Source organism: Acetobacter senegalensis (assembly GCF_001499615.1).
Lineage (GTDB): Bacteria > Pseudomonadota > Alphaproteobacteria > Acetobacterales > Acetobacteraceae > Acetobacter > Acetobacter senegalensis.
The window spans coordinates 2,050,001-2,105,741 of record NZ_LN606600.1 but is presented as its reverse complement, the minus strand read 5'-3'; the positions used below and the strand labels follow the sequence as shown (position 1 = coordinate 2,105,741).

Annotated in this window: 59 protein-coding genes, 1 tRNA gene, 2 rRNA genes and 5 pseudogenes (1 of these 67 only partly in view); 15 read left to right on the top strand and 52 right to left on the bottom strand. The window is 56.3% G+C overall.

Features of this window, described 5'->3' with window-relative positions:
• From ASN_RS09670 to ASN_RS09660, 3 genes are all read right to left on the bottom strand, one after another.
• Nucleotides 1–83, bottom strand: the 5' portion of a protein-coding gene (locus tag ASN_RS09670) for a (2Fe-2S)-binding protein (RefSeq protein ID WP_058988050.1). The gene continues 379 nt to the left of window position 1, outside the view; 83 of the gene's 462 nt are visible here — the first part of the coding sequence; it begins with the start codon at nt 81–83; its stop codon lies off the left edge, out of view.
• A gap of 108 nt (nt 84–191) precedes the next feature.
• Nucleotides 192–584, bottom strand: coding sequence for a tautomerase family protein (locus ASN_RS09665; RefSeq protein ID WP_058988049.1), 393 nt, complete (start codon nt 582–584; stop codon nt 192–194).
• Between the two features lie 38 nt (nt 585–622).
• Nucleotides 623–1,972: an omega-aminotransferase AptA gene (locus tag ASN_RS09660; protein ID WP_039903797.1), complete on the bottom strand. Its 1,350-nt coding sequence runs from the start codon at nt 1,970–1,972 to the stop codon at nt 623–625.
• A 126-nt stretch (nt 1,973–2,098) separates the two neighbouring features.
• Here ASN_RS09660 and ASN_RS20465 point away from each other — a divergent pair.
• From ASN_RS20465 to ASN_RS09645, 3 genes and pseudogenes are all read left to right on the top strand, one after another.
• Nucleotides 2,099–2,284: pseudogene (locus ASN_RS20465) on the top strand (GntR family transcriptional regulator); the annotation flags it as partial.
• 246 nt (nt 2,285–2,530) lie between these two features.
• The gene (locus tag ASN_RS09655; RefSeq protein WP_330937335.1) at nt 2,531–3,499 is read left to right on the top strand and encodes an aminotransferase-like domain-containing protein; all 969 of its coding nucleotides are present in this window, start codon (nt 2,531–2,533) and stop codon (nt 3,497–3,499) included.
• Nucleotides 3,500–4,497: 998 nt separating this feature from the next.
• Entirely contained in the window at nt 4,498–5,235 is a 738-nt protein-coding gene (locus ASN_RS09645; RefSeq protein ID WP_058988046.1) for a DUF72 domain-containing protein, read from the top strand.
• A gap of 344 nt (nt 5,236–5,579) precedes the next feature.
• Here ASN_RS09645 and ASN_RS09640 read toward each other — a convergent pair whose 3' ends face one another.
• The 4 genes and pseudogenes from ASN_RS09640 to ASN_RS20560 form a co-directional block, all read right to left on the bottom strand.
• Complete coding sequence (locus ASN_RS09640; protein WP_197603273.1) at nt 5,580–5,927, bottom strand: hypothetical protein; 348 nt, start codon at nt 5,925–5,927, stop codon at nt 5,580–5,582.
• 132 nt (nt 5,928–6,059) lie between these two features.
• Nucleotides 6,060–7,147, bottom strand: a protein-coding gene (locus ASN_RS09635; RefSeq protein ID WP_099048368.1) for an IS3 family transposase whose coding sequence is annotated in 2 segments (ribosomal slippage) — nt 6,060–6,886 and nt 6,886–7,147 — 1,089 coding nt in all. Because the reading frame shifts where the segments join, the coding sequence is not laid out codon by codon here.
• A 65-nt stretch (nt 7,148–7,212) separates the two neighbouring features.
• Entirely contained in the window at nt 7,213–7,479 is a 267-nt protein-coding gene (locus tag ASN_RS09625; RefSeq protein ID WP_231948163.1) for a hypothetical protein, read from the bottom strand.
• A 6-nt stretch (nt 7,480–7,485) separates the two neighbouring features.
• Nucleotides 7,486–7,557, bottom strand: a pseudogene (locus ASN_RS20560) (hypothetical protein); the annotation flags it as partial.
• Between the two features lie 166 nt (nt 7,558–7,723).
• On the opposite strand from ASN_RS20560, the gene ASN_RS18760 reads away from it, so the two are divergent.
• A protein-coding gene (locus ASN_RS18760) for an IS5 family transposase (RefSeq protein WP_099048343.1) occupies nt 7,724–8,478 on the top strand; the annotation gives its coding sequence in 2 pieces (ribosomal slippage) (nt 7,724–8,054 and nt 8,054–8,478; 756 coding nt in all).
• Here ASN_RS18760 and ASN_RS09610 read toward each other — a convergent pair.
• From ASN_RS09610 to ASN_RS09600, 3 genes are all read right to left on the bottom strand, one after another.
• Nucleotides 8,471–9,844, bottom strand: coding sequence for a Z1 domain-containing protein (locus ASN_RS09610; RefSeq protein ID WP_082666637.1), 1,374 nt, complete (start codon nt 9,842–9,844; stop codon nt 8,471–8,473). The two genes, ASN_RS18760 and ASN_RS09610, sit on opposite strands and share 8 nt — an antisense overlap.
• 99 nt (nt 9,845–9,943) lie before the next feature.
• On the bottom strand, nt 9,944–11,224 hold the full coding sequence (locus tag ASN_RS09605; protein ID WP_058988042.1) for a hypothetical protein: 1,281 nt from the start codon (nt 11,222–11,224) through the stop codon (nt 9,944–9,946).
• 447 nt (nt 11,225–11,671) lie between these two features.
• Nucleotides 11,672–12,622 carry a LysR family transcriptional regulator gene (locus ASN_RS09600; protein WP_082666636.1) on the bottom strand — a complete coding sequence of 317 codons (951 nt, stop codon included), beginning with the start codon at nt 12,620–12,622 and terminating at the stop codon, nt 11,672–11,674.
• 101 nt (nt 12,623–12,723) lie between these two features.
• Between ASN_RS09600 and ASN_RS09595 the strand changes: the two genes are divergently transcribed.
• The 4 genes from ASN_RS09595 to ASN_RS09580 all read left to right on the top strand — a co-directional run bounded on the left by ASN_RS09595 (nt 12,724) and on the right by ASN_RS09580 (nt 16,017).
• On the top strand, nt 12,724–13,326 hold the full coding sequence (locus tag ASN_RS09595) for a nuclear transport factor 2 family protein (RefSeq protein ID WP_058988041.1): 603 nt from the start codon (nt 12,724–12,726) through the stop codon (nt 13,324–13,326).
• 68 nt (nt 13,327–13,394) lie between these two features.
• Nucleotides 13,395–14,243 carry an SDR family oxidoreductase gene (locus tag ASN_RS09590; RefSeq protein WP_058988040.1) on the top strand — a complete coding sequence of 283 codons (849 nt, stop codon included), beginning with the start codon at nt 13,395–13,397 and terminating at the stop codon, nt 14,241–14,243.
• 47 nt (nt 14,244–14,290) lie between these two features.
• On the top strand, nt 14,291–15,031 hold the full coding sequence (locus ASN_RS09585) for an SDR family oxidoreductase (RefSeq protein ID WP_046899429.1): 741 nt from the start codon (nt 14,291–14,293) through the stop codon (nt 15,029–15,031).
• Between the two features lie 71 nt (nt 15,032–15,102).
• Nucleotides 15,103–16,017 (top strand): LysR family transcriptional regulator, encoded by a 915-nt coding sequence (locus ASN_RS09580; protein ID WP_058988039.1) that lies wholly within the window; start codon nt 15,103–15,105, stop codon nt 16,015–16,017.
• Nucleotides 16,018–16,019: 2 nt separating this feature from the next.
• On the opposite strand, the gene ASN_RS09575 is transcribed toward ASN_RS09580, so the two are convergent.
• From ASN_RS09575 to ASN_RS20620, 13 genes and pseudogenes are all read right to left on the bottom strand, one after another.
• Nucleotides 16,020–16,253, bottom strand: a complete 234-nt coding sequence (locus ASN_RS09575; protein WP_046899431.1) for a DUF2274 domain-containing protein — start codon at nt 16,251–16,253, stop codon at nt 16,020–16,022.
• The gene (locus ASN_RS09570) at nt 16,250–17,425 is read right to left on the bottom strand and encodes a TrbI/VirB10 family protein (protein ID WP_058988038.1); all 1,176 of its coding nucleotides are present in this window, start codon (nt 17,423–17,425) and stop codon (nt 16,250–16,252) included. The genes ASN_RS09575 and ASN_RS09570 overlap by 4 nt, the downstream gene beginning before the upstream one ends.
• The gene (gene trbG, locus ASN_RS09565) at nt 17,422–18,423 is read right to left on the bottom strand and encodes a P-type conjugative transfer protein TrbG (RefSeq protein ID WP_058988037.1); all 1,002 of its coding nucleotides are present in this window, start codon (nt 18,421–18,423) and stop codon (nt 17,422–17,424) included. Before trbG ends, ASN_RS09570 begins: the two co-directional genes overlap by 4 nt.
• Nucleotides 18,420–19,103 (bottom strand): conjugal transfer protein TrbF, encoded by a 684-nt coding sequence (gene trbF / locus ASN_RS09560; RefSeq protein ID WP_058988036.1) that lies wholly within the window; start codon nt 19,101–19,103, stop codon nt 18,420–18,422. The genes trbG and trbF overlap by 4 nt, the downstream gene beginning before the upstream one ends.
• Nucleotides 19,103–20,503: a P-type conjugative transfer protein TrbL gene (gene trbL / locus ASN_RS09555; RefSeq protein ID WP_058988035.1), complete on the bottom strand. Its 1,401-nt coding sequence runs from the start codon at nt 20,501–20,503 to the stop codon at nt 19,103–19,105. Before trbL ends, trbF begins: the two co-directional genes overlap by 1 nt.
• Before the next feature lie 3 nt (nt 20,504–20,506).
• Nucleotides 20,507–21,229 carry a P-type conjugative transfer protein TrbJ gene (gene trbJ, locus ASN_RS09550; RefSeq protein WP_197603361.1) on the bottom strand — a complete coding sequence of 241 codons (723 nt, stop codon included), beginning with the start codon at nt 21,227–21,229 and terminating at the stop codon, nt 20,507–20,509.
• 8 nt (nt 21,230–21,237) lie between these two features.
• Entirely contained in the window at nt 21,238–23,670 is a 2,433-nt protein-coding gene (trbE, locus tag ASN_RS09545) for a conjugal transfer protein TrbE (RefSeq protein ID WP_058988033.1), read from the bottom strand.
• 13 nt (nt 23,671–23,683) lie between these two features.
• A complete protein-coding gene (locus ASN_RS09540; protein WP_058988032.1) occupies nt 23,684–23,959 on the bottom strand; it encodes a VirB3 family type IV secretion system protein in 276 nt (91 codons plus the stop codon).
• Nucleotides 23,959–24,291, bottom strand: a complete 333-nt coding sequence (locus ASN_RS09535; protein ID WP_058988031.1) for a TrbC/VirB2 family protein — start codon at nt 24,289–24,291, stop codon at nt 23,959–23,961. Before ASN_RS09535 ends, ASN_RS09540 begins: the two co-directional genes overlap by 1 nt.
• The gene (gene trbB, locus ASN_RS09530) at nt 24,288–25,244 is read right to left on the bottom strand and encodes a P-type conjugative transfer ATPase TrbB (RefSeq protein WP_058988030.1); all 957 of its coding nucleotides are present in this window, start codon (nt 25,242–25,244) and stop codon (nt 24,288–24,290) included. The genes ASN_RS09535 and trbB overlap by 4 nt, the downstream gene beginning before the upstream one ends.
• Before the next feature lie 172 nt (nt 25,245–25,416).
• A complete protein-coding gene (locus tag ASN_RS09525; RefSeq protein WP_457851327.1) occupies nt 25,417–25,860 on the bottom strand; it encodes a ribbon-helix-helix domain-containing protein in 444 nt (147 codons plus the stop codon).
• Between the two features lie 416 nt (nt 25,861–26,276).
• Nucleotides 26,277–26,885: pseudogene (locus ASN_RS20555) on the bottom strand (type IV secretory system conjugative DNA transfer family protein); the annotation flags it as partial.
• Nucleotides 26,886–27,002: 117 nt separating this feature from the next.
• Nucleotides 27,003–27,548 (bottom strand): hypothetical protein, encoded by a 546-nt coding sequence (locus tag ASN_RS20620; RefSeq protein WP_457851326.1) that lies wholly within the window; start codon nt 27,546–27,548, stop codon nt 27,003–27,005.
• Between the two features lie 103 nt (nt 27,549–27,651).
• On the opposite strand from ASN_RS20620, the gene ASN_RS09505 reads away from it, so the two are divergent.
• Nucleotides 27,652–27,876, top strand: coding sequence for a helix-turn-helix domain-containing protein (locus ASN_RS09505; RefSeq protein WP_058988027.1), 225 nt, complete (start codon nt 27,652–27,654; stop codon nt 27,874–27,876).
• A 23-nt stretch (nt 27,877–27,899) separates the two neighbouring features.
• Here ASN_RS09505 and ASN_RS09500 read toward each other — a convergent pair whose 3' ends face one another.
• From ASN_RS09500 to ASN_RS09465, 9 genes are all read right to left on the bottom strand, one after another.
• Nucleotides 27,900–28,502: an isochorismatase family protein gene (locus tag ASN_RS09500; RefSeq protein ID WP_058989261.1), complete on the bottom strand. Its 603-nt coding sequence runs from the start codon at nt 28,500–28,502 to the stop codon at nt 27,900–27,902.
• A 44-nt stretch (nt 28,503–28,546) separates the two neighbouring features.
• A complete protein-coding gene (locus ASN_RS09495) occupies nt 28,547–29,218 on the bottom strand; it encodes a LysR family substrate-binding domain-containing protein (RefSeq protein WP_231948507.1) in 672 nt (223 codons plus the stop codon).
• Nucleotides 29,113–29,508 (bottom strand): helix-turn-helix domain-containing protein, encoded by a 396-nt coding sequence (locus ASN_RS20185; protein ID WP_231948162.1) that lies wholly within the window; start codon nt 29,506–29,508, stop codon nt 29,113–29,115. The genes ASN_RS09495 and ASN_RS20185 overlap by 106 nt, the downstream gene beginning before the upstream one ends.
• A gap of 61 nt (nt 29,509–29,569) precedes the next feature.
• Nucleotides 29,570–31,156 (bottom strand): acetolactate synthase large subunit, encoded by a 1,587-nt coding sequence (locus ASN_RS09490; RefSeq protein ID WP_058988026.1) that lies wholly within the window; start codon nt 31,154–31,156, stop codon nt 29,570–29,572.
• A gap of 27 nt (nt 31,157–31,183) precedes the next feature.
• Nucleotides 31,184–32,032 (bottom strand): SDR family oxidoreductase, encoded by an 849-nt coding sequence (locus tag ASN_RS09485; protein WP_231948161.1) that lies wholly within the window; start codon nt 32,030–32,032, stop codon nt 31,184–31,186.
• Between the two features lie 108 nt (nt 32,033–32,140).
• On the bottom strand, nt 32,141–33,136 hold the full coding sequence (locus tag ASN_RS09480; RefSeq protein ID WP_058988025.1) for an aldo/keto reductase: 996 nt from the start codon (nt 33,134–33,136) through the stop codon (nt 32,141–32,143).
• A gap of 16 nt (nt 33,137–33,152) precedes the next feature.
• Nucleotides 33,153–33,998, bottom strand: coding sequence for an MBL fold metallo-hydrolase (locus ASN_RS09475; RefSeq protein ID WP_231948160.1), 846 nt, complete (start codon nt 33,996–33,998; stop codon nt 33,153–33,155).
• Between the two features lie 30 nt (nt 33,999–34,028).
• Nucleotides 34,029–34,319 carry a hypothetical protein gene (locus ASN_RS09470; RefSeq protein WP_231948159.1) on the bottom strand — a complete coding sequence of 97 codons (291 nt, stop codon included), beginning with the start codon at nt 34,317–34,319 and terminating at the stop codon, nt 34,029–34,031.
• A gap of 28 nt (nt 34,320–34,347) precedes the next feature.
• The gene (locus ASN_RS09465; RefSeq protein ID WP_058988022.1) at nt 34,348–34,902 is read right to left on the bottom strand and encodes a hypothetical protein; all 555 of its coding nucleotides are present in this window, start codon (nt 34,900–34,902) and stop codon (nt 34,348–34,350) included.
• Between the two features lie 172 nt (nt 34,903–35,074).
• Here ASN_RS09465 and ASN_RS09460 point away from each other — a divergent pair, with 172 nt between their 5' ends.
• Nucleotides 35,075–35,980: a LysR substrate-binding domain-containing protein gene (locus ASN_RS09460; protein ID WP_058989259.1), complete on the top strand. Its 906-nt coding sequence runs from the start codon at nt 35,075–35,077 to the stop codon at nt 35,978–35,980.
• A gap of 5 nt (nt 35,981–35,985) precedes the next feature.
• Here the strand turns inward: ASN_RS09460 and ASN_RS20550 are convergent, their stop codons facing one another.
• Entirely contained in the window at nt 35,986–37,107 is a 1,122-nt protein-coding gene (locus ASN_RS20550) for a DUF3363 domain-containing protein (protein WP_407922309.1), read from the bottom strand.
• Nucleotides 37,108–37,764: 657 nt separating this feature from the next.
• Between ASN_RS20550 and ASN_RS20180 the strand changes: the two genes are divergently transcribed.
• The gene (locus ASN_RS20180; protein WP_231948157.1) at nt 37,765–38,046 is read left to right on the top strand and encodes a hypothetical protein; all 282 of its coding nucleotides are present in this window, start codon (nt 37,765–37,767) and stop codon (nt 38,044–38,046) included.
• A 229-nt stretch (nt 38,047–38,275) separates the two neighbouring features.
• On the opposite strand, the gene ASN_RS09450 is transcribed toward ASN_RS20180, so the two are convergent.
• The 15 genes and pseudogenes from ASN_RS09450 to ASN_RS09390 form a co-directional block, all read right to left on the bottom strand.
• Entirely contained in the window at nt 38,276–38,929 is a 654-nt protein-coding gene (locus ASN_RS09450; protein WP_058989258.1) for a lytic transglycosylase domain-containing protein, read from the bottom strand.
• Nucleotides 38,930–38,933: 4 nt separating this feature from the next.
• On the bottom strand, nt 38,934–39,269 hold the full coding sequence (locus ASN_RS09445) for a DUF736 domain-containing protein (RefSeq protein WP_058988020.1): 336 nt from the start codon (nt 39,267–39,269) through the stop codon (nt 38,934–38,936).
• Nucleotides 39,253–39,858 carry a S26 family signal peptidase gene (locus ASN_RS09440; RefSeq protein ID WP_058988019.1) on the bottom strand — a complete coding sequence of 202 codons (606 nt, stop codon included), beginning with the start codon at nt 39,856–39,858 and terminating at the stop codon, nt 39,253–39,255. Before ASN_RS09440 ends, ASN_RS09445 begins: the two co-directional genes overlap by 17 nt.
• Nucleotides 39,855–40,370 carry a DUF2840 domain-containing protein gene (locus tag ASN_RS09435; RefSeq protein WP_058988018.1) on the bottom strand — a complete coding sequence of 172 codons (516 nt, stop codon included), beginning with the start codon at nt 40,368–40,370 and terminating at the stop codon, nt 39,855–39,857. Before ASN_RS09435 ends, ASN_RS09440 begins: the two co-directional genes overlap by 4 nt.
• Nucleotides 40,367–41,371 (bottom strand): annotated as a pseudogene (locus tag ASN_RS09430) (replication initiator protein A). The gene ASN_RS09435 and the pseudogene ASN_RS09430 overlap by 4 nt, the downstream one beginning before the upstream one ends.
• A 114-nt stretch (nt 41,372–41,485) precedes the next feature.
• The gene (locus ASN_RS20175; RefSeq protein ID WP_082666805.1) at nt 41,486–41,755 is read right to left on the bottom strand and encodes a helix-turn-helix transcriptional regulator; all 270 of its coding nucleotides are present in this window, start codon (nt 41,753–41,755) and stop codon (nt 41,486–41,488) included.
• Complete coding sequence (gene tnpC, locus ASN_RS09425) at nt 41,730–43,340, bottom strand: IS66 family transposase (RefSeq protein ID WP_058986868.1); 1,611 nt, start codon at nt 43,338–43,340, stop codon at nt 41,730–41,732. The genes ASN_RS20175 and tnpC overlap by 26 nt, the downstream gene beginning before the upstream one ends.
• A 63-nt stretch (nt 43,341–43,403) precedes the next feature.
• Nucleotides 43,404–43,751 (bottom strand): IS66 family insertion sequence element accessory protein TnpB, encoded by a 348-nt coding sequence (gene tnpB / locus ASN_RS09420; RefSeq protein WP_010510701.1) that lies wholly within the window; start codon nt 43,749–43,751, stop codon nt 43,404–43,406.
• The gene (gene tnpA, locus ASN_RS19220) at nt 43,748–44,107 is read right to left on the bottom strand and encodes an IS66-like element accessory protein TnpA (protein WP_058986867.1); all 360 of its coding nucleotides are present in this window, start codon (nt 44,105–44,107) and stop codon (nt 43,748–43,750) included. Before tnpA ends, tnpB begins: the two co-directional genes overlap by 4 nt.
• Before the next feature lie 339 nt (nt 44,108–44,446).
• The gene (locus ASN_RS09410; protein WP_157765164.1) at nt 44,447–45,754 is read right to left on the bottom strand and encodes a hypothetical protein; all 1,308 of its coding nucleotides are present in this window, start codon (nt 45,752–45,754) and stop codon (nt 44,447–44,449) included.
• A 419-nt stretch (nt 45,755–46,173) separates the two neighbouring features.
• Complete coding sequence (locus ASN_RS09405; RefSeq protein WP_157765163.1) at nt 46,174–46,854, bottom strand: hypothetical protein; 681 nt, start codon at nt 46,852–46,854, stop codon at nt 46,174–46,176.
• 346 nt (nt 46,855–47,200) lie between these two features.
• Nucleotides 47,201–47,686: a DUF2285 domain-containing protein gene (locus ASN_RS09400; RefSeq protein ID WP_058989257.1), complete on the bottom strand. Its 486-nt coding sequence runs from the start codon at nt 47,684–47,686 to the stop codon at nt 47,201–47,203.
• Nucleotides 47,687–47,735: 49 nt separating this feature from the next.
• Nucleotides 47,736–47,924, bottom strand: coding sequence for a transcriptional regulator domain-containing protein (locus tag ASN_RS20545; RefSeq protein ID WP_407922307.1), 189 nt, complete (start codon nt 47,922–47,924; stop codon nt 47,736–47,738).
• 370 nt (nt 47,925–48,294) lie between these two features.
• Nucleotides 48,295–48,975, bottom strand: coding sequence for a DNA methyltransferase (locus ASN_RS09395; protein ID WP_058988015.1), 681 nt, complete (start codon nt 48,973–48,975; stop codon nt 48,295–48,297).
• A 203-nt stretch (nt 48,976–49,178) separates the two neighbouring features.
• A complete protein-coding gene (locus ASN_RS09390) occupies nt 49,179–49,904 on the bottom strand; it encodes a DUF2726 domain-containing protein (RefSeq protein WP_058988014.1) in 726 nt (241 codons plus the stop codon).
• 128 nt (nt 49,905–50,032) lie between these two features.
• On the opposite strand from ASN_RS09390, the gene ASN_RS09385 reads away from it, so the two are divergent.
• The 4 genes and pseudogenes from ASN_RS09385 to ASN_RS20540 form a co-directional block, all read left to right on the top strand.
• Entirely contained in the window at nt 50,033–50,239 is a 207-nt protein-coding gene (locus ASN_RS09385) for a hypothetical protein (RefSeq protein WP_058988013.1), read from the top strand.
• A 101-nt stretch (nt 50,240–50,340) separates the two neighbouring features.
• Nucleotides 50,341–50,664, top strand: coding sequence for a type II toxin-antitoxin system HigB family toxin (locus ASN_RS09380; RefSeq protein ID WP_058988012.1), 324 nt, complete (start codon nt 50,341–50,343; stop codon nt 50,662–50,664).
• Nucleotides 50,654–51,034 (top strand): helix-turn-helix domain-containing protein, encoded by a 381-nt coding sequence (locus ASN_RS09375; RefSeq protein ID WP_058988011.1) that lies wholly within the window; start codon nt 50,654–50,656, stop codon nt 51,032–51,034. The genes ASN_RS09380 and ASN_RS09375 overlap by 11 nt, the downstream gene beginning before the upstream one ends.
• 14 nt (nt 51,035–51,048) lie before the next feature.
• Nucleotides 51,049–52,032 (top strand): annotated as a pseudogene (locus ASN_RS20540) (recombinase family protein); the annotation flags it as partial.
• Here the strand turns inward: ASN_RS20540 and ASN_RS09365 are convergent.
• From ASN_RS09365 to ASN_RS09350, 4 genes are all read right to left on the bottom strand, one after another.
• A complete protein-coding gene (locus tag ASN_RS09365; protein ID WP_058988009.1) occupies nt 52,009–52,269 on the bottom strand; it encodes a hypothetical protein in 261 nt (86 codons plus the stop codon). The pseudogene ASN_RS20540 and the gene ASN_RS09365 overlap by 24 nt on opposite strands.
• 360 nt (nt 52,270–52,629) lie before the next feature.
• A tRNA-Met gene (locus ASN_RS09360) sits at nt 52,630–52,706 on the bottom strand.
• 29 nt (nt 52,707–52,735) lie between these two features.
• Nucleotides 52,736–52,851, bottom strand: a 5S ribosomal RNA gene (gene rrf / locus ASN_RS09355).
• Between the two features lie 111 nt (nt 52,852–52,962).
• Nucleotides 52,963–55,703, bottom strand: a 23S ribosomal RNA gene (locus tag ASN_RS09350).
• Between the last annotated feature and the right edge of the window lie 38 nt (nt 55,704–55,741).

Here is a 55,741-nt window from a genome sequence, read left to right as displayed (position 1 = left end):
TCACGCAAAACCCATAGCAAAGGCATATCAGATGGCACATCAACCGTCTGCGCCGCACCATTGATATGGAGATCAAAACTCATATAGCCGCGCCCTTGCTATGGTGCTTATGCTGTGTCCGGCAAACATAATAACGCGTATAGAAAGCGACCATGCCATTTTTAATTCTGCAGGGTCGCTGATCGTCAGGGTCAGAGATCACCCGTCAGAAACTGGGCACGCCCCAAGCCAAAACTCCAATGTTCATCGGAATTCTGCACGATGGAAACCATCAGATCAGCGGGAGCAAGGCCGCAGTCCTTTTCAAGCTTTTCTGCAAGAAGACGGTAAAACTCCGTAATCTGTTCTTTGGAACGTGGGCGTGAAACAACCTGCAACAGAACAACCTTGTCTGTGCGCGGAATGTCCAGGCCCGTATCTTCTATAATCATATGCGTTTTGTCATGCTCGGAAACCAGTTGGTACCGGTCTCGCGCAGGCACTTTAAAGGATTCAAGCATGGCAGCATGCGCAGAATCCAGCAGAGCGCGGATTTCTGCTGCGTTACGGCTACCTTTGACAATATGGAAATGGAGAAAAGGCATAACAAAGCATCCTTATATCAAGATGAAAAAGAGAAAGATTATCCTACGCTTTCTATAACTTTACCGAGTGTGCTCATCATGGTCTTCAACTCCTCTTCAGTCGAGATGAAGGGAGGCCCGAAAGAGATGATATCGCCCGTCACCCGCAGCAGCAGTCCCTGTTTCAAGGCTTCCTCAAACACGGCCGCCCCGCGCACACCAGCTCCAGCTTCAGCGGGTTTCAGTTCTACCGCTGCCGTCAGACCAATGTTCCGGATATCTGCAATCTGGGGCGTTCCTTTCAGGCTATGTGCAGCGTCTTCCAGAACGGGCTCCAGAGCCTTGACCCGTTCAAACAGACCTTCACTTTCCATGATGTCCAGCACCACATGGCCTACTGCCGCCGCCAGCGGATGGCCGGAATAGGTATAGCCATGGCAGAACTCAATGGCGTTCTGCGGTCCGGTCATGAAGGTGTTGTAGATTTCGTCCGTAACAATAACACCGCCCATGGGCACAATGCCATTGGTAATGGCTTTGGCAAAGGTAATGATATCCGGCTTCACGTCAAACCGTTGGGATGCAAACGGGGCCCCCATACGCCCGAAGCCGGTAATCACTTCATCAAAGATCAGCAGAATACCATGCTGCGTGCAAATCTCCCGCAAGCGCTGCAGATACCCCACCGGCGGCACAATCACGCCAGTTGACCCCTGCACCGGCTCAACAATCACGGCGGCAATGGTAGAGGCGTCATGAAGCGTTACAAGCCGTTCGAGATCTTCTGCCCGATCCGCGCCCCATGTGGGCTGACCACGGGTAAACGCCATGTGCTTGGGATCATACGTATGGCGCAGATGGTCCACGCCCGGCATCATGCCTGCAGCGAACATCTTGCGGTTGGACAGGATCCCCCCAACAGACATTCCGCCAAAGCCAACACCGTGATAGCCGCGTTCACGCCCAATCATGCGGAAACGGTTTCCGGCTCCCTTGATACGATGATAGCCCAAAGCCACCTTCAGCGCTGTATCCACCGCTTCGGAACCAGAATTAGCGAAGAACACATGGTTCATGCCTTCCGGAGCCATGTCAGCGATACGTTGCGCCAGAGAGAGGGCTCCCGAGTGGGTTAGCTGGAAACTGGGAGCAAAATCCAGTTTCTCGAACTGCTTCTGAAGTGCCTCTCCAATCAGCGGATGCGCATGCCCCAGAGGGGTGCACCACAGGCCAGACAATGTATCAAACACCTTATGGCCTTCGAGCGTCTGATAATAGGCTCCTTTAGCGGAAACCATCGTACGGGGGGCCGGATTGGCCCGCAATGCCCGGTTAGCCGTGAAGGGCTGCCAGTAAGTCCCTTTCTCCGCAGTCACAACCGGATCAAAGTTTGCTGTCATTTTCGACATAGGGAACGGTTCCTACTGTATCAACTATCAACGGCACAGACGCCTTCGGTAACAAACCGTAATAGGCTTTTGCCCGTTCGGCTATGTACAGTTGCAGCTTTTTCCCAGAAACTGTACTGATGATTTATGATCGATACGGCTTTCCCTCCTGTGAGACTGGACCCGCATTTACCGATCCCGCTTGTGTCTCAACTGGTTGATGCCGTTAAAACGCATATCCAGAATGGTCATTTCCCGGCGGAACAACGGATACCGTCTGTCAGGCGTATGGCTTCACTTTGCGGTGTCAGTCCTGTTACGGTCGCCAATGCCTACAGCAAGCTTGTTTCCTCCGGCCTACTGGAAGCACGTGACAGAGGGGGATACTATGTAAAACCCGTAACACTCGTTACCTCCCCACGTCCGCCGGTCAATTCGCTCTGGCTGCTTCAGCATGTGTTTGAAGACAATGCTCCCATTATAAAAGCTGGGTGCGGCTGGTTGGCACCACCTTATATATTTACAAGTGCAGTCAAGCGTGAGCTGACAAATCTGGCACAAAGCCAGAACCTTGCTTCCATGGTCGATTATGGCAGTCCGTATGGCTCCCTCTCCCTGAGGCGTGCCATCAAGCGCTTGCTGGCCCGCCGTGATATCCCATGCAGTGAAGACGGCATCATTCTCACACACGGTGCCAGTCAGGCTCTGGAACTGACATTGCGGGCTTTCGCACAGCCGGGCGACACCGTACTGGTGGATGACCCTGGTTACTGCAACCTTTACCCTCTTCTTCAAAGTCTTGGGCTAACCGCAATAGGGATCGGCCGCACGGCGACAGGCCCTTGCCCTTCTCTGTTCGAAAGGGCAATCAAAAAGCATCAGCCTCGGCTTTTTATAACAACGTCCGTCCTGCACAATCCTACCGGCGGTTGTGCTTCCGCAGAAAATGTAGCGGCCATTCATGCCCTTGCCGTCAAGCATGGCATTACAATGGTAGAAGACAATATCTTTCTTGACCTCACCCCAGAAAGCCAGCCCTGTCACGCACGTTACGACAAGCTACAGAACATTATTCATATTGGCAGTTTTTCGAAAACCATCGGACCTGGCTTACGGGTTGGATATCTGGCTTGCCCTCCAGAAATTGGAAAACGCATTCTGCGTTACAAAATGGCTGCTGGCTTAACCACCGCAGGCCTGAATGAAACGCTGGTGCATGGTATTATCCAAAGTGGTCAATATGGCCTCCACCTAACTGATTTACGAGAGAGGCTGTTCCAAACACAGAAGATCGTCTACCGCTCTTTGCAAGATGCTGGCATGAAAGTCTATCTTCGGCCTATGGGCGGATTATTTATCTGGGCACGTTTTGAAAAAAACGTTCATGCACAATCTGTTTCTGAGCGCGCCGCAACAAAAGATATCATGCTCGCCCCCGGCCATTTATTCCGCCCAGAACGATCCGATTCACAATGGTTTCGTTTCAATGTGACACACACAAACGAACCACGCCTTTACGATTTCCTGAAACAAGAAAATAATATTTAATAAATATAAGTTTTTTGTATGATCCATCCACACCCCTTACAGAGAAGATACCTTTTAAATCCAAGCCTCAAAAATGGACAATTCTAAAAACATCTCGCGTTGACTTTTGAGGTACGATTCTATTCTTCTCGACTGTAATGGAATGAGAGAATGGACTAAAAAAGCCCGATTTCTATGACGTTGATGATAGGCTTACCCACCTGAGCGGTCCGGGTGGCCAACTTGAAGCGTTTCCTGAAGCGTAGAGTTTGATATATTCGTCGAAAATTAGAAAAAATCTTGGAGTAGTTGAACGAAAGTAAAGTTAGCCCTCTTTCTTTTGATGTGGCTCTGATATTCAAGACTCGGATAAACCGGATCATCAACGCCAGTCTGATGAACAAACCGAGTATCTAATCAACGATAACCTGCCCTTCATGATTTTCCGCAGGCTTTCCGCCACAAAACCTCTCAATTAGATCTTTTACCAGCTTGATCGAGACTACCTCGCGGTCAATAGGAGCAGCATGACACTCTGAAAGACGAAAACTGTTTTCATCGACAGGCACTCTTCCCGTTCGTCTAACGCATGTCCGTCTCTCAACCCAAGCAACAGAGAGTTCTGAATATTTCCCAGTGATATCCCATAATCAGCCAATCACCCTGAAAAAACTAACGAATTTCAGAACAATAATGGAATGTATATTTTGTCCATTCTACCGTCAGCTGTTCTTAATCCACCTGTTGGGCAAGATTATATAAATAGACCAAAGCGATAAACATAAGGCAGGCAGCCAACAAGGAGACTGTGAGTTTTCATAGCAGATAACACCATGCCACCATTCGTCGAGATGGATAAATTTGACATCAATACCCAAAGAGACTTGCTCTAGGCTTCCTACTTCGCAATACAGAACGCAAACTTTTTCTGAGCATCACGAGAGTGGTATCCCTTTCACTCTTTGGGTTAGCGTTGCACAATGTGCGCTCATCCATGGCCGTTACGAAAGAATTCGCTCATGTCCATCCGCATTGGCGTCGCTGGCTTGTCGATCCCCTCTGCGCTGGCTGAACAGTTCCCGTCCACCGGAACACACTTGCAGCGCTATGCCACACGGCTTTCCTGTGTTGAGATCAACAGCAGCTTCTATCGGCCACATCGCCGCACGACATATGAGCGCTGGGCAGCAAGCGTGCCGCCTTCTTTTCAGTTCTCCCTCAAACTCCCCAGAGCCATTACGCATGACCGACGCCTCGTCGATTGCCAGCCCCTCATTGAAAAATTCGCCGAGGAGACAAGCGGCCTTGGCGACAAACGAGGCCCCATCTTGGTACAGCTTCCTCCAAGTTTTTCTTATCCCGGCGATATTGCAGAACGCTTTCTTGAAGAATTGAAAAACCTGTTTCCCGGACCGATTGTACTAGAGCCCAGACATGCAAGTTGGTTCGTCCCTGAGGTTGACCATATGTTGGGGAGACAACAGGTCTCACGGGTAGCTGCAGATCCGGCCAAACCAATATCTGCAGCCGCCCATCCCGGAGGATGGCAAAGTCTTGCATATTTCCGCCTTCATGGCTCGCCACGCATTTATGAATCCACCTATGGCAAAGAGGCCATTGCAGCGCAGGCAAAAACTGTTGCGTCTTTCACGGCACTGGGCAGGGAGGTCTGGATGATTTACGACAATACGACCTTTGGTGCTGCCACCCAGAATGCCCTTGAGCTTGCTGCGGCCTTGGAGCGAAGTAAAAACTGAGCGCTTCAACGTGCCCCCTGCGCGGGTATCTGGAACGCAGAAAGCCGCCCATGGGGCGGCTGAGTATTTGTTTTTAAATGGATTTCGTCTGGTTGCGGGGGCAGGATTAATTCTCAAATTGCGACAATCCCAATTTGAAAACCAATCAATTTTAGATGCTTGCTTTAATCGAATTTTCAATGCCTATGCATAACCCGTTTTCTAAATCATGCACCCCTTTCTTAAATTCCACCGCCATATCAAGAGCATTTCTGCCGAAAACCGGTTCGGTGAAAATGCTCTCGTTTATTACTTTTACGGGCATTTTCACCTGTTTGAATACACGTATTCAAACGGCATCTGTTCTAGCCGACGGTATCGGTAGCAAAGATCGCTGTTGGCGTATTAGCCTGCGCACGGATCACAGGCCAATAAAATGGCGTGTCTCGCCAGCCTTTGTCGGCCTTTCCCTCCTGCCGCAACAAAAACAGAATTGGAGTATCAATGGCGTAAGTCTTAGCAAGTCGACCTTCTGTTTTCTCTGAGTCTGGAGTTTCAATATACTTTGCGTGCGAACTGGAGCTTGCCAGACGCGCCGAATTACGTCCTGTGGCTGCCCATAACCATATTTTTCCCCGCTGTTTTTTTTCAGGGTTCTGAGCGCTCAAATGAGCGATCGCAGCGCATGCGGCTTCCCAATCAAATGGAGACACGTCATCTGCATCCTCGAACAGCAATGTAGATGCTATCTGACGTAGCAATCCCTGCGCCACCTCTACCGAGACCAGTACTGGCTTAGGTGCACCGGTAATCCCCCCACTTTTAGTGGGGTTCTGACTGAGAATTCAGGCAATTGCTTTTAGTTTCTGAGCGGGTGTGAACCCGCCGTTCCCCATGTTGGGTCTGTCATGGTTATATGTCCAGAGCCATTGTGTTGCGACCTCCTGTACGTCCTGAATGCTTTCAAACAGAGACTGCTCCAGCCATTCCTGCCGGACTGTTCTGTTGTAGCGTTCGATATAGGCGTTCTGTTGCGGATTGCCCGGTTGCGTATAGATCAAGGTAATTCCTTGTTTTGCGGCCCATGAAACCAACGTATGACTGATATATTCAGGGCCATTATCCATTCTGATAGCCCCTGGCCTGCCGCGCCACTCCATAACCTGTTCCAGACAGCGGACAACCCGACAGGCCGGCAAGGAAAAATCAACCTCAATCGCCAGTCCTTCACGATTAAAGTCATCCAGAATGTTCAGGAGACGAAAAGCGCGTCCATCCAAAAGCCTGTCTGCCATAAAATCCATGGACCAGACCGTGTTGGGAAGGGTCGGAACCGAAAGTTTTTCAGGCTTTTCGCGAACCAGACGTCTGCGGGGTTTAATCCGCAGGTTAAGTTCCAGCTCCCGATAGATCCGATAAACCCGCTTATGGTTCCAGGGCTGTCCCTGCACATTACGTAGATACAGGAAACACAGGCCAAATCCCCATCTCCTGTGAGCCTGGGTCAGTCCCACCAGAAGAGCGGCAATCCGGTCGTTCTCCGCTGCCAGTCGCGGACGATAGCGAAAGCAGGTTTCCGATATCCCAAAAATCCGACAGGCCAGCGCAATGCTGACCCCGTGATGCGCCACAGCCTCTACGGCCAGTTCCCGGCGCTGGACTGGCCTCTTCATTTTTTTCCAAGGGCTTCCTTCAGGATATCCGTCTGCATGCTCAGATCCGCATACATACGCTTCAGCCGACGGTTCTCCTCTTCCAGAGCCTTCATCTGACTGATCATAGACGCATCCATGCCGCCATATTTCGCGCGCCACCGGTAAAACGTGGCATTGCTGATCCCATGCTCCCGGCACAGCTCTGGAACCGGGACGCCACCTTCAGCCTGACGGACCACACCCATGATCTGCGCGTCAGTAAAGCGATCACTCTTCATCAGAATCTCCTCATTCCATACGCTGAGAAAATTCTCATTCAAAAGCCACTCTTTTTATGGGGGGATTACCCACCGAATTGCACGATTTTCTCCACCTCGGCATCTAAATGTTCGATAGTTTTGCCAATACCTTTGGCGCCAGTACGATAACCAGTTTGGAAGCCTATCGGAAGTAGACGCTTGTACGGACGTAATGTTTGCGTAGTGGAAACTAAAATTTTATTAGGACTACATGGTACGATCGTACCGTCCTTTCCTTGCCGGATAAACTGCACCGACTTGTCAGCACCTGTTTCAATAGCCTTACGTAACGTAGAATCAAATTCTTCCATTTGCTGCATAGCTGCACGAATTGACTGCGAAGTGTAAAATCTCGTAACGGCCAAATTATCCCGGCGATATCCGTACATACGCGAATGCTGTAGCACCGTATCTTGCTGGAATCTATTAGGACGACGTCCATAATAAAAGCCTATTACGGCGTGTCGTCAGTTAAGCGCTGAGTATGGCACGTGAGGGTTGTACTTTGTGGCGTCCTGTGCTGACTGTTTTCCCGATTTTGTGGGAGAGCAACAGATGCGGCGCTACGGTTTACGCAACGATCAGTGGGAACGGATAAAAGACCTTCTCCCCGGTCGTGAAGGTCATGTCGGCGGCACAGCAGCGGACAACCGCCTGTTCGTGGAGGCCGTGCTGTATCGCTATCGCGCAGGCATTCCATGGCGTGATCTTCCTGCCCGTTTCGGAGACTGGAAAAACGTGCATCGGCGTCTGCGCCGCTGGTGTGAAAGCGGTGTTATTGAGAGGATCTTTCGCCATCTAGCCGCGGATCACGACAATGAATACATGATGATCGACAGCACCATTGTCCGGGCACATCAGCATAGTGCCGGAGCCCTCAAAAAAGGGGCGCGGATCAGGCCATCGGACGATCACGAGGCGGGTTGACGACAAAGATCCATGCCATCTGCGACGCTCTGGGCAATCCGGTGGAACTCGGCATCACACCGGGGCAGGATGCGGATATCAGCCAGGCGGAACCGATGCTGGAAAACATCGATCCGGATGCCTTCCTCGCCGACAGGGCGTATGACGCGGACAGACTGATTGATCGGCTGACACAGCGCGGGATTACTCCGGTCATCCCGCCGAAACGCAATAGAACAACCCAACGGGAAACCGACTTCGCTCTCTACCGCGAACGGAACCTTGTCGAGCGGTTCTTCAATAAACTCAAGCAGTTCCGTGCTATCGCAACACGCTACGACAAGCTGAAATCGACCTTCCTCGCAGCCGTGCAGTTCGCTTCAATCATTATCCTACTTAACTGACGACACGCTCTAGATTAGTCAAAGTAATGCCGCGATCAAGAACCTGGCCTCCCAAGAAGATATTCAACGGACTTCGAAGCTTAAGTTGTCCCGCATCATCAAGCATATCGATGACATTTTCTTCCGAATTAACCTTAGTTATAGTTATATAATCATCGGAAAGTGCTTTAACTACCTCACGGAATACATCTTCAAAACTTGGTATGGGCTTATCATCTAATTTAAGTGAACGCGACAAATCATCATATGAGGTTTGTATCAAGTCCCGCAATACCACGTTTCCGGTCTTAGCGGCCTGTACGAGTTGTCGGACAAGTTCATTGGTCAACTGTTCCTGCCAGTCATGGGCACTCTTTCCTGCCTCTGAATGTAGCAGAAAGGAATAAAGTAGTTTCTTCGAATTTTTACCGGCATTGCTGCCATTAATCCGCTGGATACAACTCCCGACGATAAATGTGATCAGTGCTGTGCGGTAACCTTCAATTTTTGGAGAAACCAAAGAATCCTCTAGTTTAAATACGCGCCCATCAAATTTTTTTAGACGATCGAATTCATAGTGATCCACGCGATAATGAATAAGACTTTCCAGCGTGTCATCCGCGCCCCGAGATAGTTCACCAAAATACGTATCACCGCCCACATACTCCTTCGGTACAGGAACTAGCTTTGTAAAAACGGGCCGCACGGGCTTGAATTCAAGCACGTTGCTAACTTCTACCTCTGTTGGCTGCAAATATAGTGAGTATGGAGTTGCTGTAACCTGAAGAAAAGAGACTTGAGAAATTAGAGAGCGTAGTTCACTAATTTGCATTGCGATCTTGTTTGCATTTTTGATATCTCCTTTTCTTGAGTAACCTATTGATGCACTATCGGCCTCATCATCAACAATAATGACCCTCTTATCAGCCATACTCTTATGGAGTTCGAACAAATCAATCAAACGTTGCAAGTTATCATCTTGCTTTTTGGCAACAAATATTAATTTTGACTCCAGCTCAAACTTGCTAAATTTTCTGGGGGCACTCATGATATCGTATATTTCGAGTTCTTTTTCATCAACAAAAGTCTCAAAATCTTTACGTAATCGTTTATAAGTCTGCTGAATTAATGCTTTAGAATTTTTGCTCAGAACAATAGCAATATCAAAACCATTGTCGAACGCCAGTGCGAGAACACTAATAAAAGTACGCGTTTTTCCACTTTGAACTTTACCAAGAAGCATTCCTGGTCGATCAGATGTTGTGGATTTATTTAAAAGTGCCTCAACCGCATCTTCTGCACAACGAAAAGTTTCTTTGCTGAATTTTGGGTTTTCTTCTTTGAATTGTTTGTAAAATTGACCATTTTTTTTAAGAACTATGCTCATTACGCTCTCCTAAACTCTCTTTTGATAAATTACACACTGATAATAAAAAGCACCCTCATGCTATTTTATATACTGCCTTCACATGGCTTATTTGTAATTTTATTGCACTACCTCCAGAAGATGAGATATTTCCTTAATAGGCTTCAGTCCGTGACCAAAGCGCCTGATTGCCTCGCGGTCTTTCTCAAGCGCCCCATAAGGCAGATATCGGACTTTCAGATCGGCAATCCTTCTGAACGCCGGTCGCCGCAACTGTTCCCGCACATCGGCTTCCCGCTTGTCTGGTGCCACAAGGAACAGGCCCTCCAGAGCCTGCGCCTCTGACCCGAGAGCAAGATCGAGCATCCGCACGATGCCGGAATAGATGGTCGTTGAATGCTCGACCTCGAATGCCGCAACGATCTTGTGGCTTTCCTGGTCCAGCCACAGGACATCAATCAGGCGCACGGATTCCGCTCCCTGCGTTTCCGTCGTGAACCCTGGCAATACCGACAGGCAGCCATCCCCCAACTTGCCATCCTGCCACGGACGACTGCGGTCATTGGCCGCAATCCAGACATCATACCCTAGGGAAAGTCCCAGATCGCGAAGCCAGCCCTGAATCTCGGTATGGGTATGATCCATTTCCCGCTCCGCAGCGAGGATCCGGGTCTCTTTTGCGCTCTGCTCCCTCACCTGATGAAGATCGGCTTCCCAGAGTTTTCGCGCTGTTTCGTCATCCTCGAGAGGCGGCGCTGTATAGCGTCCGCTTCCGAGATCAAACAGCAGTCCTCCGATAGCGCCCAGATCATTGGAAAGCAGCGAACGATAGGTCGCATTCAGCTTCAGGATACCCTGCCGCATGGCAAGATATTCCTCCCTTCGCCCCAGTTTCACCTTTGATCCGGTCAGGGCATTATAGCCCTTCACGATCGCCGTATTGAAAGGCGGCATGATTGTGGGGTGCAGGAAATACAGCAGATTGGCGACGGCTGGTCCCAGTCCCTTTATCTTCCGGGCATCAATCGCATGAATGGCCGAGACCACATGCTCTTCGGTATTGCAGCACAGACAGGTATCGAGAAGCTGCCCGAATGCTTTCTGGTTGGCAGGATTTTCATAGATATCGGGAATGCGTAGCTTCGGCTTCCACAGGAATGCATGATCCGCTCCCTTGAAAATCTGACGCTGTTCAGCAATTGAATGGACGACCGTTTCCAGGGATGAGCCACGATAGGCGACCCCGAATGTGCCCTCGGTTACCTCGGCAACGACTTGCTGCAGACCGCGGCGGATAGACCGGAAATTCTTGAGGCGCTCATCCCACAAAAACCAGCTCTGATAGGTGCCTGCCGGATCGTCCCGCCAGCGAAGTATGAGGTCTCGAATAAGGTCGGTCATCAGTCCAGAAGCTAAAATTACATTCGCTCTGAGCCTGATTGTAACAGCAGTTCACGTCAATGCGGATAATCGCAAGTGGTTGCGCGGTATGACACTCCCGCTTTGAACTTATTTCTCCTAAGCCTCTGGAATTAAACAGCTCTCCAGAAGAGGGCCTCAATTTACGCATAGCAAAACCCCGCTCAGCCGTTGACTTAGCGGGGTTTCAAAAGCTGCAATTGGTTGCGGGGTAAGATTACTGCTTAAATTGCGACAATCGCAATTTAAGAACAAATCAAATCTGCGAGACTGTTTTTATGATATTTTTTTCTGCATATATCTGATGACTTCGCATATACTATCGGCGAGCCCCTGCCCTCCGAACTAGGACGCTTTTACTCGGGGGTTTATTATTATTCGCTAATCTACTTAAATCTGAAAAACAACCGCCTGTTTCGCTCCCTCCTCTCAAATGGACGGGTCTCTAAGACGAGGCAGCGTCATACGCTCACGAAATTCTAGGCGCGCCGTCATCTCAGCTGCAATGTCAATAAAAGCACGAAGTTTTGGTTGGGTTTGGGATCTTCTCGGGAAATAAAGGAAGAGACCTGCATCTGGCGTAACAAATTCTCGCAACACAGACTCCAGCATCCCATTCGCAAGTTCCTCCCTCACCTCAAGATCAGACACATATGCAAGCCCCAGTCCCTGTCGAGCCAGCGAGACGACAGATGCACGATCATTGAGAATGAGATGACTTGGCACTTCGACCGAGAACTCGCGCCCCTGGTGACTAAATTCCCATTTATGCGGCAGGCCGGATGTCACGAAACGGTAGAGAATGGCCTCATGCCCGGTCAGTTCCTGCGGTGTCTCAGGACGTCCTGCGCGGGCGAAATATGCAGGACTACCGACAACAGACCATCCGATTGCTGGCGTCAGACGAACCGCCACCATATCTCGTTCGATTGATTCACCTAACCGTATTCCGGCGTCGTAATTGGCGGCAACAATATCCACTGTCCCTTCGTTTAGGGAGAGGTCCAAGATGACGTCAGGATATTTTTTCCTGAATTCGACAAGCAGAGGTTTTACAAGAACTGTCATAATCAGGTGTGGGAATGTCAACCGTAGAGTGCCGGAAGGTCGGTCACGAAAATGGCTGAGAGCATGGAAGGCAACGTTCACATCATCGACAGTATGTCGAAGCTGCTGAAATAGAACCACGCCCGCTTCTGTTAAAGTGACGTGCCGCGTCGTACGTTGAAATAATACAACGCCGTGCCGCCGTTCAAGATTGCGAATGGATTTGCTGATTGCGGTCGGTGTCACACGGAGAATTTTTGCAGCCTGCGTGAAACTCAGAGTCTCAGCAACGGCAAGAAACTGGACCACGTTTTCAAGAAGACTTCGATCCATTGCCACTCACATTATGAACCTAAGAGACAAAATCTATGTAGCACAATGAATATAGTCGCTTCAATATCTGCCTGCTACATCATTTCCAGCAGCCGTTAAGAATGAAGGGCCAAGACGGCCCTACTCAGGAAATTTCTAGCGATTTTCACGTCCTGAAGCGGGAGAAACCAAATATGATGAAACTGGTCGAAAAACGACGCTGGATGCTGCAGACAGGTATAGTCGGGATCGCTTCAGGCATCTTTGCCAGTGTGAGTGCAGACGCTCAAGATACATCGAGCGCTATAATATCGAACAAGTCGAAAGTGCGGTCCGCATTAAACGGATGGATGACAGGCAACGATGACGTACTGAATCTCCTTTCTGAGACTGTCAAATGGACAATCGCCGGAACTTCTTTGGTATCTGGCACGACTATTGGGAAGACGGCATTGATTACAAAAGTCCTTACCCCTTTTGGTGCCCGTTTTTCAAAGTCCAGCGAAAAATTTCGTCCGACCCGCATCATTGGAATCTACAGTGACGGAGATACTGTCATTGCTCATTTCGACGGACGAGGTATAGCCAATGACGGCAAACCTTACATCAACACATACGCATGGTTTCTTAAAATAAAAAATGGAACAATCGTAGAAGCTACCGCTTTTTTTGACAGCATCGCATTTAATGATTTGTGGACACGAGTAACACCATCTTATCCATAATCATATAAATTCACAAAACCACAACCTGAAATCCGATAATTCCACAATTCTACATAGGATTTGAACAAATGAAGACGTGGTTTATTACTGGAACGTCCTCCGGCTTCGGCCGCATCATGGTTGAAAAATTGTTGGAAAAAGGCGACCGTGTCGCCGCCACGCTCCGTAAACCCGAGATGCTTGAGGATTTAAAACAACAATATGCAAATCAGCTTTGGGTTGAAGCACTTGATGTCACGGACACGGTTAGGCTCCGTAAAGTTGTCGACAAGGCATTCGCCGATCTGTCTCGTATTGATGTGGTCGTCAGCAACGCGGGTTATGCGGTCTTCGGAGCTGCAGAAGAACTAACTGACGATCAGATCCGACGGGAAATCGACACCAACCTCATCGGATCGATCCAGCTTACGCGTGCGGTATTACCTTATCTTCGCCACCAAGGTGGGGGGCGCATCCTGCAGCTTTCATCAATGGGAGGACAAATATCTCTTCCCGCGTTGTCGCTCTACCACGCCACGAAATGGGGCATTGAAGGTTTTTTTGAAAGTATCATTGCCGAAACTGCACCTTTTGGCATTGAGATTACCTTGGTTGAGCCAGCCGGCGCCAACACAAACTTTGGTCACGGCAGTATGGACGTTTCTCCCCCGATGAACGTCTATAACGAGACCCCTGCTGGGATGATCCGGACAGCCCGGACAAACGGTGGTTACCAGCCTACGCTCGACCCTAAAAAAGCGGTGCAGGCAATGATCGATTCAGTCGGCCTGTCACCTGCACCGAGGCGGCTCCTCCTGGGTGGCCAAGGCTATGACCTTGTGCATCAGGCGCTTCAAGAGCGGCTCACCGCTCTTGAAGCGCAGAAGGATATCGCCTTCGCGGCAGATTATGACACGAAGACCAAAGAAAGTGTCTAGCTAAACCACTGTTTCATACTCATCTGCAAAACATGTCAGGAATTATCATGACAGACAATATCAAAGGCAAGGTCGTCGCCATTACAGGTGCCAGCAGTGGTATTGGTGAAGCTACGGCCCGTCGGCTCGGTCAGGCAGGCGCCAAAATCGTACTGGGTGCACGTCGCTTCGAGCGGCTGGAACGCATTGCCGCCGATATAATTCTAACAGGAGGAGAGGCACTTGCAGTCGACCTTGATGTGATGGATCGAGGGAGCGTTGATGCCTTTGCCGAAACCGCCATATCCAAATTCGGCGCTCTCGACATCCTGGTGAACAATGCGGGCGTCATGCTGCTCAGCCCTCTTGCCGAGGTAAAAGTCGATGAATGGGATCGCATGATCGACGTCAATATCAAAGGTGTGCTGTATGGTATCGGAGCAGCATTGCCGATTATGCAACGTCAGGGGAGAGGACATATCGTTAATGTCTCGTCGGTAGCAGGCCACCGCGTTGGACCGGGAAGTGCTGTTTATTCAGGCACCAAGTTCGCGGTTCGGGCAATCTCGGAAGGCTTTCGTCAGGAAGCGGGTCCAGCAATCCGGAGCACCATTATTTCTCCAGGAGCCGTCACCACGGAGCTTCCCAACCACATCACTGACGCAAAAATCGCGGAAGCCGCAAAAGCGATGTATTCCACGGCTATCGATGCTGATGCCATTGCACGCGCGATCGAGTACGCAGTCACTCAACCTGCCAATGTTGATGTAAACGAAATTCTCATTCGGCCAACGGCGCAGCAATCCTGAATTCGCCTTAACCTAAAATACAAAGGAGATGGAAGTGGCAACACAGCACTTCCACTGGACTTGTTAATGGCATGCGGCGACCACCATTTGATCTGTGGCAACTGCTGTGCGTGCGGGCAATCGCCGAGTACGGCAGTATCCACGGCGCGGCGCGTTTCCTGAACACCCGACAGTCGGCCGTGAGCCGGTCACTGCACAACCTTGAAGAGCGACTGAATGTCACCTTATTCATCCGCTCTCCCGCCGGCACGACGACGACGACGTTCGGTCGAGAGTTCGTCTGCTGGACCCAGGCGGTCCTGGACAACGTGGCCGGTATGAACGCCCGCGCGCAGCGAACGGGCAAGGGCGAAAACGGTCAGATCTCCGTCGGCATCCAGACCTGCGTCCTGCCTGGAAGATTTTCCGCCTTCACAGCGGAGTTCCGCACGACACATCCCGATATCGTCTTCCGTTATTCCGAGGGCACAGGCAAAAGGCTTTTGCATCGCCTCCAGCGCGGGCAGATCGATTTCGCAGTCGTCACACGTCGCAATCTGGCTCCAGCCCTGCGGGTCACGCCTCTGTGGAGCGACCGCATCGTAGCGGCGCTCCCGGTCAGTCATACACTGGCAGACCAGCGTAAAATCTCATGGCCTGATCTACGACACGATATATTCCTGATCGGACGGGATAACGCGGGTCAGGATTTCGAGGAACTCATCCAGCGCAAACTCGGGGAAACAGGGATCCGCCCAAAAATCCGACGCCATGATATCGGCAGCAACAGGATCGTTGCACTCGTCCAGAACAACGAAGGCATCGCCCTGCTACCCGCCTCGTGGTTGCCACTGATCCGCGATCGTCATGGGCATGATGTCAAGATCATAGAAATCCGGGACGCCGGCGGTTCCTCTCACCTGGAATTCGGGATTATCTGGCGACCCGACAATGAAAATCCCTGCGCCCGGAGCCTCGCCCGATATATCGAAGCCTGCCGGCCATGAAACTATTTTCCTGACAGATGACTTTTCTCCTTTCTCCGTGCCTTGGCGAACCCCTTATCCGACATCATGAACTGACGGAGCATGGGCGCGACCAGCCGGGCCGGGTCCATTACCCCGTCGTTGCCAGAAAGAAGTGCTGCATAAGCCAGCAGATTACGATGAACATCAGGTGGTAACGCCACGCTCATTTTCACCGGTTTTTCATCGGGAAGTTCCTTTATCTTCAACTCTGTCATCGTGGATGTCCTCCATTCTGGTAAGGCCTGAGTAACAGATCGTGTCCAACAAGAACCGTAAACGGAAGCCCTGGCCGGTCGGTGAGCGTTGGCTGGACGTTCAGGCTGCGATCGATCAACCGGTTGCCAACCATCGAGAAACCATTGCTGGCCCCGGAACGGACGGCCTGGGCCAGATTGTTCTCGCTCTGGCTGGTTCCGGCCTCTGATCCCACGCTGAGAAGCGTGGTCACGATGGCGGCTTTGAAGAGCTGGCCCCAATGGTTGTTCACCTCGTCGGACAGGCCGGACTGGCCGGTGGCGTCGCCACCGGGCAGCTTCTCCAGCACCAGGCTGTCACCATTCGGGAAGATCAGCCGGGTCCAGATGATCTGGGTGCGCTGCTGACCAAAGGATATCCCGCTGTTATAGGCCCCGAACAGCACGCTCCCCTGCGGGATCAGAAGATAGCGGCCTGTCGGGCTGTCATAGACGTTCTGGGTCACATGCCCGGTAATCTGGCCAGGCAGGTCGGAGCTAATTTTCGTGTTCAGCGCCCCCGCGATGACGGTGCCCGCCTGGAGGATATAAGGCGAGGCCGGGGGCATGATGCGATCCAGGCTGGTCGTCGCGCGGTCAGGCTGGCCCGCCAGAAAGGCGCGGTTGCCAGATTGTGCGTCGGTCGCAGGAACTGCCGACACCTGCGTGCCTGAATTACCTGGCGTGGGTGGGGCCTGCTCGCTGCCCCTGTCACGGTCCCCCGTCTGCACGAACAATTTGCTGGCGATCGCAGCCTCCACCTCCTGCGCAGCCCGCCGGTCATCGCCGCCAGACGCCGCCCTTCCCTGCTCCTGCGCTTTCAGAATGGTATGCCCCAGATCACCAGGCAGCGCTGGTCCCAGCTTAGGCACGTCCTTGCCGAGATAATCGGACGGCAGGCCGGCCAGACCATCGGCGGACGGACGGGCATCCGTATCCTGGCTGGCGGTCGGAGGAGCCGACTGGCGGCTGTTTTCCAGCGCGTAGCCCAGAGCGAACGCCACCGCGATCATGGCGACACCCCCCAGAGACCAGACCACGGTGCGTGACAGCCGCACTACACGCGGGCGTTCCGCCCGCAGGCGCAGATCGGGCGGCGGGGATGCTGCCGGTGCGACAGGATTACCCTCGCCTGTTTGTACCTCCCCGCTCATGACTTCCTGCCATCCGTCCGCACGATCCGCACACGCTGCTCGGAGTGTTTGTCTCCCAGGCGCAGTTCGGCAGCGGCAAACAACCGGTCCACGATCATCCAGTTCTGCCGAACCCGGTAATTGACCAATTCCGGCCCGCCATCGGCGCCCAGCACGAAGAGCGGCGGCAGTTCTCCCTGCCCGATCCCCGATGGAAAGGCGATATAGACCTTATGACCATCGTCAAACACCCGGCTGGGCAGCCAGGGCGGTGTCCCGCCCTTCACCGGCTGGATGGCGTAACGGAAATTCAGCGCGTCGAGTTTTAACCCTACATCTACCGGCGCAACATCATCGGCCGCATCATCCTGCCGATGCAGAGTAATCAGATCGTCCTCGGGATAGTCCCACGACACCGATGCCATATAGGTCGCGGAGGTCGCCCACAGTTCGGCGAGGTAGGTCCGCCGGTCGGTATTGACGATCAGGTTGGTCGTCAGGTCTGGCCGCGTGGGTTTGACCAGAATATGCACGCGCTTCGTCGTGCCCGCACCACTGGTGGTATCGCCCACGATCCAGCGTACGGTGTCACCCACTGCGACCGGCCCGGTGCCGACCAGCTTTTCGCCGGGCTGAAGCATGATGTCGGTGATTTCGCCGGGCGCGGCATAGACCTGATAGAGCGCGCCCGCGCTATAGGGATAAATCTGCACCGCATTCACATAACCGGCCCTCGTCGGCTGGATGCGCGCGGCAAGATTGGCCTGGGTCACCCGCACAGTAGGATCGGCCGCCTCGGGTGCAGGATGGTTGCGCCGCAACGACGGAAGCGGCTTGAGCTGGCCCTGCAGAGGAAGGATTTTCGGGACTTCCACGACCTGCACCGGTTTTGGCGGATCGGGCTGGCGCACGGCCTGAGCCGCGTCATCATAGCGGATGACGGGCGGATGGTACTGCTGCGCGCATCCGGCCAGGGGCAGGACAAGCAGAGGAAGAAAACGAAGAGCACGACGGATCATTGGCCCAACTCCTTCGACCAGTTGATGGCGGAGACGTAGATTCCGAGAGGGTTTTTCCGCAGATGATCAGCATCGCGCGGCGTCCGCAGCACGACCGAGACGATGGCCGTCCAATGCTCATTACCGGTGAATGCCCCATCACGGTAATGGCGCTCGGTCCAGGCGACACGGAAGCTCGATGGAGAAGCCCGGATCACTGAGGCGATGTCCACCTCGACCTGCTCGCGGCCAATCCGCGAAAACGGATCGTTGAGCCGCGCGTAATCATTCAGGGCCACGGCTCCGGAAACAGTGGTGAAATCATAGGCCCGCAGCCAGTTGTGCCGGACCACAACAGCATCCGATGACAAACCACGGACATCGCCGATAAACTGCGCAAGATACCAAGCAATCTGCGGATCGGCAGGCGTATAACCCGCTGTCGCCGGAGCCGCGACCTGCGCCTGCCCCAGATGGTCAACCTGCACGACCCAGGGCACAACCGTGCCACGGGCCGATTGCCAGACCAGTCCCGCGCCGAGCCCAGCGGACAGGACTAATGCCCCAAAAGCCATCAGTCGCCAGTTGCGGGCCTGGACGCGAGCAGAGCCGATGCGTTTGTCCCACACCTGCGCGGCTTTCTGATAGGGCGTGACCGGCTCGGGCGTGGTCCCGTAGCGTGAGGTGGAACGACCGAACATCATTCTTTCTCCGACAGATCAATGCTGGAACTTCCACCGCCGCCATCGGCCGAGCGGATGATATGGGCGGCCTCGGCAGCATGGGTCGCGGCGTTGCGGCGCTTCATGCTCCGTGCCCAGCGGGGCGGCTTGCCGTCAGGCGGGGAGCCAGGGCCATCGCCACCAGGATTGCCATCCCCGTCTGGTGGTCCCGCACCGGAACCGCCGCCGCTTCCGCCGTCACTCCCATCATTACCAGCGCTACCGCCCATTCCGCGTTCGGCCCAACGACCGCCGGCGGCATAACTTTCTTTCAGGGAGGAAGCCGCTGCTCCAGCCTTACCTTTCACGGCGTTCGCCGCAGCACCGCCAGCAGCGCGACCGACATTGCCGGCGGCGGCTGCCATACCCGCCGCGCCCGTCTGTCCGGCTGCCCCCACGGAATAAGCAGTGGTAGCAGCCCCTGCGATGGCGGCCCCACCTCGCGCGGCCGCCGCCGTTGCACCAAGCGCGGCAGCGCCCCCGGACGCCAGGGCAGCGGGCGCGGCAACAGCCGCAGCACCCATTGCACCCACCGCCATCGCGGTTCCGGCCGCTGCCCCGGCACCAAGCTGGGGCGCGCCGGAGATCAGCCCGTTCGCGAGAGAGCCACCGAAAACGGCGAGCCCCACGATGCAGAGCGACGCCAGCACGACGGACAACGCCTGGCCGATCGTGGGCGCACTATCCCCGTAGGACGTCGTGAACTGTTTGAAGAGCACAGAGGCAATGGCGGAGATCACCGCCAGCACCATGATCTTCACGCCGGACGAGACGACATTGCCCAGCACCTTCTCGGCCAGGAAGGCCGTGCGGTTGAACAGGGCAAACGGGATCAGCACGAAGCCCGCGAGTGATGTGAGCTTGAACTCGACGATGGCGACGAAGAGCTGAACGGCAAAAATGAAGAAGGCCGCCAGCACGATGAACCAGCACAGGAGCAGAACGAGGATCTGCACGATGCTGGCCAGGGCACCGAATGAAAACGCCAGTTTACTCGCCGCATCCAGAAGCGGCTGCGCGGCATCGAGCCCGGTCGCGGCCAGCCGGCCAGGATGCATGAAATCCCCAAGGGCCAACGTGCCACCCCCGGCCTTGAGGCCGAGAGCGGCAAAACTGTTAAAGACGATCCCCGACAGGCCGCTAAAATGGTCGATGACGAAGGCAAAAAAGCCGATATAGAGTGTCTTCTTCACCAGGCGCTGAACGATGTCCTCGTCGGCGGCCCAGGCCCAGAACAGGCCGGCCAGCACGATATCCAGCACCGAGAGCGAGCCCGCGAGCGACACCACGCTGCCCCGGACCAGACCGAAACCGCTGTCGATCGTGGTCTCGAAGGTATTCAGGAAACCATCGATGATCCCGACATTATCGCTCGCCATCGCTCAATATCCGGAAGCGGGGATCGCAACGGCCTGGGGAACATAGGCGTCGCGCTGCGAGAAATGCTGATACTGCGCTTCCGCACCCGCCTCATTCGCCGCCTGTTGCGCGCGTTCGAGATCCGCCGCCCGACCGTTGGCCGCCAGTTCGGCCTGGATGTCGGAAAGCTGGCGGGATTGCAGAGCCATAAGCTGGTTGCCGGCCTGCGCGGCCTGCAACGCCCCGGTTGACGTCTGGCTGGCCGACACCAGTTGTGTCATGGCTGAACTGTCGGACGGGATGTTGCCCACCACCCGCGCCTGAAGCTTCAGGGCGTCCTCGAACCCGCCCACGGAATTCTGCCACCGGGTCTGCGCCTGGCTGAACAGGGCGCTGTCGGACATGCCCGAGGACACAGATGTGTACGCCTGCTGGTATTGCTGTTCGACGGACTGGACGCTGTAGGCAATATTCTGCGCCTGCGCGAGCAGAGCCGTGGTCTGTAAAATCGTCGATTGCAGCGTCGACAATATCGACAGAGGCATGCTCGCCAGATTGCGGCCCTGGTTGACGAGCATCTGCGCCTGGTTGGCGAGGGACGTAATCTGGTTGTCGATCTGCTGGAGCGTGCGCGCCGCGATCAACACGTTCTCGACATGGTTCGCGCCGTCATACACCGCCCATTGGGCACGGGCGGACGGAATGATGGTGATCGAAAGTGCCCCGATGGCGACATAAAGACGCATGTTGTATTTCATGGCACGCCTCCATCGCGCAGAAGGTGGCCGGCCCATGCCACGCCACGCGCCTCGAACCAGGCTGGCAGAAAACCGTCCCGCCCGTGCTCCGCCAGCACCGCATCGATCAGTCGGTGATCGTCCTTGCCAGATGCCGCGCACAATGCCAGCGCCACAGGACCGAGGCCCAGTTCGAACAGGCGGTTGCCGCGCTGCGTCTGGCAGTAATACTCACGCTTGGACGCCGCGCGCGCGATGATGGCGATCTGCCGGTCGTTCAGACCGAAGTCGCGATAAATCGCCATGATCTGCGGCTCGATCGCGCGCTCGTTCGGCAGGAAGATCCGCGTGGGGCAGCTTTCCACCACTGCTGGCGCAATGGGGGAATTGGCGATATCGGACAGGGACTGGGTCGCGAAAATTACCGACGCATTCTTCTTGCGCAGGGTCTTGAGCCATTCACGCAACTGACCGGAGAAGTTCCCGTCATCGAGAACGAGCCAGCCTTCATCGATCACCAGCAGGGTGGGTCGTCCATCCAGCCGTCCTTCAATGCGATGGAACAGACAGGACAACACGGAAGACGCCGCCCCGGAACCGATCAGACCCTCAGTTTCGACGACGACGACATCGGCATCGCCCAACCGCTCGACGTCCGCATCCAGCAGGCGGCCATAAGGACCACCCAGGCAGTACGGTGCCAGCGCCTGTTTCAGGGCGTTAGACTGGAGCAATGCCACCAGGCCGGACAATGTCCGTTCACCAACGGGCGATGAGGCCAGGGAATTCAGGGCCGACCAGAGATGGGCTTTGACGTCCGGGGTAAGCATCACCCCCTCGCCAAGAAGGATCTGCCCCAGCCATTCACTGGCCCATTTGCGCTCGTCGGGGTCGTCAATCTGTGCCAGCGGCTGGAGGGAAACCGCAGGATGATCATCCCCGTCGTCAGTCAACCCACCACCGAGATCGTGCCAGTCCCCGCCCATCGCGAGCGTTGCCGCGCGCATGGAACCCCCAAAATCGAAGGCAAAAACCTGCGCGCCCTGATAGCGCCGGAACTGCAACACCATCAGGGCCAGTAACACCGACTTCCCTGCACCCGTTGGTCCTGCGATCAACGTGTGACCCACATCGCCAACGTGGAGGCTGAACCGGAATGGCGTGGCTCCGGCGGTCTTGCCATAGAACAGCGGTGCCGCCTTGAAATGTCCGTCCTGCTCCGGCCCTGCCCATACGGCGGACAGCGGAATCATATGCGCGAGGTTCAGGGTCGAAACAGGTGGCTGGCGCACATTGGCGTAAACATGGCCAGGAAGAGAGCCGAGCCACGCTTCCACGGCGTTGAGGCTTTCCGCCATGCAGGTGAAATCGCGACCCTGGATGATCTTTTCGACCAGCCGCAGCTTCTCGGCCGCGATGCTGGCGCTGCCATCCCAGACCGTGACAGTCGCGGTGATGTACGCCTGCCCGACATCGTCGGCGCCAAGGGATTGCAGGGCCAGATCGGCGTCGGCAGCCTTGTTGGCGGCATCGTTATCCACGAGAACCGACGCCTCGTTGGTCATCACCTCCCGAACAATCGCTGCAATGCTCTTCCGCTTTGCGAACCATTGGCGACGGATTTTCGTCAGCACCTTCGTGGCATCGGTCTTATCGAGCAGGATGGCACGGGTGGACCAGCGGTAGGGCATAGCCAGCCGGTTCAGGTCATCGAGAATGCCGGGAAACGTGCGGCTGGGGAAACCCGTGATGGTCAGGGTTTTCAGATACGCATCGCCGAGTTTCGGTTCCAGACCGCCCGACAGCGGCTGATCGACCAGCAGCGCATCCAGATGCATCGGAATTTCCGGCACCCGGACCCGCTGGTTCCGGGTGGAGATGGTACTGTGCAGATAAGTCAGCGTCTCACCGTCATCGAGCCAGGCGGCCTCGGGCATGAACCCGTCCAGCAGCGCCAGCATCCGATCCGTGCGGTCCACGAACGCATGGAGCATACCATGCGGATCGGGACCATCTCGCTCCCTGCCCTCATACAGAAAACGCTCGGCACGCCCTGAAGATTCCGCCGGTGGTAACCAGACCAGCGTGAGGAAATAGCGGCTCTCGAAGTGCGTCCCCTCGTCCTCGAACTGCTCCCGACGTTCCAGATCGACCATCTGACTGGCGGCGTCCGGGAAATCGCACTCGGGATAGAGGGTCGCTGGCACACGCTGCGCTTCCACGAACACGGCCCAGCCGGAGCCAAGCCGACGCAGGGCATTGTTCAGCCGCCCCGTGACACCCACCAGTTCCGACGGCGTGGCGCTATCCAGATCGGGGCCGCGTATCTTTGCCGTTCGCTGGAAGGAACCGTCCTTGTTTAGGACGACACCTTTCTCCACGAGCGCGGCCCATGGGAGAAAATCCGACAGGAGGGCTGCACGGTTGCGATATTCGCCAAGGGACATCATGGCCCTGCCCTCCCTATGCCCGGAACCAAGCGGGGTAACGGAGATGCCGCCGCCCCACCTCGACGAACAGCGGATCGTGCTTCGCACCCCAGACCGCCAGGGCGTGCCCCACGATCCAGAACACGGCGCCGATCAGCCAGAGCCGCAGCCCCAGCGAGATGGCAGCCCCCAGCGTGCCGTTGGCGATCGCCAGCGTGCGGGGTGCGCCACCCAACAGGATCGGATCGGTCAGGGAGCGATGCACCGGGACATGGAAGCCCGGCACGGCGTCATCGTCATACCCCGCCATCAGATCAGCGCCCCGCCGGAGAAGGAGAAGAAGGACAGAAAGAAGCTCGACGCCGCGAAAGCGATGGACAACCCGAAGACGATCTGGATCAGGCGACGGAAGCCGCCGGATGTTTCGCCAAAAGCCAGGGTCAGGCCCGTCACGGTGATGATGATCACCGACACGATGCGTGCCACCGGTCCCTGCACCGATTCCAGAATCTGGTTGAGCGGTTCCTCCCACGGCATGTCCGAACCCGAGGCTAGGGCCGACGAGCACCATGCGACCGAAAGCAGCAGCATGGCGAAAACGACAGGCGCGTGCCGACGCACGCGGATCATGGCATGGGTCATTGAGGTTCTCCCGAATGCTGGAAGGGATGGATGTGATAGGCGCCAGTAGCGGGATCGAGCCCGTCCACGGTGGCGAGTTCGGACAGCCGACGGGCGTTACCCCGTCCGGACAGGACGGCGATCAGCGCGCGGGGCACGGTGACGACGATTTCCTGGATCAACTGCTCCATGCGGTGCAAGGCACCGATGACGGTGCCGGCATGCAACGTGCCAATCCCACCCGGATGGCCCGTGCCCCATGCTTTCAGCAGATCGAGCGCCTCGGGGCCGCGTACCTCGCCGATCGGAATACGGTCGGGTCGCAGGCGTAGCGCGGACCGCACCAGTTCGGACAGCGTGATGATGCCGTCCCTTGTGCGCAGGGACACAAGGTTTGGCGCGCGGCATTGCAGTTCGCGCGTATCCTCGATCAGCACCACGCGGTCGTCGGTTTTCGCGACCTCGGCCAGCAGGGCATTGACCAGCGTGATCTTGCCCGTGCTGGTCCCACCCGCGACCAGGATGTTCTTGCGGGCCGCAACCGCTTCACGCAGAAAACGGGCCTGACCCGCAGTCATGATCCCGGCAGCAACATAATCATCAAGGGTGAACACGGCGACAGCGGGTTTACGGATCGCGAAACTCGGGGCCGTCACCACGGGTGGCAACAGCCCCTCGAACCGTTCCCCGGTCGGCAGCTCCGCCGAGACGCGCGGGGCACCGTCATGCACCTCCGCTCCGACATGGTGCGCGACCAGCCGCACGATACGCTCCGCATCAGCGGGGGTGATGGTTTCGCCCGCATCGCCCAGCCCTTCGGATAGCCGGTCGATCCACAACCGCCCATCGGGGTTGAGCATGACCTCGACCACAGCGGGATCGGCAAGGTGCCCCGCGATCGCTGGTCCCATCGCCGTGCGCAGCATGGAAATGCCGCGTGCCTGACTTTCCGAATTATGGTGAGAAACCGCCATCTGGTCCCCGCTCGAACGGGACCGGAACAGATGGTCCCCATACGGGGATGATTAAAAGAGGGCCATTTCGGCTCGATTCAACAACTATTGCGCACCGTGCGGTCATCGCGCGGAAACGGCGGCGATCGGCGGGATTGACGAATCCTTACGGCAGACCCACGCAATCTGACGATTACTGGGGGTCTTCACCGCCATTGCGCCGCGTGTCGATGTCCCGCGACAATTCCCTGAGAAACCGATCTCCGGTCGCCAGTTTCCGCCCGAGCGATTGCAGAAACCCCTCGAAGCGCTCGATACCTTTCGCCCTGGCCGATGCCTGGGCACTGTCAGGCAGTGGCGGAGTAACGGTCAGCCAGAAACGGATGAACAGTGCCAGCGTCTCGCCCATAATGGCGAGGTCTTCGTCCATCCCGGCGATCTGGCGGTCGATCCTGTCCATGCGGCGGGCGAACACTGCCTCCAGCCGCTCCGAGGCATCGGCTGAGAGAAAGGACGCGACGGCCGCCTCGATTACCGCCGATTTCGAGACGTTGCGCCGCAACGCCAGCGCTTCGACCTGCTTCAGAAGCTCCGGCTCGAAATACACATTCATGCGGGTCTTGCTGGACATGGGCATCCTCACAGATCAAGGCCATCGGCCGGGTCCATCGTCGCCTGCCGCGCAACGAAACGAACCTGCTGGCGTATGGCGCGCGCTTTGGCAGCATCGACATCCGGCTCGTCGTCGAGCACATCGAACTCCTGCACGCCCGGCCGCTCGGGTGGAGCGACATCCTCATGCTCCGGCAATTCCGGTTCGCGGCGGATGCCGGCATTGGCTGAGTCGCCATCAGCGCTCGTGCCGCCATCGGGTGCTGGCCCTCCCGGTGAGGCGACTGTTTCCAGCTCTGACCAGTCATCGGACGGTAGCGCGGACGGAGGTTTCGTTTCGATAACCGGGGGCGGCAGGACACGCTCCATGAACCGCGCGTCCTCATAATAGCGGGCTTTCTTAGCACGAACGGGGGCCACACCCGCGACCAGCAGCAGTTCATCGGTCGGGTCGAACAGCAGCACACGTCCATGATGGGCACGAAATCCGGCGGTCAGCCCCCAATTCTCGCCCTTGATGTCATGAACGATGGTCGAGCCCGGCCATGTCAGCAGCGTTGGCACGACCAGCCCGACACCTTTGCCCGAGCGGGTCGGGGCAAAGCACAGGACATGCTCGGGACCGTTATGCCGGAGATAGTCCCGATCCCAGCGGCCCAGCACCACGCCGTCGGGATCGAGTAGCCCGGCTTCCTTCACCTCGCCGACCTCCGCCCAGCGGGCCGACCCATACGTGGCGACGTTGCGAGCCTCCCGTGCCCGAAGGATCGACAGGGCGATGGCAACAACGCTGCCGATGAGGCCACCGGATGAGGCGATATATCCACCCGTCACGAAAATCGACGGCGCATAGGCGTCGTAGAAATACCACCACCAGAAGAAGGCCGGAGGATAGTAGAATGGCCAGCCCGCTACCAGGAACCAGGGGACACCAAGCTGGGCCTGAAAGCCCAGGCGCCAGGCCGTCCACTCCGTCGCACTCCAGATGGCGACGAACACGATCAGCAGGACGAGGGCGACCTGCCCCCACAGGACACGGCTTCCGGACATCGGGATTCCAATCGGTTTGGGGAATAAAACCGATCAGAGAAGGGGCAAGCCGGCGGCGGGCAATCTATAATGAGGAGCGATCGTACCACCGGATACCATGGCGTAGAAAAAGGACGGTCAGTGCCGGGTTGCGCGGGCGTCGATCACGGCCTGTTCGAGAATCTTCCGGTAGCCGATCTTCGTCATCCATCGCGCACGGGCGAGATGGCTTTCCCAGCAGATGCGCGTGCGCTCTGCGTCCGCCGGATCGCGATGCAGCACGATCCGCGCCACTTCCGTCCAGTCGGCCCGGTCCGCCTCGGCATCGAGCAGGCGGAGATAGGTGATGAAATGCACTTCGTCATAGGTCGTGATCTCCGGCACACTCGGCGCCAGGTCATCGACATCGGGGTCCAGTTCGGGTCTTGCTGTCATCCGACAGCCCTCCAGCAGGATTGTAGTCAACAATATCCTAAAATGGGATAATCCCAAATCAGGATTATCGGAACGGCTCCCCTGCCCGTCGGAGAGCTGTTCCGCGTGAAGAAATCCCTGCGCACACCCCGACAGCTTTTGCTGCAATCGCTTCTTACAGAAGCACGCAAGACCGGGGGGATGACGCAGGCGGAACTGGCGGCCGCGCTCGGCGTTTCCGGCGCCGATCTTCTCGTCCGTCTCGCGCACGGCACGGAAAAATCTCCACCGGACGCAGAGAATACCACGGGTCGGGACGAATAGGAACGATCATTCCTGGAACGATCGTTCCGACACAGGTCTCGATGATGGCATGGACCTCAAGGAGGTCATGGCGGTCAACCTGCGTCGGATGCGTCATGACAGGGACATGACGCAAGAAGAGCTGGCCGATCGCGCCAGCTTGAGCACCCGCTATGTCGGGGCGATCGAACGCGCGGACGTATCGGCAAGCGTTACGATCCTGGGAAGAATTGCAGAGGCACTGGACGTGGAACCGGGCGCGTTATTGAAGGCTGTCCCGGCCAGTCCGCGCTGACCGGCTGAGGGAAAAAGATACCCTCACTCCCTCCACGCACTGCTGTCCTTCACGACGACGGCGAACATATCCGCCAGTTCGGCCAGTGCTACGCGACGCACGGTTTCGGCCGCGATCGTCCCGCCCAGCGGATCGGCGACATCGCGTGCGGCAATGGCGTCCGCCACCAGGGTCACGCGCAGGCCGTATTCCTCCGCCGCCGCACGGGCAGTGGTGGACACACAGACACCCACCGTATCACCGGCGATGATGACCTCGTTCCGACCCGTTTCCTTGATCCGGTCCGCAAGCCCGGTGTCGATAAACGCATTCGCGTGGGTCTTGAACAGAACCGTCTCCCCTTCGCGAGGTGTTACCTGCGGCAGGAAATCACGGTAAGGACCATCGCTGGCGAAGGCGGGAGCGCCTGGTCCGGCGTCATGGGCGATATGGATGACCGGCACGCCTTTGCGCCGCGCAAGAGCAAGAAGCCGCCCGGCCTCATCGGCCGCCGCATCGACATTGGCGAGCGGCACGCGCCCGTCGCGATATTCACGCTGGATATCGATCAACACCAGCACGGACCGGTCGAGCGGCGACGGACTGTTGTCGAGACCGTAGATCTGGCGGAAGGTTTCGAGGGGCATGGGATTTTCCTCCTGGTAACAGGCTGCTTTTACAGACCGGCGCTTCATAAAGGTGCTGCGCCCGTTTCATGATGTCCCGGTATCTTGACTGGAAACGATGATGGCACGGTTTGAGCCTGCATGGTCAAACCATCCATACGACTCATATGCATGGCAAGATCCAGAAAATTACGTAATGCGGGACTGCGGTTCTGGGGCGACCAGACCGCACTGAACCAGGCGTGTTCCTTCTCGTCGTCGATCGGACGGAAAACGATGCCGGGAAATGGCATATGGCTGCCCGCCTCATGGGTCAGCGTGATCCCCTCTCCTGCGGCGACCATATGCATTAGCGTGTCCCGTCCGACATCGCGCCGCTGAAGGCGCGGCGATCGGCCATGTTCGGCCACGCGCCGGACGATATGTTCGAAAACCTGCGGCCCGGCGCCACCCTGCCGAACAAGGAAATTCTCCGTCGCAAGGTCAGCCCAAGCAAGGGATTCCAGGGTCGCAATCGGATGCGCGGCAGGAAGAGCGATCACCAGCGCCTCGTTCCAGAGGTGTCGGCTATGGCAATCAGGTACATTGGCGACATTGATGATAAAGGCCACATCGAGCTTGCCGTCGCGTATCATGGCGAGAGTATGTGACGACGGTCCTTCGACGATGCTCTGCTCAATTCCCGGGTGAGCTGCGCGATAGCGCCGACGAAGATCAGCAAGAAATCCTGTCGCGATCGAGCCGTGCAGCCCAATCGCGAGGTGTCCGACCGTGCCGTCAGCAATCGCGCCTGCCGTCCTGACAGCATGGTCGATCTGCTCGATACCGGCGAAACCTCCGCAACGAAACGGCGTCCGGCCTCGGTCAGCCGGACGCCGCGATGACGCCGTTCGAACAGGACGATGCCCAATGTCTCTTCCAGCGCCTTAATTCGGGTGCTGATGCTTGATTGCGTGACGCCGAGCGCACCAGCAGCGTGGCGAAAATTCAGATGTTCTGCAACCGAGAGGAGCTGGATAAGCGTCATAAGCGGGATGCGCCCCCCGCAATTCCTGTCACGTCGGAAATATGGCGTGTCCGACGCATTATTAAATCACAGCCTCAATGAGGAAGGGACCGCGTTTCAGAAAAACCGATGATAACACATCATAAAATTCTTTAACATTATTAACGCTGACAGCCTCAACCCCCAGACCTTGCGCCAAGTTCACCCAATTTATTTCTGGATTTCGCAAGTCAAACAACGAACGCGCCCGCAGCCCGGCAGTCGCTACCCCAACTCGTTCCAACTCCTGATTCAGAACAGAGTAAGACCTGTTTGCGAAAATAATCGTAATTACATCGAGCTTTTCACGGGCCTGCGTCCATAGTGCTTGTAGGGTATACATACCGCTACCATCACCTTCTAGACAAACAACTTTGCGTTCAGGGGCCGCAACCGCAGCTCCAGTACCGAGCGGAAGAATGCCACCTATCGAACCCCCAGTAAGGTTCAAATGATCATGTGGTGCTGCTGTAGCAAGCAAATCATAGTTAGGAAAAGTAGAGGTCAGACCCTCATCAGCTACAATAGAATTGTCGGGCAATAGACACGCGACAATCTGCACGACAGCTTCCGCTGTTAAGAGATCATCTGCTGGCAACGTAAAGTTACTCTGGGAACCAATTAATCTTACTTCCGGCGCCCCCAATGCGTTAGCTAGCATTTCAACAGCTTCCGATCCGGCTTCATGAGGATGGGAGAGTGTTAAAATCATGCATGTTTCTGGCGTTAGCCAACTCGGTTTGCCAGGATAGCCAAAGAAAGCAACTGGCGGTTGAGCTCCTACTAAAATTAAAGTCTCGAAAGCACACAACTGCTGCACAACCTCATCCGCGCGATACTGGAGACGCTCTACCGGAATCCGTCCAATACCTCGCTCAATACGAGGCGCGAAGGTATCGCAGAACAACCTAGCTTGTGTCTGCGCAGCAATACGCCCAGCCGCTCTCAGTCCTGCTCCTGTCAAGGCAGGGCCACGGAGCAAAATATCTGTTTTTCGTCCACTCCTTAAGGCTGCGACACATTGATCTATTGCCGCAGCAGAAACATCGGTGACCCCAGAAACAGGCAGCGGGCCGGACGCGCGTTCCCCAGGCATCCAAGCGGTATCTGCTGGCAAAATAAGCGTCGCTATTTGTCCAGGTGCGGCTCTGGCTGCCTGCACCGCGCGAGCAGCATCCGCGGGAACTGTTCGAGCACTTTGTGACGTATGTACCCAATCGGATACAGGACGCGCAAACGCTGCGACATCTGAGGTTAATGGCGCATCGAATTGCAGGTGATAAGAAGCATGATTTCCGACGATGTTGACCACGGGTACGGAAGCACGTTTCGCGTTGTGAAGGTTAGCAAGACCATTAGCTAGACCTGGCCCAAGATGTAAAAGAGTAGACGCGGGCTTTCCTGCTATCCGGGCGTAACCGTCCGCTGCCCCGGTAGCGACGCCCTCGAAGAGGCATAGGATCGGTCGAATGCCATTGATTTTATCAAGCGCAGCGACGAAGTGCATCTCCGACGTTCCTGGATTGGCAAAGCAAACATCAATGCCACTTGCAGCAAGGCTAGAGACCAGAGTTTCTGCCCCAGTGGGGCAGCGCGACTTTTCATGAGCCATCGGAATCACTTCATTCATATTTTTGCCGCGAGAAAAATGAAGAAGTCAGCTCTTCATCAATCCGCCATCGACTGGAATAAGAGCACCCGTGACGTAAGAAGCCGCTGGACTGGCAAGAAAAGCTGCGACGGCACCAAACTCTTCGGGCCGGCCGTATCGCCGGATGGGAATTGCGGCTTGTTCCTTAGCTGCTATCGTCTTGATATCTTCACCGTTGGCCTGCGCAGCTAGCTGGTTCAGCCTTTTAACGCGATCGGTTGCGAACAAGCCGGGCATGAGCGTATTTACTGTCACACCATCGGCAGCTACTTCCGAGGCCAGCGTTTTACCCCAATTTGCCAGGCCGACACGCAAGGTATTTGACAAAACAAGGCCAGGAATAGGCTCTACAACACTGACTGACGAAATCATCACGATACGTCCGTAACCATTCTGCCGCATGGACGGTAGGAAGGCTGTTGTGAATGTCATGGTAGTTAACAACATTGTCTCAAACTGAGCACGCCAGACGACTGGGTCGAACTCCACGGCTGCACTCGGCGGCGGGCCGCCGCCATTAGCTATAAAAATATCTGGATCTCCAATTAACTGACGAACATTTTCAATAACTGAAGATATTTTATCAAAATTACTAATATCAAAACTTATCCCAGAAATATTTCCATTTATTTTTTTAAGCTCTGCGACAGCGTCATGAAGTTTCTCCTGGTTCCGAGCCAAAATGCATATCTCTGCTCCAAGTTGGGCAAGAGCTGAAGCCACACCGAACCCCAGTCCTGAACTGCCGCCCAGAACAAGCGCGCGGCGGCCTTTCAGAGAGAATATTGAATTTGCATCGCTCGCGATATTATCGCCACTGTTACTACGTACTACTTTTTTGTTTTTAGAAGACACAAAACTCTCCTGTTCTCATTGAAGACAATAAAGAAAAAATAATATCTATAATATAAAGACATATATTATTTATATTTTTATTATAATTTATAATTAATTTTTATACCGTTATCCGAATCCAACAACTTGGTGCGGCACATAATCTGTCTCCAGCACGGTAATCTCATCATCAGTCAACACGATCGCCAGCGCACCGATCGCATCATCAAGATGATAAGATTTAGAGACCCCCACAATCGGGGCCGATACCTCTTGCTTGGTCAAAACCCACGCAAGTGCCACTTGCGCCATAGTTACGTTACGCGCGGCAGCAACACGTTCAACTGCGCCAATCACTGCATTGTCCGCCCTTTCCGTGGCCGCAAAGAGAGTCTGACCGAAAGTATCGCTTTCGCTCCGTTTCGTCTGCTCGCCGACAGGACGCGCCAGCCGACCACGTGCCAGTGGACTCCACGGCATGAGTCCGACACCCTGATCCGCACACAACGGGATCATTTCGCGTTCTTCCTCGCGATAGAGCAAATTAAGATAATTCTGCATGGTGACGAAGCGCGTCCACCCGTTGAGGCGCGCCGTCTCCTGCGCTTTAGCGAATTGCCATGCGAACATTGATGAAGCACCGATGTATCGGGCCTTGCCGGCTTTTACGATATCATGAAGCGCCTCCATCGTCTCTTCGATCGGCGTTCCATAATCCCAACGGTGGATCTGATAGAGATCGACATAATCGGTTCCAAGGCGCGTCAGGCTGGCATCGATCTCGGTCATGATCGCTTTGCGCGAGAGACCCTTGCGATTAGGCGCAGCATCCCCTTCCAGCATCCGTTCGGGAAAAAAGACCTTTGTGGCGATAACTACTTCGTCTCGACGGGTATATTCTTTAAGTAGCTTACCAACGATCACTTCAGAGGTGCCGGCTGAGTAGCTATTCGCAGTATCGAAAAAATTGATCCCACACTCGACTGCTCGCCTGATAATCTGCCGACTATCAGCTTCGCCAATCGTCCAATTATGAACGCCGGCATCCGGTTCTCCGAAAGTCATACACCCCAAGCAGAGACGCGAAATATCAAGGCCAGTGGAGCCGAGCTTTGAGAACAACATTTACCTTTTCCTTCTTTTATTCATCCTCATAGACAAGGCTGTAACTCTGACCTTTTCGCTCAATACGTCCAAAACCACGTTCGCGAAGATGCATTCCAGCAATCAGCAACCGTTCAGAACTAACGAGGTCAAGCAGTCGTGCCCGTGTCTCAGCTGCGAGAATTGGGTCCAGGTCGAAAGCGATCGACACATCCGGACGTGGAATCTGAATCTCTGGGAAATGAACGATGTCCCCCCAGATCAGAAGGTTTCGACCGCCGGATTCAAGGCGATAGCCAGTATGCCCCGCCGTATGTCCCGGAAGCGGCACAGCCGTCAGGCCGGGGGACACCTCGCCTCCTTCAAAAAGACGTAACCTGTCTCGATAATTCTCGAATATTTGACGCGCCATGAGAAAATTCCCACGCGCCCGCTCGCTTGCGCGGCTCAGATTGCCGTCATCCTGCCAGAACTCGATTTCTCGCTTATGGACGACCAGCTCGGCATTCGGAAAGACGGACTCCCCGTTTTTATCCAAAAGCCCTGCAACATGATCTGGATGAGCATGCGTCAGCAGAATCGTGTTGACCCCGGAAGGCTGCACTCCGGCCTGTGGAAGATTGGACGCCAAAAGGCCTCCCCATTGCTTGAAACCACCAGCCCCAGCGTCAATCAGGACCGTGCGACCACCTCCACGTACCAGATAGCAGTTTATATGAATGGCGGAAGTATCCTTCACCCCCGCTTCATCTTCCATCCGCGCGGCATCCGAGGGCTCGATATTCGAGAGGAGATCCAGGCTGGCGCTCAGATTGCCATCGCTGATCGCCGTGATCGTGAAATCTCCGACCTGCTGGGAGGGGAATTGAGTAGCCGACATCATTCTCTCCTGAGTTCTCTGCCTAGCAATCATTCAGTTGCGGGCGTGAATGTTTTCGGTCGGATATCCAAAGCAGCGAATACGGGCGGAAAGGTCCGTATTGCGCTTTATGCTGTCACCGATTTCCTCCATGAACTTTTCCATGACAGAAGCTGTTCGAAACACTTCCAGCCGAAACTGAATTTCGGCAAAAACCGGATGTCCACGACCGTGCCGGACGGCGACGTAGATGATATGCACCTTGTCCAATGCTGCCCCGAGGAGGTCCGTGCAAAGCGCTGTGCATTCCTGAGTAAGCGTCGTAAGTGTCTCTTCCGACGGCATCTTGTCCTGCGATATAAAAAGCGTGACGTTAGGCATCGCTGACCTGCCGAGGCTTTCCGTAGACGGTATCATCGGAATTGACCAACTGCGCGGTCATCGGCTCATAGAGATGAATATCCGTCGGCAGAGCCTCGAACGTCTGGGAGCGGTTCAGCCTGGCGAGCCATCGATATTCTGGGAATTTTTCCAACGCCACCGCGTGCAGTTCGTTGAAGGCGAAGCCCAAGCGGATCAAAGATTCCGGGCCTTTCTCGCTCATCGCCAGAATCTCGTCAGGCCCAACGGCGGGAGTGCGATCAAGACCAGCGTAAAGATTGCGATGCCAGTCGGTAATGTGGGGCTGCCACCGCGCGAAATTGCCACCACCCTTCTGACGATACTCTTCACTTGTCAGGATATCGAGACCGTCAACCGAGTGCATGGCAAGATAGACAGGGCACCCTTCGCCCAACGCCTTGAAACGCTGGGACGTATGAAAGCCGCTGACCGAAACCAAGGCCGGTAATTTGTCGAAGCTGTAGAAGTCGTTCCATTCCACTTCGCTGCGCGGATCGGCAAAACTGCATTCCACCGTGTAGATCATCTGACATTCCTTGACCGGAACCGTTAATATGGTCTGACCACATCTCTGGTTGATTGTTTGTCATGGTAATCGGATAATCTCGGCACATATATCGATATCGGATCATCCTTCAGTGATCTAATGTCACGGCAGGACTGGCCAAAGAAGTAAATCAATGAGTCGGGAACCGCTCATGCGCCGCAAGATACCAAGCAACTCCGCGCTCATGGCCTTCGAATCTGCCGCTCGTCATGGCAGTTTTGCCCGTGCAGCGGATGAACTAGCCCTGACCGAAGGAGCGATCAGCCGTCAGATCGCCCGGCTCGAGGCCTTCCTCGGCGTCATATTATTCGAGCGGATCGGAAATCGTGTTCGGCTTTTACCGAACGGAGAGCGTTATGCCGCTCAAGTTCGCGAGACGCTCGACCGCTTGGAACGAGACAGTCAGGTGCTGATGGGACAACACAGCGATGGGGCAAGCCTCGATATCGCCGCCATCCCGACTTTCGCAACGCGGTGGCTCATTCCCCGATTGGGAAGGTTTCAAGAACTACATCCAAACATCACGGTACATCTCGCAGAGCGGATGGAGCCCTTTGTCCTTGCCGGCAGCGGTTTCGACGCCGCGATCCATTTCGAGCATCCGGCCTGGACGGGAATGCGGACACACCACCTGCTGAATGAAGTGCTGGTGCCCGTTTGCCATCCCGCGCTTTTGGACAGGGACGGGGCGACACTGGATGATTTGCCGCGCCTGCATCGACGGCAAAACCCGGACGCGTGGCAACGATATGCACGGGAAACCGGGATCACACTGACAAACCCCGCGATCGGTGCCCGTTACGATTTACATATAATGCTGATTGAGGCTGCATTGGCCGGCCTTGGTGTTGCACTCGTGCCGCGCCTCTATGTCGAAAGAGAACTGGCGGATGGTCGTCTGATCGCGCCTTGGCCTGAGGGAAATTTGGTTTCCAAGACATTCTGTCTCATCCTGCCAGAACCGATCAGATTAAGTGGTGGTTCAACTCAGATTTTTGCGAATTGGCTTATTAAAGAAGCACAATCGTCAAATCCAAGCTTCAACAAGCCCGGCTGAATCCGTTACAATTCAAGCCCTCTGTTTCGCCCCAACTGCCACGACACCGATCCTCCCTGCACAACGCCTGTCACCTCCTGACCAAGATGACGCTCAATCACCGGCCGCCACGGGACCAGCGTGAACTCGTGGGACTTCTCGACGATGGCGAATTTCCCGCTCGATAGCTGGGCGGTGCCGGTGAACGTGCCACTAACCGTCTCGCCATCAGCAGCCCCCCGAAACGGCACGGATTTCGTTGCCGCCAGTTCCGCCCCGACACGGGCGACCTCCCGTTCTTGAAGCGTGGCAAGCAGGTTGGGCCGGTAACTGACGCGCCCATCCGGTCGCTGGGTCGCGTCTCCGTGCTCGATCAACCTCTCCCGCCGCTGCTCCATCGCCTCGCGCACCTGTTCCCCGAAGCCGACAGGCACCAGATCAGACACCACACCTCCCACCAGCCGCCGGTCAAGCCAGGTCGCGCCATCCGCGCCGACCTGACTGCCCAGATCGAAGGTCGAAAGGACACGTATATTTGCCCGTCCGCCCCTCCCCGTATCGTGGGCAGCAGCACGGGTGGCGAAATCCTCGGGAATACGCCACTGGTCGGCGTCGATCCGCTCGACAATACCGGCCCGGCGCAGGGCCTCCAGCCGTCGGACATGCGACGCGACGAAACCGTCATAGTCGCCCCCCGGCACCCGCCCCTCGAACCGGACCTGTTCGAGATGACGGCTCGGCCGATAAACGCCTCCCTCGGCCATGTCGGCAATCGCGCGATCGGAGGGACGCCCGGCGCTATCAGGCGGGCCAATCTCGACGATGCTGCCGATCCGTGCTTCTGCGACACGGGCCGCGTCCATGCCCGCGACATGATGCGGGCGGCCATCTATCCCATCGACCACCAGCGTCAGTTCCTCGCCCAGTTCGTCCGACAGATGCTTATCGATGACGCGACCGACGATCTGCGTCGCCGGTGCTGCATCATGGATCGCAAAGCTCATCGGGTCGCGTTCGGCGCCCTCCGCCCGCAGCGCCTTCTGCATCGTGCGGATGATATCACCGCGCTCGCCCATCTCGCGCAGCGTCGGCTCCAGCCGCTCGCTCAGCTCCCACACGCCCGGCGCACGTTCCGTGGCGAGGCCCATATCGCCCAGCTTGCCAAGACGGCGCAGACGGAGGGTCCGATCCGCCTGCCCGCGCGGATCATCAGGCTCGTGGCGCACATCGAGAAACCGGCCGTCGGCCTCCGCGAGCATCGCCCGATCGATGCGGGTAAAACGATCCTGGTCGATTTCGGCGACCAGCTTTCGGCGCTGCTCGATCTCGGTGACAGGGCCGAGTTCCAGCGTCACCATTTCGCTCGCCCGTTCGCGGATGCCGTTGGCAAGGTAGTCACCATTGATGACCAGATCCTCGCCCAGATCGTCACGGCCGTTGACGACGACATGCACATGCGGATGGCCGGTGTTATGGTGGTTGACGGCCACCCAATCGAGCTTCGTACCGAGATCGGCTTCGACCTGCGCCATCAGATCGCGGGTGTAGCCGGTCAGGTCGGCAAGATCCCCGGCATCCTCTGGCGAGACGATGAACCGGAACTGATGGCGGTCATCGCGCCCACGATCGAGAAAGGCGTCGCCATCGGCGCGATCTTCAGTCCCAGAATAGAGCCGCCCCCGCTCACCATCGCGGGCGGTACCGTCGCGCTGGATGTAGCGGAGATGAGCAGCGGCCTTGCCATTCCGTCCGGCGGCACGGACGGAGCGGGATTTGACAATGACGCGACGGGTGCCCGGTCGGCGATGACTCCAGCCATTCGAGAGGTTCCGGGCGCGCACGAACATCGCCCCCCTTCCACGCTGCACACCACGCCCGGACGAGATGCTTCCCTCCCCTTTAGCGGCGCGACCAGGACCGCCGCCTCGGGGGCGTCCGCTCCCACCACTCGCCGCCTGCTGCTGGCGCGTAACCGTCCTCACCCTGGTCAGGAAACTCCTGGCACGACCGGTCTGCGGCGTGTCGGTGCGGATGCGACCCGGCCTCGGGCGGAACCGGTTGTCGTCACCCACGCTCATGGCCGCTGATCCGCCCGAAAACGCCAAAAACAGGCAAGAGTGCCGAGAAAAACGGGGCGGAAACTGGCTTCGCCGCTCGTCGCGGCACCATACCCCCTCAAAGGGGGTGCCACCCAAAACAATGTGCAGACAAGGGCTTGCCCTGCGGATCGGACCCATGGGGTGCCGTCCGCTTTAATCTTGCGCTCCCTCTTCTGCCCTCTTTTCGCCTCTCTGCCCCCTGCCCCGCATCCTCTCATCATGGCCGCGATCCCCTACCGTCACCCACCACGAACAGGCCATCTGATCGCGGCATGATCCCCGACATATCGCGCGACTGTGCCGCCGCCGCACTGCGATCCGGCTGCACGATGAAGAGCGGCGCACGGGTCCAGACAAACCGATCAGCCGCCGCAATCATGACGGAAGCATCGCCCCCACCTCCAATGAACGGTGCAACGGCAGCGACATAAGCGCGTGTTTCCGGCGGCAGCGGACGCCCGGCCAGAGACGCCTCGTAGCGATCGGGACCGGCGTTATAAGCGGCGAGAAAACCCGGCGAACCGTAACGGTCATGCAGTTCACGGAGATAGGCCGCGCCCGCCAGAATGTTGTCGCGCGGATCGTAGGGATCACAGCCGAGATGATGACGGACACGCAGTTCCGCCCATGTGCCGGGCATGATCTGCATCAGCCCCATCGCACCCGCCGACGAAACCACGCCCGGATCACCTGCACTCTCGGCCCCCATGACGGCCTTGATCCAGGTCACCGGAATGTCGAAACGCCGCGCCGCCTCAGCGACCTCGGCAGCATACGGGACGTCGATTGTCTGCGCCGATACTGCAACCGGCACCATGGACACGAGACATCCCGTCACCAGCAGACAGGCGATCCGGGTCTGATTGCGCATGATATCAATCTCGCCCATCGCGCTTCGGCGGCCGGCTCCAGTGCAATGACCAGAGACCGCCATTGCCACCATCACGGAACAGATTGGCACGCAATGGCTGCGGCAGGAGCGGATCGTCAATCAATAGGGCAACGTAATCGCCGGCACGCTCGCCCGTGCGTTTCCAGCCGGCACCGATCTCCGGACCGTCCTCATCCTCGCGATGGATGCGATAATCCGGTGCATTGTCGGAGTCCGATTTCTCGGCCTGCACGATGGCGATCTCATGGGAACCGAGGAAGGTCTGGATGCGTCCGGCAAAGCCGGTCTTGTCGCGCGTGAAGCTACCGATCTGCGGCATGGGAAGTCTCCATAGCGACGTTGGGGAAGGACAGCACCGGCCTCTCAGCGAACAGGCCGTGCCAGACGAAATGACCGTCGCCGTGCGCGTCGGTGTAGAGCGGCGTCGCCCGGCCGATCACGGCGGCGCGCGGGAGCGGGCCGAAATAGCGGCCGTCCAGACTGTCGCGAACGGACGGGTTCATGAGAAAAATCTGATCGGGTGCGATGCGGCGGCAGCCCTGCCAGACCGGCAGCACACGCCCACGCCGATCGCGATCCTGCGCTTCGCCGAGCCGCACACCATCCACGGTGACGGTACGGCCAGCACGGCAGACCTGTTGCCCCGGCAGCGCCGCGACGGGCTTCAGCAGCGGCACATTCCGCCCGATATAACCGCGCGCGACCATGAAATCGGCCAGCGGCTTCGGTGGCCTGACGGCGACCAGATCACCAGCCTTCAACCCGTTCGGCGCTACAAGATCGTACAAACCAAGCGGCGTGCTGGCAGAGGCATTCCAGAGCAGCTTCACCGGCACGGGAACGATGGCGGCGACGGCCACACCCATCGCGGCAAAATACGTCACCATGACATAGCCGAAGCGGGTCATGGCACGATCTCCTGCCGTCTGAGCCACGCTCGATGACGTACCATCGTGTAGACGCGCGGTTTCTCACCCGCGTTCAGCCGGTTGCCGACATGCCGCCAGTGATCGGGCGCGACCGTGCAGGCGTCGATGCCGGCGTGTTCCACCGCATCAATATGGCGGAGCACCTGCTCAACCTTGGGCCAGCCCGCGACCCTCAGCAGGATTTCACCGCCCGGCCGGACGAACGGCACCGTCTGACAAGGTTCTCCCGGTGCCACGGCGCGCAGGATGTCGATGCGTGACGCGATCGTGCCGAAATCATTGGCCGCCCAGCGGACGAAGGCCAAGACGCTGCCGGGACGGAAGGAGAAGATACGGCGCCGACGGTCGAGGATCTGTTCCTGAGCCTCATGGCCGAACCTGATCCAGTTCTCGACGCGCTTGTCGATGTGGGTCAGTTCGACATGGGTCAATGCGTCGCGTGAGAACGGCAGGGCGTTTCCCCACGCACGGGACGTTGTGGCGCTGGTCATGGCCGATCTCCCGGCATGGGAGAAGGACCGTGCATATCCGGATCATGCGGCCTGTCAGCGGCACCGGCACCACAGTCGGTATCCGGCCGCCCCAACATCAAAAAGTTAGATTCTAAGTTAGACTCTAAGTTAGGAGCGCGATTCCGCGTTTCAGGCCAAAGACTTAACTGGGGTTCGTGCGCCTGAAATCCCGATAGTGATGCGCCCGAAGTCCCGATAGTCCCTGCGCCCGAAATCCCGTGTCCATCCACACCATCATCCACAGGCACTGTGGACAAGTTGACGGGACGAATATGCAGCAGTTTCCGCCGCCCTTCGCGCCGGATCGCGAGGCGATAACCGGGAAGCGACTGGCGGGCGGCGATGCGACGCAGGTCGAGCGCGAAATCGGTGACACGCGCCAGGCTGCCGGATTTCTCATGGAGATGGGGAATCTCGAACAGCCAGTCCTGCGGCTGGTGCCCGGCATGTTTGCGGGCGACGCGATAGAGCCAGCGTTCGATACCCCCGGTCAGGCGGAAATAGGCCGGGTCGATGGTCAGGACCAATGACCGGTCGATGACACCGCGATAGAACTAGTCGGGGAGAACGCATTCCATACCCTCGACACGCCCATCACGGGTCGTCCGCTCCTCCCATTCGTTGATCCAGGAGAACTGGTGTCGGCGCCAATGCTCGCCGTTGCGGATGGTGGTGCGGATCACGGTTGATTGCAGCCGGGCGAACGCGGCCTTGAGCAGCCGGTATTCCCGTGAGCCCGTGGCACGACCCACGGCCGTCAAAAGCTGGTATGGGGTAAAGCGCAGAAAGCGGGATGTCCTGAGGCCGCCATTCTCGGCCTCGACGATCTGGCTGGCGGCCCAGATCAGCACATCGGCATCCCAGATGGTCGCCATGCCGTGCTCAGCCAGGCCATGTATCTCGACACGCTGGCCGCCGGCCTCATAAAGGATCGGCGCGACCCGCTTTGCTTTGGAAAGCGAGAAGAACGGCCGTTCCATGAGGTCGCGCTGATCGCGGGGACTGGCATCGCCGCCCGCGATAATGAAGGGATCAAGACGCAGCCGCTCGCTCTCCCGCCCCTGCTGGCCCCGCTGCGGCATGACGCCGGCCATTCAGAGGGTCGCCTTTTCGGCCGGAGTCAGCGGGCGGGCGGGAAACACGCGGCAGGGTGTCTCGTCCGTCGTGGACCTACGGATACCGTTCTCGGCCCATCCCTGAAGATCTGGGAGGGCATAGACGATGCGACCGCCAATCTTGCGATAGGTCGGGCCGGTGCCGTAGGTGCGATGTTTTTCCAGCGTGCGGATGGAAATGCCGAGGAAGCGCGCCGTAACCGGCCGTTCTGTGCCGCCTTGATTATGCGGCCTTTTTGTGAAGCGTATTCGCGGGTTGCCAGTTCCATGGCAACAATTCGTGGAGGCGGTTGATCTTGTGTTCGTTGATGCGGGCGAGAACATCGGCGAGGTAATCGTGCGGGTTGAGGCCTGAAAGTTTTGCGCTTTCGATAAGCGTCATGGCATCAGCGATGTTGTCGCCCCCGGCGTCTGAACCGGCAAACAGATAGTTTTTCCGCCCGACGCATACCGGTCGTATGGCCCGTTCGGCAGGATTGTTGTCGATGGCAACACGACCATCTTCGAGGAAGAGGGTAAAGGCTGCCCACCGGTTGAGCGCATAACGGATTGCTTTTGCCAGTTCCCCCTTGCCAGGGATACGGGCGAGCTGTGTTTCGCACCATGCGTGGAATGCTGTGACACGAGGGCGGCTTTTTTCCTGTCGGACAGCCAGACGATACGGAGCAGGAGACCCGGTGAGCTGCCGCTCGATATCGTAGAGTTCCCCGATCTGCTCGAGTGCTTCCCTTGCGATTGTCGAATCACTGCCCTTCCAGACATCATGGAAGGCCCTGCGGAGATGAGCCCAGCAGGCCGCTTCGCGCACATGCACGGTTCCCGTTGCATCGGGTTTATACAGATCCCTGAACCCCGCGTAGGCGTCAGCCTGCAGAATGCCCCGGAACTGTGCCAGATGGGTCTGGGGATTGATCCCCTTGCGATCGGGAGAGAACCAGTAGGCCACGGCGGGCGGATCACTCCCGCCCCAGGGGCGGGGATCGCGCAGATAGGTCCAGATCCGCCCTTCCTTCACACCACGTGGTTTCCCAGCCTGGCGCAGACGGGAATCAAGAACCTGGATGGGTGTATCATCGGCATGCAGCAGGTCTGCCTTTACGACATCCTGACGGATCAGATCTGTGAGAGGACGCAGAACGGCAACGGCCTGACCACACCAGTCGATCAGGGTTGAACGGGGAATGTCCACACCCTGACGGGCAAAGATCTCGTTCTGACGATAAAGCGGGATATGGTCATCGAATTTCGAGACCAGGATATGGGCCAGAAGCCCGGGGCCAGCCATCCCCCGTGGAACAGGGCGCGACGGTGCTTCAGGCTGCACCATCGTTTCGCAATGGCGGCAGGATTTCTTCAGCCGTGCCGTTTCGACAACTTTCAGTTTTGCCGCAATAAAGTCCAGTATTTCGGTGACATCTTCGCCTACAAGACGCAGAGGACCGCCACAGGCAGGACAGGCCTCACCCGGGTCGAGAACAATACGCTCCCGTGGTGTCGTGTCAGAAACCTGTGGTTTGCCACGCTGCCGTGGGGGAGAGACTGCATCATCGCTGACATCATGCTCCCTGATATCAGGAGAAGGATCGGCTGCCGCGATGGCGATTTTTACATCTTCAAGGAGCAGTTCGAGCTGTTCAATCTCACGGTCTATCTTTTCTGAACTGGCCCCGAATTTCTGTTTCTGAAGGCGTGCGATCCGGATTTTGAGAGACTGGACAAGAGCCTCATACGCACGGGCCGACGCAGAAAGCCGGGCCACTTCGGTCTGCAGGGAAACAATCATTTCCCTCAGGATATCCGGATCATCAGGCAGGACCACGGGTGCAGGCGTCATTATGAAAAAATAGCAGAAAATCTAAGAAAATTCAAAAGGTTCTACACGATCACGCCATAAAAATCAGGCTACGCGAGACGGTGGTGCAGACCAGGAAGGGCGTCTCCACTCCATGCCTTCCCACAGCATGGCCATCTGTGCTGTCGTCAGGCGTGCAACGCCCTCTGCCGGAGACGGCCATGGAAAACGTCCCTTCTCAAGCACCTTGTAATAAAGACAGAACCCCTGACCGTCCCACATCAGAAGCTTGATCCTGTCGCCACGGCGACCACGAAAAGCAAAGAGCGCCCCTGATGTCGGGTTCTGACGCAGCACGTCCTGTGCCAGTGCTGCCAGACCCGATATGCCCTTGCGCATATCGGTCACCCCGCAGGCCAGATAGACACGCACGCCGTTGCCCACGCCAATCATGCCGTCTCCGCAATCTGGATGACCCGGGCCAGAAGATCTTCGGCAGGATGTCCCGTCACCCTGATACTACGGCCATTGCGCAGCACTATGGCCAGTTCGTCAGGTCCACCGCCAGATGTCACAGCAGGTGTCGTCACTGAAGCAACAGGAATAAACGCCACAGACTGATCTGGCGAAGATAGTCTTTGACGGAATGAACTCCGCCATTGGTAAAGGTGTTGGCGGGTCAGGTCATGCCGACGTGCCACATCCGATACACTCGCTCCATCCACACCAACTTCAGACAGTATCGCCAGTTTGCGTTCATCCGACCAGCGGCGACGGCGTTCAACACCAATCAGGATTTCCTGGGCCATTCTTACCTCTCAAATGACGTCAATAACGACGTCGTTAACGACGGTAAGTTACCAGTCACAATCTTTAATCATAAGGCGGCCTCAAACGGCCGGTTACAGCGCGCCGCATCCGGCGTGCGCAGGAAACGGGGCGGCAACCCCGTCTTGGGATCGAGCATGATCGGGCCTCCGGTTGGGTTCGGCGGCTGTCGGTCACGACAGCGGGCCATGGCGAACCGTGGCGGAGGGTCGGCGGTCTGGAGAGTGCCGGAATCAGGTGGGATCGATTCCGGCACCTCGATAGGAAATGTTTATTGAGAAGGATCGTTATGACCAGTAAACTGAATCTCCACTTTTCCACTACTCGATGCTGTTCACCGAGGGAGTCTCAGGAATGCGCAGAATTATTCCTTCGAATTTATCAGATTGCTTGCCACATAGGAGTGCAAGTTCGTGGGCCAAATCAGGATGTGCACGAGAAAAAACAGCTCGATCATGGATATTTTTAATATTCTCGACAACTCCCGCCAGACGCTCAATATGATGAAGTAGACCCTGAATGGGCAGCCTTGACACTCTAACGACTAGAATTTTGTAGTCTTCGGAGTCTTGGTAATATTCTTTGAAGGCATACCCGTCTTCCTCTGCAATGAAAACCTGCTCGCCCTGTAGGCGATAATTGTAGCCTCGATAGAAAACTTGGCCACGCCGTATAAAAGTGTAGGAAGTTCTCGAGATATCTATTTTCGGCAATGTCGCGTCGATTAGAGAAATCTGGGATTCAGACGATTTATACGGACCTGTTACGGTAATAGATGTATATCCGGTGATATTCGGCCGATCCTCAATGCGTGGAACATCCCAAAAAATGTTCAAAATACGATCTGATGGTTGTATGGAGTCAATAGTTTCCATTAAGAATAGGAGCGTTTCCAATCCTTTTTTATTGGAAACTGCTGCGCGCAAATCAACTCCGTCAGTCCATTCTGACATTAGCTCGATTGATTTTTTCTCGATAAAATCTTTCACTTCCGTAATATTCTCAATTGCTTTGCTATCAAAATCCATCAACAGCAAAATCACGGACTGATATCCACTGAACGTTACCAGTTGTTCCAATAGAGCAATTCGACGGGCATCTGTCTTCTTAAGTTCTCCAAGTGACACCTCAACCAACTTTCGAAGTCGTCTCAGAATCTGATCAGCATCCGAATAAATTAGTTTGATATGTTCCTTGGCCTTATCCAGAGGCAGAGATAACGCTAGGAGAAGATTTTCCCGTACAAATTCAATGTCTGTGCTAAGTTGGGTATTCTTCCACGCTTGCAACTCTTCGACGCGATCTATCACTTCCGCAAGGAGAATATTATTCTCTGCGACCTGCTTTTTAATTTCGGAAATATTTCCGGAAAGGTGACCAAAACAATCCACAAACCAATTCAAGTAATATATATCTGGACGGATCGATGATCGACTAACGGCCTCGTAAATAGCATCCAATTGACGTAGCGGCACCAAACCACTTTCGACTTCGAGCATGGGCCCCATCCAATGGCCTTTTTCCTTGCGGAGCAAAGAACCAGTTCGGCCATGAGGCTTCCATCCTTTGGGTACGCCAACCACAATTGCTGAGCCTGGCTCGATTTCGTGTTCATTGTGACTGCTCATAATCTCAGGCCCTCACTTATCCACTTTATTACCAAATTCTGGGAATTTATCATGACTTTAGCAGATTGAGTTTCTGCAGTCCTTATTTTATCTGCTCATCAGCGTTGCCTATTAGCGTACCGTGATGAAACTCCATCGCCCATTTGGCGAATAGGCTCCAAGGAACTCATATCAACGGCGGATGGTTCTAACTATCTGCGATGTCACTATGGACACCCCCAGTGCGTCCTGCACGAATGAGCGGAACCCAATGCGCTTTTTCTGGCAGACAACCCGATCTGCACTTTGCGCAAACCTAAGGTAGCTACGTGGCCTATTATGACCAAAAAAAAATTTACGTTGAGTATCATCATCCAGCTATCAACCCAATTTGGACAGGGCCTTAATCGTTAGAATTTTTAGCCAAAATATAATACACATCATAATATTTTAGCCAAATCAATATGAGGAATATTTGGGATAAGAGAGGTAGAATTTGTGAATTCCTCAGAATTAAGGTCAATTAAACCTCTCCAGTAATGTACATAATTGCCATTGATTTCTATTACTCCATGAGGACGAAATCTATTCGCATCAAGATCACCGTACTGAATATTTCCTCCCACGCTTGGCACTTCAGGATCGTCAATGACGGATTTGAGTGCTCCAACGATAGTACGTGGGGTTAGCGGCTGTCCTTCGAGAATACGCTCAGCTTCGGCTTTACCGCTTCCCATCACCTCTATCTCACCCGGTTGTAAAAGAACCTCAGTTAATGAAGGAATCGTTGTTTCTGTCAGTTCCATTTTATAAATCCGGTGCTTACATGCCTTTTCACACCACCCTCCAAATATAATACCGACATTAATTTTACCATTAGTTTTGAAATCTGCATCTCGCGCTATGGTGTCGAATGCATGGAAAATAAATTTAGACAATGCATCCATGTCATAGTCGGACCACCCCGGAACGGCTTGGACCTTGAAAAGAATTTCTGCCAGAGCCTCCTTCATCATCAATGGTATAATGCTGTAACCGGCAAATGTGATGGCAATATCTCCACATCGAATAAGGGAGGGTTCTTCTCCATCTATGGCGGGACCATATATATTATAAGGCATTCTATTTATCTTAATACCGAAATCGCTTGACGATGCGCCCAAATTGACTCGCGAATCTGAAAAAAAATGAACTCTGGATCTAGGATCTCTCCAAACAATATTTAGGGTCAATTGTTGTCTCCTAGTGTTGAGAATACCTATAGCTTTCTATTTATAGATACCTGTTTTTCTAGGTCCATTCAAATAGCTCGCATCCCCGGAGCGTCATCTTTTTGACCTGATATTCGAACGTCAGCCTCATTCGGCAACAGAGCTTTGCACCGATCATATCCGCTACGTGGCATAGCAAAAAGCGGCTCTAATAACGATCGCAAGAAAGAAAGGAGCAGCCACTCCCGGACAAACCTCAGCATTCCAATAGTCGGATCGGATAGTGCAGCAAATCACGATAGCCTCCCCGAACATAGTACCTACCGTCGGCGACAAGGCGGCGAACCTGATTTTTACGTGGATCACTGTCCCAGTCCGCCTTCCTGCCTTGAAACCCGAGTAAGACCTCGGCAAGTTTGCGGTAGCTCACACCAGCGGCCCGACCATCAAACGCCCTGAGCATTAGAATATGCCGATCCTGCGTCTGCTTTGGGAAATCATGAGCCCGCCTGCCCTCGGACCGGCTAACCAGCGCGCGCCATAAACGCAGCACAGCTTCCGCGCGAAGCTCCAGCAACTTATCAACCGGTATGATCACGACATAGGTGGCGGGTCCATCCACCGGACGTGTCGGAAGCCAGAACTGATGCGCAGACGTGCTAGGCTGCCAAAAACCATGCCATGCATCATTTTCATCCAGCCGCGCAACAAGGTCCGTTAATTCCGCGAGATTGATCGGCATGGCGGCCGGATCATCCGCATCCGTGAGAGATGCACGCAGTTCTATGACGTCAGGCGAGAGTTCCGGTATCCAGAAGACAGGCGTGCGGCCAGCAGGCTGCGTCGGGTCGACAGGGAAATCGCAAACCCCATCGTTTGGAAAAGGCTTTGCTGCCCCCTGACTTCGGGGCGGCAAGCGCTTTCGTTCGCTGAAACGCGCGACGGTATTCACCGTCACGTCGAAGATATTCCCAGGCCATGCCGGCAGCAGCAATGTCTTGTGCATGTTCGTAAGCGGCCGGCGACTGCCAATCTGACATCAGCATCGCGTTACCCTTCCTCTTGCGCCTGCTTCGGGCAGCAGGACAATCAGGATGCGCAAAAGGAAGATTTTGTGCAGACTGCATTTGGAGATATGTCGATCTCGTAACGCGATCGCACGACGTTACGACGTTCGTCCGCCCGTGCCAGAATATTCCGCGAGCCGGGCACTCGCCCGGCGAGCGTCGCTTATTTTCCATCTTCCCGCCGCCGATCCGCGAAGTCGGATCGGCGCAAATTTGTGCGGACAGACAGACCAAGGAAGGGTGCACCGCAGAACCGAATTGTCGGCCCTGCGGCGTTCACTCCCTATGCCGCTATTTTCTTCGCCGCGTGCCAGGCCAGCCGCCGGGTCGCCGTTGCCGCGTGGTCCGCGTCCAGTTCCATCCCCAGCCAGTCACGCCCAAGATGCTGCGCCGCCACCAGCGAGGAACCCGAACCGCAAAACGGGTCCAGCACCAGGCCACCAGCCGGGCAGAACGCATCCACCAGGGGCAGCAGCGCCGCGACGGGCTTTTGCGTCGGATGCAGTTTGTTCCCGGAATACGGCATGTCGATCACGTCCGGCACTGGCTGACCGGGCCGCTTTACGTTCCCTTTCGCCAGCAGATAGGCGCTTTCGTGCTCATAGCGCAGAAACCCCGACGATGACGCGTAGGATTTGCGAAAGACGATATGCCCGACCATACGGAACCCTGCCGCTTTCCAGGCATCAGCGAAGAGGTCGATCTTGTTCCAGCCGTAAAAGCTGACGGCAAGACCGCCCCATTTCAGAACACGGTGCATCTCGTTGACCGCCGGCCGGAGCCAACGCGCGTTATCGTCGTTACGGACCTTCCGGCCGTCCCTGCCCTGATAATTTACCAAGTAAGGCGGGTCTGTCAGGATGAAATCCACCGCATTGCGAGGAAGTGCGCGCATGAGCTGCACGCTGTCGCCGTTGAGGATGGTATTGCGGAAATCGGTTGCCGTGGTGGTGTTGCCGGTCATGGTCTTTGCCCTTTGTTCCGCGAGGAACAGCCCCCGCTGTTCCTCTGCCTCGCGGCGAGCAGCGGGGTAGCAACGGCAAGGGCGACCGATGGGGAGGGGTCTCTCCCGGTCTGCACGGAGCGTAGCGGAGGAAGATCGGGGACACCCCATCGGGCGGCGTCAGCCTGCTGACGCGCACCCTTGCCGGCGCGAGGGCGGAGCCCTTAGCCTGTTTTTACCTTGAGAGCCGCCCCGGCGGCCTCGGAGATGGCAGCCATGATTTGGAGCCTGGCCATCTTTTCGGGAATTTCGAGCAGCGGGATACCCGCCTTCTGCAAAGCCAGACGCTTCACCGCCATGCGGTCATCCGCATCGCCAGACAGGTCGTGGCCTGTGCCATTATATTCGATCACCAATACAGGCAGCCCATAGCGATCAATCAGCAGGAAATCGACACGCTTGCCGCTATAGGAACTGAAAGCCTGCTTCTGGCGCGGATCTTCCGGATCGTAGGTCGTTCTGATGAACCCGCCCATCGAAACTTCGAAAGCGAAACGCCAGTCGGGCTGATACGTCCTGATCCACTCGTCAAGCGCGTAGAGCACCTGCACAGCCTCCTTATTGACGGGACGGAAGGCCCGCAGACTGCACGGACTGATGAAATGTAACTGGTTTTGCGTATTGGAGAGGTCGTTGTCCTGAAAATATTGCCGCCGACGCTCTGCGTCCTTCTTCTGGTCGGCGGCCTGTGTTTCCAGTGTGGAAATCCGGCGGCGTAACGACGAAAGCTCTGTGTCGCGTCCAGATATCTGACGATCCAGACTCTGAAGTCGGGCATTCCTCTCGGCAATCTGTTGCCCTGCCTGTGCCAGATCCGCCGTCGCGCGCCGCCCCCGGATATAGAATCCGATGGCATATCCAATCGCCAGAAGAATGATCACCTTTTCCACAACCGATAAGCCTCCCTTTTCTGCGCGATCACCGCCGATTACCGCATCGACCGGCGCACGGTCTTCTCAAATCCCCTTCTCCTGTCCTTCATCGTTCCTGTCGCCCCACGACCCGGAAGGTGGACAGGATGGCACGCAAACCCGACAGGATCAGGATCGAAGTGTTCGGCCCCGCCGAGGCGGAAACGGCCGAAGACGCGTTCCGCCCGTCCAATGACACCATTCGCTCGCTCGCCCGCCTGATCGGCCGTCAGATGGCTCGCGAGCAGTTCGAGCGTGCCAGCGCCCTGGAGCGGAAACAGGCCCGGCAGAACCGATCCGGCCCCATGCGGTAGCTTCCCCTCCCCGGCTGCGTTTTCCCCGGCGAACAACCTCTCGCCAGGCAGTCGTGCATTTTTCTTGTGACCATTATGGTCCCGTGATATAAGGTCAGTCAATGAGGATCATTGCCCGACGCACGCTGAGAGAGTTCGTCGACAGTCTGGCGGGCCAGAAGGACCAGTCGGCCGTCAAGGCGGCGCTGGACGCCTGGTTCGCCGAAGTCGGCAAAGCTGCGTGGACGAGCACCGCCGATGTGAAGCGGCTTTATGCCACGGCCAGCATCGTCAGCGCCGAGCGGATCGTCTTCAACATCAAGGGCAATGCCTATCGCCTGGTTGTGGCGGTCGATTTCGAGAAAAGCATCGTCTGGATCAAATGGATCGGCACGCATAAGGCGTATGACAGGATCGACGTGACGGAGGTGGAACATGACGGCTGATCTGAAGCCCATCCGCAACGAGGCGGATTATGACGCAGCGCTGGGAGAAGTCGGGCGGCTATGGGGTGCGAAGAGCGGCACACTGGACGGCGACAGGCTCGACGTGCTGGCGACCCTGATCGACGCCTATGAGGCCAAGCACCATCCGATCGACCCGCCCGATCCTGTCGAGGCGATCCGCTTTCGGATGGAGCAGCAGGGGCTCACCCGCAAGGATCTGGAGCCGATGATCGGCCCGCGCAACCGGGTAGCCGACGTGCTGAACCGCAAGCGTGGCCTGTCGATCGACATGATCCGCCAGTTGCATGACGGCCTCGGCATCTCGGCCGAGGTGCTGATCCGGCCCAGCCGGATGGACAAGGTCGCCTGATAAGGAACATCCCCATGACCCGCGTCGCCCTGTATGCCCGCTACTCGTCCGACAACCAGCGCGAGGCGTCGATCGAGGACCAGTTCCGCATCTGCCGGGAACACGCCAAGCGCGAGAAATGGAAGGTGGTCGGCGCTTACAAAGACGCGGGCATCTCCGGCGCCAGCATGATCCTGCGTCCCGGCATCCAGACCCTGTTGCAGGATGCCCAGGCCGGACGGTTCGACATCGTGCTGGCCGAGGCACTGGACCGCATCTCGCGCGACCAAGCCGATGTCGCTACCCTGTTCAAGCATCTGAAATTCGCCGGCGTGCCGATCGTCACCCTGGCCGAGGGCGAAATCTCAGAATTGCATGTCGGCCTCAAGGGCACCATGAATGCCCTCTTCCTGAAAGACCTCGCGGCCAAGACCCATCGTGGCCTGCGCGGTCGGGTCGAGGATGGCAAATCTGGTGGTGGCCTCTGCTACGGCTACCGCGTCGTCCGTCGTATCTTCCGCGACTTCGCCGCCGGCATCGGTCCGCGCGCCATTGCCAAGGCGCTGAACGATCAGGGCGTCACCGGCCCCGATGGCAAGCTGTGGAGTGACACCACTATCCGGGGCCATGTGAAGCGCGGCACCGGCGTCATCAACAATGAGCTGTATATCGGCCGCCTAGTCTGGAACCGTCAGCGCTATGTGAAAGATCCCTCCACGGGCAAGCGCGTCTCGCGCCTGAACCCGGAGTCAGAATGGGTCATCACAGACGTGCCCGATCTGCAGATCGTCGATAACGCACTCTGGCAGGCGACCAAAGCCCGTCAGAGCGTCATCGCCGAAAAATACGTCAACGTCACTGAAGCTGTAAGGGCGCATCACAAGCGAAATCGGCTCAACGGTACGCGTCGCCCGAAATCCCTGCTCTCGGGTTTGCTGTTTTGCGGCCAGTGTGGTGGTCCTTACACGCTGCGCGGTTCCGACCGCTTCGCCTGTTCAGGCCATGTCACCAACGGCTCCTGCACCAACAGTCGGACCATCCCTCGCCCCGATCTGGAACGCCGCGTGCTCTCCGGACTGAAGGACCGGATGATGGCGCCGGAAATCGCGGCCGAAGCCATGCGTGCCTATGCCGAGGAGACCAATCGCCTCAATCGCGAGCGCCGGTCCAATGCTGATGTCTGGCAGGTGGAACAGGTGAGGGTCGAAAAGCAGATCCGGGGCATCATCGAAGCCATCAAGGAAGGAATGTTCCATCCCAGCATGAAAGCGGAGATGGACACGCTCGAAGCCCGCAAGGCAGAACTGGCGTCACTGCTGGCCGACGTGCCTGACGCTGTGCCGGACCTGCTGCCTAGTGCTTCGGCAGTCTATGCCCGCAAGATCGGCCGCCTGACCGACTCCCTCAACCGTCCCGAGGAACGACTGGAAGCCGCTGAGGCACTTCGGGCGCTAATCGAGAAGGTCGTGCTGACGCCCGGCCCGAACCGGGGCGAGATCGACGCGATGTTGTATGGAGAACTGGGGACGATCTTAAATTGGATCGAGCAGCAAACCATTGGAAAGGCTGAAAAAAGAAACACTCCTGGAGCTGGACTCACGGGAGTGTCGGTATCATGGTTGCGGGGGCAGGATTTGAACCTGCGGCCTTCAGGTTATGAGCCTGACGAGCTACCGGGCTGCTCCACCCCGCGTTTGTGGTGATTTTAGGGTGATTTGGAAGACCTGGCGGCGACCGACTTTCCCACGACTTAAGCCGCAGTATCATAGGCGCTGGGGGTTTTCACGGCCGAGTTCGGGATGGGATCGGGTGGATCACTCCCCGCCATGGCCACCAGGTCATCCAAATCACCCTTGAGTTGGGGTGGTGTGGACGGTTGGGTATGATGAAGTATGACGTTTTGCATGGATGATTTCTGTGCACGGGCCGTTCTTTTAAGGGAACGGTAAGAGAGTGAGCCTATTGGGCGATTAGGACCAGTTAGCTACACGCATTACTGCGCTTCCACACCTGGCCTATTGACGTGATGGTCTATCACGGCCCTTGGGGAGACCTAGTTTTGAGGTGGGTTTCCCGCTTAGATGCTTTCAGCGGTTATCCCGTCCACACTTAGCTACCCGGCGGTGCCGCTGGCGCGACAACCGGTGCACCAGAGGTGTGTTCATCCCGGTCCTCTCGTACTAGGGACAAATCCTCTCAAGTCTCCAACATCCACGGCAGATAGGGACCGAACTGTCTCACGACGTTCTAAACCCAGCTCACGTACCACTTTAATCGGCGAACAGCCGAACCCTTGGGACCTGCTCCAGCCCCAGGATGTGATGAGCCGACATCGAGGTGCCAAACCTCCCCGTCGATGTGGACTCTTGGGGGAGATCAGCCTGTTATCCCTAGAGTACCTTTTATCCGTTGAGCGATGGCCCTTCCACGCGGGACCACCGGATCACTATGGCCGACTTTCGTCTCTGCTCGAGCTGTCACTCTCGCAGTCAGGCGGGCTTATGCCATTGCACTCAACAGCCGGTTTCCGACCGGCCTGAGCCCACCATCGCGCGCCTCCGTTACACTTTGGGAGGCGACCGCCCCAGTCAAACTGCCCACCATACAGGGTCCCGGATCAGGCTAACTGACCGCGGTTAGACATCAGAAAAATTCAGGGTGGTATTTCAAGGATGGCTCCACGGGAACTGGCGCCCCCGCTTCAAAGCCTCCCACCTATCCTACACAGAATGTCTCTGATGCCACTGTAAAGCTGCAGTAAAGGTTCATAGGGTCTTTCCGTCTGACCGCGGATACCCCGCATCTTCACGGGGAATTCAATTTCGCTGAGCCGATGCTGGAGACAGCGGGGAAGTCGTTACGCCATTCGTGCAGGTCGGAACTTACCCGACAAGGAATTTCGCTACCTTAGGACCGTTATAGTTACGGCCGCCGTTTACCGGGGCTTCAATTCAGTGCTCTCACACCTCCTCTTAACCTTCCGGCACCGGGCAGGCGTCAGGCCCTATACGTCGTCTTTCGACTTCGCAGAGCCCTGTGTTTTTACTAAACAGTCGCTACCCCCTGGTCTGTGCCACCCGCCAATGGTTGCCCACCAACGGGTCTCGCTTATCCCGAAGTTACACGAGTAATTTGCCTAGTTCCTTCAGCATCGTTCTCTCAAGCGCCTTGGTATTCTCTACCAGTCCACCTGTGTCGGTTTCGGGTACGGTCTATACGCCAGAGCTATTTCCTGGAATGCGCAAAAAGCCAGTCCAATCCATTAAGGACTGACAACATCTTGCATTCGTCACTTCTGACAGGTTCAGGAGTGTTCACCTGATTCCCATCGACTACGGCTTTCGCCCTCGCCTTAGGGGCCGACTAACCCTGCGTGGATTAACCTTGCGCAGGAACCCTTGGACTTTCGGCGACAGTGTTTCTCGCACTGTTTGTCGCTACTCATGTCAGCATTCGCACTTCCGATATCTCCAGAGAGGGTCACCCCGTCTCCTTCACAGACTTACGGAACGCTCCGCTACCGCGCATATCATAGATATGCACCCACAGCTTCGGCACGTGGCTTGAGCCCCGTTACATTTTCGGCGCAGGGTTTCTATTAGACCAGTGAGCTATTACGCTTTCTTTAAAGGATGGCTGCTTCTAAGCCAACCTCCTGGTTGTTTTGGAATCCCCACATCCTTTCCCACTTAGCCACGATTTGGGGGCCTTAGCTGGTGGTCTGGGCTGTTTCCCTCTCGACAATGGACCTTAGCACCCACTGTCTGTCTGCCAGGCTATACTTCCGGGTATTCGGAGTTTGGTTAGGTTTGGTAAGGCTTTGGGCCCCCCTAGCCCATCCAGTGCTCTACCCCCCGGGGTAAATACCTGACGGTCTACCTCAATAGATTTCGCGGAGAACCAGCTATTTCCGAGTTTGATTGGCCTTTCACCCCTAGCCACAGCTCATCCCCGACTTTTTCAACAGGCGTGGGTTCGGCCCTCCAGTGCGTGTTACCGCACCTTCAGCCTGGCCATGGCTAGATCACTCGGTTTCGGGTCTTCTGCCAGCAACTCGGCGCCCTATTCAGACTCGCTTTCGCTACGCCTACACCTATCGGCTTAAGCTCGCTGCAAACAGAAACTCGCTGACCCATTATACAAAAGGTACGCCGTCACCCCATAAGAGGCTCCGACTGCTTGTAGGCATTCGGTTTCAGGTCTATTTCACTCCCCTCGTCGGGGTGCTTTTCACCTTTCCCTCACGGTACTTGTTCACTATCGGTCACCAGGGAGTATTTAGGCTTGGAGGGTGGTCCCCCCATGTTCAGACAGGGTTTCACGTGCCCCGCCCTACTCAAGCATTCTCAAAGACACTACGCATACGGGGCTATCACCCACTATGGCGGACCTTTCCAGATCCTTCTGCTTCTTCTTCAAAAATGACTGGCCTGTTCCGCGTTCGCTCGCCACTACTAGCAGAATCTCAATTGATGTCTTTTCCTCCAGGTACTGAGATGTTTCAGTTCCCCGGGTTCGCCTCACAGCCCTATGTATTCAGACTGTGATACCCTTGCGGGTGGGTTGCCCCATTCGGATATCTACGGATCAAAGCCTGCTCGCGGCTCCCCGTAGCTTTTCGCAGCGTGCTACGTCCTTCATCGCCTCCTGGTACCAAGGCATCCACCGAATGCCCTTATCGCGCTCACTCACCCCATGCACAGAAACCATCCATACATCCTGAGACAT

Bases quoted from the DNA above. Each gene is read 5' to 3' on its own strand.
- ASN_RS09665 (WP_058988049.1), bottom strand. From the start codon at position 584: ATGCCTTTTCTCCATTTCCATATTGTCAAAGGTAGCCGTAACGCAGCA.
- ASN_RS09660 (WP_039903797.1), bottom strand. From the start codon at position 1,972: ATGTCGAAAATGACAGCAAACTTTGATCCGGTTGTGACTGCGGAGAAA.
- ASN_RS09655 (WP_330937335.1), top strand. From the start codon at position 2,531: ATGGTCGATTATGGCAGTCCGTATGGCTCCCTCTCCCTGAGGCGTGCC.
- ASN_RS09645 (WP_058988046.1), top strand. From the start codon at position 4,498: ATGTCCATCCGCATTGGCGTCGCTGGCTTGTCGATCCCCTCTGCGCTG.
- ASN_RS09625 (WP_231948163.1), bottom strand. From the start codon at position 7,479: ATGGAAGAATTTGATTCTACGTTACGTAAGGCTATTGAAACAGGTGCT.
- ASN_RS09610 (WP_082666637.1), bottom strand. From the start codon at position 9,844: ATGAGCATAGTTCTTAAAAAAAATGGTCAATTTTACAAACAATTCAAA.
- ASN_RS09605 (WP_058988042.1), bottom strand. From the start codon at position 11,224: ATGACCGACCTTATTCGAGACCTCATACTTCGCTGGCGGGACGATCCG.
- ASN_RS09600 (WP_082666636.1), bottom strand. From the start codon at position 12,622: ATGGATCGAAGTCTTCTTGAAAACGTGGTCCAGTTTCTTGCCGTTGCT.
- ASN_RS09595 (WP_058988041.1), top strand. From the start codon at position 12,724: ATGAAGGGCCAAGACGGCCCTACTCAGGAAATTTCTAGCGATTTTCAC.
- ASN_RS09590 (WP_058988040.1), top strand. From the start codon at position 13,395: ATGAAGACGTGGTTTATTACTGGAACGTCCTCCGGCTTCGGCCGCATC.
- ASN_RS09585 (WP_046899429.1), top strand. From the start codon at position 14,291: ATGACAGACAATATCAAAGGCAAGGTCGTCGCCATTACAGGTGCCAGC.
- ASN_RS09580 (WP_058988039.1), top strand. From the start codon at position 15,103: ATGCGGCGACCACCATTTGATCTGTGGCAACTGCTGTGCGTGCGGGCA.
- ASN_RS09575 (WP_046899431.1), bottom strand. From the start codon at position 16,253: ATGACAGAGTTGAAGATAAAGGAACTTCCCGATGAAAAACCGGTGAAA.
- ASN_RS09570 (WP_058988038.1), bottom strand. From the start codon at position 17,425: ATGAGCGGGGAGGTACAAACAGGCGAGGGTAATCCTGTCGCACCGGCA.
- trbG (WP_058988037.1), bottom strand. From the start codon at position 18,423: ATGATCCGTCGTGCTCTTCGTTTTCTTCCTCTGCTTGTCCTGCCCCTG.
- trbF (WP_058988036.1), bottom strand. From the start codon at position 19,103: ATGTTCGGTCGTTCCACCTCACGCTACGGGACCACGCCCGAGCCGGTC.
- trbL (WP_058988035.1), bottom strand. From the start codon at position 20,503: ATGGCGAGCGATAATGTCGGGATCATCGATGGTTTCCTGAATACCTTC.
- trbJ (WP_197603361.1), bottom strand. From the start codon at position 21,229: ATGCGTCTTTATGTCGCCATCGGGGCACTTTCGATCACCATCATTCCG.
- trbE (WP_058988033.1), bottom strand. From the start codon at position 23,670: ATGATGTCCCTTGGCGAATATCGCAACCGTGCAGCCCTCCTGTCGGAT.
- ASN_RS09540 (WP_058988032.1), bottom strand. From the start codon at position 23,959: ATGGCGGGGTATGACGATGACGCCGTGCCGGGCTTCCATGTCCCGGTG.
- ASN_RS09535 (WP_058988031.1), bottom strand. From the start codon at position 24,291: ATGACCCATGCCATGATCCGCGTGCGTCGGCACGCGCCTGTCGTTTTC.
- trbB (WP_058988030.1), bottom strand. From the start codon at position 25,244: ATGGCGGTTTCTCACCATAATTCGGAAAGTCAGGCACGCGGCATTTCC.
- ASN_RS09525 (WP_457851327.1), bottom strand. From the start codon at position 25,860: ATGCCCATGTCCAGCAAGACCCGCATGAATGTGTATTTCGAGCCGGAG.
- ASN_RS09505 (WP_058988027.1), top strand. From the start codon at position 27,652: ATGGACCTCAAGGAGGTCATGGCGGTCAACCTGCGTCGGATGCGTCAT.
- ASN_RS09500 (WP_058989261.1), bottom strand. From the start codon at position 28,502: ATGCCCCTCGAAACCTTCCGCCAGATCTACGGTCTCGACAACAGTCCG.
- ASN_RS20185 (WP_231948162.1), bottom strand. From the start codon at position 29,508: ATGACGCTTATCCAGCTCCTCTCGGTTGCAGAACATCTGAATTTTCGC.
- ASN_RS09490 (WP_058988026.1), bottom strand. From the start codon at position 31,156: ATGAATGAAGTGATTCCGATGGCTCATGAAAAGTCGCGCTGCCCCACT.
- ASN_RS09480 (WP_058988025.1), bottom strand. From the start codon at position 33,136: ATGTTGTTCTCAAAGCTCGGCTCCACTGGCCTTGATATTTCGCGTCTC.
- ASN_RS09475 (WP_231948160.1), bottom strand. From the start codon at position 33,998: ATGATGTCGGCTACTCAATTCCCCTCCCAGCAGGTCGGAGATTTCACG.
- ASN_RS09470 (WP_231948159.1), bottom strand. From the start codon at position 34,319: ATGCCGTCGGAAGAGACACTTACGACGCTTACTCAGGAATGCACAGCG.
- ASN_RS09465 (WP_058988022.1), bottom strand. From the start codon at position 34,902: ATGATCTACACGGTGGAATGCAGTTTTGCCGATCCGCGCAGCGAAGTG.
- ASN_RS09460 (WP_058989259.1), top strand. From the start codon at position 35,075: ATGCGCCGCAAGATACCAAGCAACTCCGCGCTCATGGCCTTCGAATCT.
- ASN_RS20550 (WP_407922309.1), bottom strand. From the start codon at position 37,107: ATGGGCCTCGCCACGGAACGTGCGCCGGGCGTGTGGGAGCTGAGCGAG.
- ASN_RS20180 (WP_231948157.1), top strand. From the start codon at position 37,765: ATGACTCCAGCCATTCGAGAGGTTCCGGGCGCGCACGAACATCGCCCC.
- ASN_RS09450 (WP_058989258.1), bottom strand. From the start codon at position 38,929: ATGCGCAATCAGACCCGGATCGCCTGTCTGCTGGTGACGGGATGTCTC.
- ASN_RS09445 (WP_058988020.1), bottom strand. From the start codon at position 39,269: ATGCCGCAGATCGGTAGCTTCACGCGCGACAAGACCGGCTTTGCCGGA.
- ASN_RS09440 (WP_058988019.1), bottom strand. From the start codon at position 39,858: ATGACCCGCTTCGGCTATGTCATGGTGACGTATTTTGCCGCGATGGGT.
- ASN_RS09435 (WP_058988018.1), bottom strand. From the start codon at position 40,370: ATGACCAGCGCCACAACGTCCCGTGCGTGGGGAAACGCCCTGCCGTTC.
- tnpC (WP_058986868.1), bottom strand. From the start codon at position 43,340: ATGACGCCTGCACCCGTGGTCCTGCCTGATGATCCGGATATCCTGAGG.
- tnpB (WP_010510701.1), bottom strand. From the start codon at position 43,751: ATGATTGGCGTGGGCAACGGCGTGCGTGTCTATCTGGCCTGCGGGGTG.
- tnpA (WP_058986867.1), bottom strand. From the start codon at position 44,107: ATGGCCCAGGAAATCCTGATTGGTGTTGAACGCCGTCGCCGCTGGTCG.
- ASN_RS09410 (WP_157765164.1), bottom strand. From the start codon at position 45,754: ATGAGCAGTCACAATGAACACGAAATCGAGCCAGGCTCAGCAATTGTG.
- ASN_RS09405 (WP_157765163.1), bottom strand. From the start codon at position 46,854: ATGCCTTATAATATATATGGTCCCGCCATAGATGGAGAAGAACCCTCC.
- ASN_RS09400 (WP_058989257.1), bottom strand. From the start codon at position 47,686: ATGCCGATCAATCTCGCGGAATTAACGGACCTTGTTGCGCGGCTGGAT.
- ASN_RS20545 (WP_407922307.1), bottom strand. From the start codon at position 47,924: ATGGCCTGGGAATATCTTCGACGTGACGGTGAATACCGTCGCGCGTTT.
- ASN_RS09395 (WP_058988015.1), bottom strand. From the start codon at position 48,975: ATGACCGGCAACACCACCACGGCAACCGATTTCCGCAATACCATCCTC.
- ASN_RS09385 (WP_058988013.1), top strand. From the start codon at position 50,033: ATGGCACGCAAACCCGACAGGATCAGGATCGAAGTGTTCGGCCCCGCC.
- ASN_RS09380 (WP_058988012.1), top strand. From the start codon at position 50,341: ATGAGGATCATTGCCCGACGCACGCTGAGAGAGTTCGTCGACAGTCTG.
- ASN_RS09375 (WP_058988011.1), top strand. From the start codon at position 50,654: ATGACGGCTGATCTGAAGCCCATCCGCAACGAGGCGGATTATGACGCA.
- ASN_RS09365 (WP_058988009.1), bottom strand. From the start codon at position 52,269: ATGGAACATTCCTTCCTTGATGGCTTCGATGATGCCCCGGATCTGCTT.